At 54.0% G+C, this 56560-nt stretch carries 55 protein-coding genes (1 of these 55 running past the window's edge); 29 read left to right on the top strand and 26 right to left on the bottom strand.

Annotated elements, in window-relative coordinates; genetic code table 11:
* Together LEP6406_RS0219005 and LEP6406_RS0219000 are read left to right on the top strand one after the other, a co-directional pair.
* Positions 1-1113 carry the 3' portion of a glycosyltransferase family 4 protein gene (locus LEP6406_RS0219005; protein WP_051463956.1) on the top strand. It extends 138 nt beyond the left edge of the window, so only the last 1113 of its 1251 coding nucleotides appear in the window; the start codon falls outside the window, past its left edge; its stop codon occupies positions 1111-1113.
* Between the two features lie 100 nt (positions 1114-1213).
* A complete protein-coding gene (locus LEP6406_RS0219000; RefSeq protein WP_008311059.1) occupies positions 1214-3286 on the top strand; it encodes an ABC transporter ATP-binding protein in 2073 nt (690 codons plus the stop codon).
* Here LEP6406_RS0219000 and LEP6406_RS31485 read toward each other — a convergent pair.
* The 5 genes from LEP6406_RS31485 to LEP6406_RS0218980 form a co-directional block, all read right to left on the bottom strand.
* Positions 3213-4541 carry a glycosyltransferase gene (locus LEP6406_RS31485; RefSeq protein WP_008311057.1) on the bottom strand — a complete coding sequence of 443 codons (1329 nt, stop codon included), beginning with the start codon at positions 4539-4541 and terminating at the stop codon, positions 3213-3215. The genes LEP6406_RS0219000 and LEP6406_RS31485 overlap by 74 nt on opposite strands.
* Positions 4538-5665 (bottom strand): glycosyltransferase family protein, encoded by a 1128-nt coding sequence (locus tag LEP6406_RS0218995; RefSeq protein WP_008311055.1) that lies wholly within the window; start codon positions 5663-5665, stop codon positions 4538-4540. The genes LEP6406_RS31485 and LEP6406_RS0218995 overlap by 4 nt, the downstream gene beginning before the upstream one ends.
* 109 nt (positions 5666-5774) lie before the next feature.
* Positions 5775-6680 (bottom strand): sulfotransferase family protein, encoded by a 906-nt coding sequence (locus tag LEP6406_RS0218990; protein WP_225886576.1) that lies wholly within the window; start codon positions 6678-6680, stop codon positions 5775-5777.
* A gap of 17 nt (positions 6681-6697) precedes the next feature.
* Positions 6698-7798 (bottom strand): glycosyltransferase family protein, encoded by a 1101-nt coding sequence (locus LEP6406_RS0218985; RefSeq protein ID WP_008311051.1) that lies wholly within the window; start codon positions 7796-7798, stop codon positions 6698-6700.
* A gap of 17 nt (positions 7799-7815) precedes the next feature.
* On the bottom strand, positions 7816-8829 hold the full coding sequence (locus tag LEP6406_RS0218980) for an NAD-dependent epimerase (protein ID WP_008311049.1): 1014 nt from the start codon (positions 8827-8829) through the stop codon (positions 7816-7818).
* A gap of 753 nt (positions 8830-9582) precedes the next feature.
* Between LEP6406_RS0218980 and LEP6406_RS0218970 the strand changes: the two genes are divergently transcribed.
* The 3 genes from LEP6406_RS0218970 to LEP6406_RS0218960 all read left to right on the top strand — a co-directional run bounded on the left by LEP6406_RS0218970 (position 9583) and on the right by LEP6406_RS0218960 (position 12354).
* Positions 9583-10584: an Npun_R2821/Npun_R2822 family protein gene (locus tag LEP6406_RS0218970; RefSeq protein ID WP_008311047.1), complete on the top strand. Its 1002-nt coding sequence runs from the start codon at positions 9583-9585 to the stop codon at positions 10582-10584.
* A gap of 38 nt (positions 10585-10622) precedes the next feature.
* Positions 10623-11543 carry an Npun_R2821/Npun_R2822 family protein gene (locus tag LEP6406_RS0218965; protein ID WP_008311045.1) on the top strand — a complete coding sequence of 307 codons (921 nt, stop codon included), beginning with the start codon at positions 10623-10625 and terminating at the stop codon, positions 11541-11543.
* A gap of 106 nt (positions 11544-11649) precedes the next feature.
* On the top strand, positions 11650-12354 hold the full coding sequence (locus tag LEP6406_RS0218960) for a hypothetical protein (RefSeq protein WP_155834720.1): 705 nt from the start codon (positions 11650-11652) through the stop codon (positions 12352-12354).
* Between the two features lie 104 nt (positions 12355-12458).
* Here the strand turns inward: LEP6406_RS0218960 and LEP6406_RS0218955 are convergent, their stop codons facing one another.
* The gene (locus tag LEP6406_RS0218955) at positions 12459-13490 is read right to left on the bottom strand and encodes a glycosyltransferase (protein ID WP_008311040.1); all 1032 of its coding nucleotides are present in this window, start codon (positions 13488-13490) and stop codon (positions 12459-12461) included.
* Positions 13491-13522: 32 nt separating this feature from the next.
* Positions 13523-15451: an AAA family ATPase gene (locus LEP6406_RS0218950; protein WP_008311038.1), complete on the bottom strand. Its 1929-nt coding sequence runs from the start codon at positions 15449-15451 to the stop codon at positions 13523-13525.
* A gap of 180 nt (positions 15452-15631) precedes the next feature.
* On the opposite strand from LEP6406_RS0218950, the gene LEP6406_RS0218945 reads away from it, so the two are divergent.
* From LEP6406_RS0218945 to LEP6406_RS30510, 3 genes are all read left to right on the top strand, one after another.
* On the top strand, positions 15632-16390 hold the full coding sequence (locus LEP6406_RS0218945) for a Uma2 family endonuclease (RefSeq protein ID WP_027269264.1): 759 nt from the start codon (positions 15632-15634) through the stop codon (positions 16388-16390).
* A 169-nt stretch (positions 16391-16559) separates the two neighbouring features.
* Positions 16560-18293, top strand: coding sequence for a choice-of-anchor I family protein (locus LEP6406_RS0218940; protein ID WP_008314964.1), 1734 nt, complete (start codon positions 16560-16562; stop codon positions 18291-18293).
* Positions 18294-18606: 313 nt separating this feature from the next.
* A complete protein-coding gene (locus LEP6406_RS30510; protein ID WP_008314967.1) occupies positions 18607-19722 on the top strand; it encodes a YdcF family protein in 1116 nt (371 codons plus the stop codon).
* Between the two features lie 136 nt (positions 19723-19858).
* On the opposite strand, the gene LEP6406_RS0218930 is transcribed toward LEP6406_RS30510, so the two are convergent.
* The gene (locus LEP6406_RS0218930) at positions 19859-20617 is read right to left on the bottom strand and encodes a DUF561 domain-containing protein (protein WP_008314969.1); all 759 of its coding nucleotides are present in this window, start codon (positions 20615-20617) and stop codon (positions 19859-19861) included.
* A gap of 126 nt (positions 20618-20743) precedes the next feature.
* Positions 20744-21301, bottom strand: a complete 558-nt coding sequence (locus tag LEP6406_RS0218925) for an adenylate kinase (protein ID WP_027269263.1) — start codon at positions 21299-21301, stop codon at positions 20744-20746.
* 124 nt (positions 21302-21425) lie between these two features.
* Between LEP6406_RS0218925 and LEP6406_RS0218920 the strand changes: the two genes are divergently transcribed.
* From LEP6406_RS0218920 to LEP6406_RS0218900, 5 genes are all read left to right on the top strand, one after another.
* Positions 21426-22130, top strand: coding sequence for a class II aldolase/adducin family protein (locus tag LEP6406_RS0218920; protein WP_071992255.1), 705 nt, complete (start codon positions 21426-21428; stop codon positions 22128-22130).
* Positions 22131-22156: 26 nt separating this feature from the next.
* Complete coding sequence (rpmI, locus tag LEP6406_RS0218915) at positions 22157-22354, top strand: 50S ribosomal protein L35 (RefSeq protein ID WP_008314976.1); 198 nt, start codon at positions 22157-22159, stop codon at positions 22352-22354.
* 70 nt (positions 22355-22424) lie between these two features.
* Positions 22425-22775: a 50S ribosomal protein L20 gene (gene rplT, locus LEP6406_RS0218910; RefSeq protein WP_008314978.1), complete on the top strand. Its 351-nt coding sequence runs from the start codon at positions 22425-22427 to the stop codon at positions 22773-22775.
* Between the two features lie 89 nt (positions 22776-22864).
* Positions 22865-23644, top strand: coding sequence for a transporter substrate-binding domain-containing protein (locus tag LEP6406_RS0218905; RefSeq protein ID WP_008314979.1), 780 nt, complete (start codon positions 22865-22867; stop codon positions 23642-23644).
* A gap of 55 nt (positions 23645-23699) precedes the next feature.
* Positions 23700-24233 (top strand): tetratricopeptide repeat protein, encoded by a 534-nt coding sequence (locus tag LEP6406_RS0218900; RefSeq protein WP_008314981.1) that lies wholly within the window; start codon positions 23700-23702, stop codon positions 24231-24233.
* Between the two features lie 70 nt (positions 24234-24303).
* Here LEP6406_RS0218900 and LEP6406_RS0218895 read toward each other — a convergent pair whose 3' ends face one another.
* Both LEP6406_RS0218895 and LEP6406_RS0218890 read right to left on the bottom strand, forming a co-directional pair.
* A complete protein-coding gene (locus LEP6406_RS0218895; protein ID WP_008314983.1) occupies positions 24304-25638 on the bottom strand; it encodes an efflux RND transporter periplasmic adaptor subunit in 1335 nt (444 codons plus the stop codon).
* A 155-nt stretch (positions 25639-25793) separates the two neighbouring features.
* On the bottom strand, positions 25794-26570 hold the full coding sequence (locus LEP6406_RS0218890; protein WP_008314985.1) for an ABC transporter permease: 777 nt from the start codon (positions 26568-26570) through the stop codon (positions 25794-25796).
* 235 nt (positions 26571-26805) lie between these two features.
* Between LEP6406_RS0218890 and LEP6406_RS30505 the strand changes: the two genes are divergently transcribed.
* From LEP6406_RS30505 to LEP6406_RS28840, 6 genes are all read left to right on the top strand, one after another.
* The gene (locus LEP6406_RS30505) at positions 26806-29844 is read left to right on the top strand and encodes a PAS domain S-box protein (protein WP_225886574.1); all 3039 of its coding nucleotides are present in this window, start codon (positions 26806-26808) and stop codon (positions 29842-29844) included.
* A complete protein-coding gene (locus LEP6406_RS0218880; protein ID WP_008314992.1) occupies positions 29841-30674 on the top strand; it encodes an ABC transporter permease in 834 nt (277 codons plus the stop codon). The genes LEP6406_RS30505 and LEP6406_RS0218880 overlap by 4 nt, the downstream gene beginning before the upstream one ends.
* Positions 30674-31456, top strand: coding sequence for an ABC transporter permease (locus LEP6406_RS0218875; protein WP_008314994.1), 783 nt, complete (start codon positions 30674-30676; stop codon positions 31454-31456). The genes LEP6406_RS0218880 and LEP6406_RS0218875 overlap by 1 nt, the downstream gene beginning before the upstream one ends.
* A gap of 136 nt (positions 31457-31592) precedes the next feature.
* Positions 31593-32156, top strand: coding sequence for a Uma2 family endonuclease (locus tag LEP6406_RS0218870; protein WP_008314996.1), 564 nt, complete (start codon positions 31593-31595; stop codon positions 32154-32156).
* Positions 32157-32254: 98 nt separating this feature from the next.
* On the top strand, positions 32255-33163 hold the full coding sequence (menA, locus tag LEP6406_RS0218865) for a 2-carboxy-1,4-naphthoquinone phytyltransferase (RefSeq protein WP_008314998.1): 909 nt from the start codon (positions 32255-32257) through the stop codon (positions 33161-33163).
* Complete coding sequence (locus LEP6406_RS28840; RefSeq protein WP_008315000.1) at positions 33163-34233, top strand: o-succinylbenzoate synthase; 1071 nt, start codon at positions 33163-33165, stop codon at positions 34231-34233. Before menA ends, LEP6406_RS28840 begins: the two co-directional genes overlap by 1 nt.
* Positions 34234-34396: 163 nt before the next feature.
* Here the strand turns inward: LEP6406_RS28840 and tsaD are convergent, their stop codons facing one another.
* Positions 34397-35440: a tRNA (adenosine(37)-N6)-threonylcarbamoyltransferase complex transferase subunit TsaD gene (tsaD, locus tag LEP6406_RS0218855; protein ID WP_008315002.1), complete on the bottom strand. Its 1044-nt coding sequence runs from the start codon at positions 35438-35440 to the stop codon at positions 34397-34399.
* 235 nt (positions 35441-35675) lie between these two features.
* On the opposite strand from tsaD, the gene LEP6406_RS0218850 reads away from it, so the two are divergent.
* From LEP6406_RS0218850 to LEP6406_RS0218840, 3 genes are all read left to right on the top strand, one after another.
* Positions 35676-36161, top strand: coding sequence for a photosystem I reaction centre subunit III (locus LEP6406_RS0218850; RefSeq protein ID WP_008315004.1), 486 nt, complete (start codon positions 35676-35678; stop codon positions 36159-36161).
* Positions 36162-36203: 42 nt separating this feature from the next.
* Positions 36204-36326: a photosystem I reaction center subunit IX gene (psaJ, locus tag LEP6406_RS31480; protein ID WP_008315006.1), complete on the top strand. Its 123-nt coding sequence runs from the start codon at positions 36204-36206 to the stop codon at positions 36324-36326.
* A 63-nt stretch (positions 36327-36389) separates the two neighbouring features.
* On the top strand, positions 36390-36872 hold the full coding sequence (locus tag LEP6406_RS0218840) for a photosystem I reaction center subunit XI (RefSeq protein WP_008315008.1): 483 nt from the start codon (positions 36390-36392) through the stop codon (positions 36870-36872).
* A gap of 268 nt (positions 36873-37140) precedes the next feature.
* On the opposite strand, the gene mutY is transcribed toward LEP6406_RS0218840, so the two are convergent.
* The 4 genes from mutY to LEP6406_RS0218820 all read right to left on the bottom strand — a co-directional run bounded on the left by mutY (position 37141) and on the right by LEP6406_RS0218820 (position 39821).
* The gene (gene mutY, locus LEP6406_RS0218835; protein WP_008315009.1) at positions 37141-38190 is read right to left on the bottom strand and encodes an A/G-specific adenine glycosylase; all 1050 of its coding nucleotides are present in this window, start codon (positions 38188-38190) and stop codon (positions 37141-37143) included.
* A gap of 37 nt (positions 38191-38227) precedes the next feature.
* Positions 38228-38566, bottom strand: a complete 339-nt coding sequence (locus LEP6406_RS0218830) for a DUF760 domain-containing protein (protein ID WP_008315011.1) — start codon at positions 38564-38566, stop codon at positions 38228-38230.
* A gap of 719 nt (positions 38567-39285) precedes the next feature.
* The gene (locus tag LEP6406_RS0218825; protein WP_008315015.1) at positions 39286-39528 is read right to left on the bottom strand and encodes a 2Fe-2S iron-sulfur cluster-binding protein; all 243 of its coding nucleotides are present in this window, start codon (positions 39526-39528) and stop codon (positions 39286-39288) included.
* A 17-nt stretch (positions 39529-39545) separates the two neighbouring features.
* Positions 39546-39821 carry a DUF2470 domain-containing protein gene (locus LEP6406_RS0218820; protein WP_008315017.1) on the bottom strand — a complete coding sequence of 92 codons (276 nt, stop codon included), beginning with the start codon at positions 39819-39821 and terminating at the stop codon, positions 39546-39548.
* A gap of 47 nt (positions 39822-39868) precedes the next feature.
* Here LEP6406_RS0218820 and LEP6406_RS0218815 point away from each other — a divergent pair, with 47 nt between their 5' ends.
* The gene (locus LEP6406_RS0218815) at positions 39869-40219 is read left to right on the top strand and encodes a hypothetical protein (protein WP_008315020.1); all 351 of its coding nucleotides are present in this window, start codon (positions 39869-39871) and stop codon (positions 40217-40219) included.
* Positions 40220-40228: 9 nt separating this feature from the next.
* Here the strand turns inward: LEP6406_RS0218815 and LEP6406_RS28835 are convergent, their stop codons facing one another.
* Entirely contained in the window at positions 40229-40774 is a 546-nt protein-coding gene (locus LEP6406_RS28835) for a pentapeptide repeat-containing protein (RefSeq protein ID WP_162160901.1), read from the bottom strand.
* A gap of 49 nt (positions 40775-40823) precedes the next feature.
* Complete coding sequence (locus tag LEP6406_RS0218805; protein WP_008315024.1) at positions 40824-41618, bottom strand: RMD1 family protein; 795 nt, start codon at positions 41616-41618, stop codon at positions 40824-40826.
* A gap of 227 nt (positions 41619-41845) precedes the next feature.
* On the opposite strand from LEP6406_RS0218805, the gene LEP6406_RS0218800 reads away from it, so the two are divergent.
* On the top strand, positions 41846-42406 hold the full coding sequence (locus LEP6406_RS0218800) for a cyclic nucleotide-binding domain-containing protein (protein ID WP_008315027.1): 561 nt from the start codon (positions 41846-41848) through the stop codon (positions 42404-42406).
* A gap of 211 nt (positions 42407-42617) precedes the next feature.
* Positions 42618-43061, top strand: a complete 444-nt coding sequence (locus LEP6406_RS0218795; RefSeq protein WP_008315030.1) for an FHA domain-containing protein — start codon at positions 42618-42620, stop codon at positions 43059-43061.
* 110 nt (positions 43062-43171) lie between these two features.
* Here the strand turns inward: LEP6406_RS0218795 and LEP6406_RS0218790 are convergent, their stop codons facing one another.
* Positions 43172-43492 carry a hypothetical protein gene (locus tag LEP6406_RS0218790; RefSeq protein WP_008315031.1) on the bottom strand — a complete coding sequence of 107 codons (321 nt, stop codon included), beginning with the start codon at positions 43490-43492 and terminating at the stop codon, positions 43172-43174.
* 413 nt (positions 43493-43905) lie between these two features.
* Here LEP6406_RS0218790 and tmk point away from each other — a divergent pair, with 413 nt between their 5' ends.
* The gene (gene tmk / locus LEP6406_RS0218785) at positions 43906-44583 is read left to right on the top strand and encodes a dTMP kinase (RefSeq protein WP_008315034.1); all 678 of its coding nucleotides are present in this window, start codon (positions 43906-43908) and stop codon (positions 44581-44583) included.
* Positions 44562-45527, top strand: coding sequence for a DNA polymerase III subunit delta' (locus LEP6406_RS0218780; RefSeq protein WP_008315037.1), 966 nt, complete (start codon positions 44562-44564; stop codon positions 45525-45527). The genes tmk and LEP6406_RS0218780 overlap by 22 nt, the downstream gene beginning before the upstream one ends.
* Here the strand turns inward: LEP6406_RS0218780 and hemC are convergent.
* Positions 45517-46482 carry a hydroxymethylbilane synthase gene (gene hemC / locus LEP6406_RS0218775; protein ID WP_008315039.1) on the bottom strand — a complete coding sequence of 322 codons (966 nt, stop codon included), beginning with the start codon at positions 46480-46482 and terminating at the stop codon, positions 45517-45519. The two genes, LEP6406_RS0218780 and hemC, sit on opposite strands and share 11 nt — an antisense overlap.
* A gap of 181 nt (positions 46483-46663) precedes the next feature.
* On the opposite strand from hemC, the gene LEP6406_RS0218770 reads away from it, so the two are divergent.
* On the top strand, positions 46664-48097 hold the full coding sequence (locus LEP6406_RS0218770; RefSeq protein WP_008315043.1) for a tetratricopeptide repeat protein: 1434 nt from the start codon (positions 46664-46666) through the stop codon (positions 48095-48097).
* On the opposite strand, the gene LEP6406_RS0218765 is transcribed toward LEP6406_RS0218770, so the two are convergent.
* The 6 genes from LEP6406_RS0218765 to LEP6406_RS0218740 form a co-directional block, all read right to left on the bottom strand.
* Positions 48094-48678 carry a hypothetical protein gene (locus LEP6406_RS0218765; protein WP_027269259.1) on the bottom strand — a complete coding sequence of 195 codons (585 nt, stop codon included), beginning with the start codon at positions 48676-48678 and terminating at the stop codon, positions 48094-48096. The genes LEP6406_RS0218770 and LEP6406_RS0218765 overlap by 4 nt on opposite strands.
* A gap of 220 nt (positions 48679-48898) precedes the next feature.
* Positions 48899-50299 carry an aldehyde dehydrogenase family protein gene (locus LEP6406_RS0218760; RefSeq protein WP_008315050.1) on the bottom strand — a complete coding sequence of 467 codons (1401 nt, stop codon included), beginning with the start codon at positions 50297-50299 and terminating at the stop codon, positions 48899-48901.
* Between the two features lie 40 nt (positions 50300-50339).
* Positions 50340-51650, bottom strand: a complete 1311-nt coding sequence (locus tag LEP6406_RS0218755; RefSeq protein WP_008315051.1) for a Pvc16 family protein — start codon at positions 51648-51650, stop codon at positions 50340-50342.
* A 114-nt stretch (positions 51651-51764) separates the two neighbouring features.
* Positions 51765-52460 (bottom strand): response regulator transcription factor, encoded by a 696-nt coding sequence (locus tag LEP6406_RS0218750; protein WP_008315054.1) that lies wholly within the window; start codon positions 52458-52460, stop codon positions 51765-51767.
* Between the two features lie 77 nt (positions 52461-52537).
* Complete coding sequence (locus LEP6406_RS30500) at positions 52538-53926, bottom strand: sensor histidine kinase (protein ID WP_081748110.1); 1389 nt, start codon at positions 53924-53926, stop codon at positions 52538-52540.
* 104 nt (positions 53927-54030) lie between these two features.
* A complete protein-coding gene (locus LEP6406_RS0218740) occupies positions 54031-54870 on the bottom strand; it encodes a hypothetical protein (RefSeq protein ID WP_008315059.1) in 840 nt (279 codons plus the stop codon).
* Positions 54871-55089: 219 nt separating this feature from the next.
* Here LEP6406_RS0218740 and LEP6406_RS0218735 point away from each other — a divergent pair, with 219 nt between their 5' ends.
* On the top strand, positions 55090-56145 hold the full coding sequence (locus tag LEP6406_RS0218735) for a class I SAM-dependent methyltransferase (protein ID WP_008315062.1): 1056 nt from the start codon (positions 55090-55092) through the stop codon (positions 56143-56145).
* Positions 56146-56560 lie beyond the last annotated feature (415 nt).

The raw sequence follows: 56560 nt of genomic DNA, 5'->3' as shown, positions 1-56560 counted from the left end.
CGCCTAGGCTGTGGCGTGGAGATTTTGGGCTTTACCGATGACGATACCCTCCCGTTTATAAATTCTGGCCTGTCTATCAAGGGCTTTCCCCAGGCGACCTATCCTCGTTTTTTTCGGTCGGTGCGCCAGCTTATCCAGCAGATTGAGGGGGATGTGGTGTATGCCTACAAGACCAAGGCCAGCAGTTTTGGTGTGGGGTTATTGGCACGGCAACTACGGCGGCGGCCCCTGATTGTAGACATCGATGACTGGGAAATGAGCTGGCACGGCGGCGACCAATGGCAGTATCAGCCTTCGCTGCGCCAGCGCTACCGGGATTTGGTCAAGCCGGAGGGAGCCTTTCGCTATCCTGACCATCCGGTGTACCTTCAGTGGATGGAGCGGCTGGTAAAGCGAGCCGATGCGGTTACAGTTCATACCCATTTTTTGCAGCAGCGTTTTGGTGGTATCTATGTTCCGAATGGTAAGGATACTCAGCTTTTCGATCCCAGCCGTTACGATCGCGCTGCCAGTCGTCAGCGCTATGGCTTGGAAGGCTATCGGGTGTTGATGTTCCCCGGTGCACCCCGACCCTATAAGGGGCTCGAAGATATTCTGACGGCTCTTGATCTGCGAGATGAACCGGACCTCAAGCTGGTCATTGTGGGGGGGAGTCCCTATGACGACTATGACCAAACTCTGATGGCGCGCTGGCGCGATCGCATTATCAAGCTACCCAAACTGCCCCATGACGAAATGCCTCAGGTGTTGGCGGCGGCGGATATAGTGGTCGTACCTCAGCAAGACACCCCTGCTGCCCAGGCCCAATTTCCCCTGAAGTTGACCGATGGCATGGCCATGGCAAAACCGATTTTGGCCACCGAAGTGGGAGATATTCCTAGCATTTTAGGGAATACAGGTTATTTAGTGGCCCCAGGAGATAGTGTGGCTATGGCAGACCAGTTGGGAGCCATTTTCACAAATGGGGCCGAGGCAGAACAACGGGGCTACCAAGCCCGCCAACGTTGCATAGCCCACTACAGTATTGAGGGAATGGCCGTGGTTTTGGCCAAGGTCTTAGCGCCCTTTGTCTCCCGTAGACATCACCCTACCCATGCCGCTCAGGCTCCCTAAATGGGGCGGGACGATGCAGTTCCAGTGCCAAGGCGCTCCCATTCCGCAGTTGTCTTCCCGTAAATACGTTAATACATTTGCACTTATGCAATCGCCCTCAATGAAAACGGCCCCAAATATCGTCACCTCACCACGCCAAATGTTATTCAGCGTGGCCCATAAATATCCCTTTCAAATTCTCTTGAGTGTGGTGCTGGGATTTTCTGGAGCCCTATTTAATGGGATCAGTACTGCCCTCATTGTCCCTATTTTGATGAGTTTGCTGGGGCAAGAAGAAATACTAAAAGGGGGACCGCCTATCCTCCAAATACTTCTGTCTCCTTTTGACCAAGTTCCTGAGTCCTATCGCTTGGTGGTCATGGCCTTATCTACCATATTCGTCATTATTCTAAAAAATGCGAGTGGCTATTTTAGTAGCCTAGCTTCCACCGTCTTATCACGGTCTTTGACCTCCGATTTACAAGAGCAGGGCCTAAAACTAATTTTAGAAGTGGATTTGGCGTACTTTTCTAATGCTCGGGTCGGGGATTTAATGAACCGACTCGGTGGGGAAATGAGCCGAGCCTCTAATGCAATTACTGGAGTTATCCAGCTTGCCGTCACATCAGCCACAGTACTTGTCTTTCTGGGCTTGATGCTCTCTATCTCCTGGCAGTTGACGATTGCAACGACACTACTGCTTCCAAGTTCTGCTATCTTGAGTCAGTTTCTAATCCGTCGTGCAAAGGTTTTTAGCCGTATTTTAACAGATATCAACAGTGCCTATTCCGGTGGATTAGTGGAGTTGATCAGCGGTATTCGTCTGGTCAAAGCTACTGGCAATGAAAATCGAGAATATGGACGGTTTGTGGGCTTTATTCGCCGTCGAGAGCAAGTCCAATTACAGTCCAAGATGAATTCCAGCCTAATTGGACCTATGGCAGAGGTGATCAATATCACCATTCTGTTTATTTTGGTACTTTTGAGTCGGATGTTATTTCAGGACCAACTAAATGCATTATCCGCCATCATGGTGACTTATCTGGTTCTATTATCTCGACTCCTGCCCTATGTTAGTCAGCTAAATAGCCTCCGAAACCAACTAGCTCATGCATCTTCTCCAGTAGACGTAGTCTACGATTTACTAAGACGAGATAACAAAAATTTCATGGGGGATGGCGAGATCACCTATCCGGGTTTGAGGCAAGGGATTGAATTCAGAAATGTGAGTTTCACCTATCCCAACACCCAGGAACAGGTATTAAGAAATGTCACCTTGTCCCTACCCAAAGGCAAAACCTTGGCTTTGGTGGGATCCTCTGGCGCAGGAAAATCTACCTTAGCTGATCTCCTACCTCGTTTCTACGACCCCACCAGTGGCATCATTGTGATTGACGGTTGCGATCTCCGGGATTTTGATATCTCGACCCTGCGCATGTCCATGGGAATCGTCAGTCAAGATACTTTTTTGTTCAACAACACAATTCGCTACAACATTTCCTATGGCAGACCCCAGTCCTCAGATGAAGAGGTTATAGAAGCAGCACGACGGGCCAATGCCTACGAATTCATTGCCCGCTTGCCAGATGGCCTAGATACGTTGATCGGAGATCGCGGCGTGATGCTATCTGGAGGCCAGCGACAGCGCCTTGCCATTGCCCGAGCTCTCGTACAAAATCCCGAAATTTTGATTCTGGATGAGGCTACTAGTGCCCTAGACACTGTATCGGAACGATTGGTACAGCAAGCAATTGATGAACTCAGTCGAGATCGCACTACCCTAGTTATTGCTCACCGTTTATCGACAGTGCAGAAGGCAGATCAAATTGCAGTAATGGAAAAGGGGCAGGTTATTGAACTAGGTAGCCACAAAGAGCTACTGGCAAAGGACGGAATTTATACTAAGCTCTGTAGTCTTCAATTTGGAGATGGAGATACTAAGAGACATGAAACTAAAGACGAGGAACAACAGCGACTCATGTCCCAAGTATCCTACGAGTTTCGTGCCAATCTAAATTCTATGTTGGGCTTTCTAACTCTCCTCAGCGATGGGCTGGTGGATAGTGAAGAAGAACGTCAGGAATTAACAGATAAAGTATATCAGTCCACTGAAGACTTACTCAAGAGTCTAGAGCGGATGGAGAAATCTCAGCAGATCCAGGAGCGGAAACAGCCTGCGATCGCAAAGCGTTGATGTACTCTAAGGCCACTTGCCTCCAAGTCCAATGGTCAAAGCGGCTAGCCGCTTCCTTAGGCGCAAGTCGGGGTATGGGATTTTTCATAAAGTCAACTAAACATTGAGATAACGAATCAGCATTTCCCGGAGTGAAAAACTTTACTCGATCAGGACAACAATATAGATCTACCTGTTCTCGAAATACAGCAATATCTGCGGCAATGACAGGTAGACCACGTACAATAGCCTCCGCAATCGCTAGCCCAAACCCCTCATATACTGAAGGCATTACTACACAGTTACAAGACTGATAAGTTGTTTCTACTGTCGCCAAGCTACAATATCCTAATCCTACAAACACTTCTGCCCAAGCCACATTTGATTCAGCATATAACTGAGATAACTGAGCAACATAAAAAGCATATTCCTTAGTATTTTTTTGCTGGGACAGTTCGAAATCTCCATTGACAAGTTTGTCTGTCTCTCTTCCCGTTAGTACCACCTTAAATCGATATCCAGATTGGTGTAGGGAAATAGCTGCTCGCAGCAAAGTTAAATGGTCTTTATACAAACTAAAAGAAGAAGGAAAGAAAAAAGTAATTTCCCCATTGAATTTAGAGCTTGACTGAGAAATACCTAAAGTTGTGATATTCGGAGGTTCACTTGCCGATGGAATAGCCCTGACTTTATGCTTGAAATCCGGAAACACTTTCAGCAAGTCACTCCGTGTTTTTTGAGAAACAGCAATCACAAGATCAGCCACCCTTAGCCACTGATAAAGGCTGTCATCATATTCTCGTACCAGCTTTGGTGCATAAGTCAATGGTGCAAATCGCCAAAACAAATCATGTGAAATTAGAACCAGGGGAATTTCTAAGCCCCTCGGTGGCTGAATTCGATTGCCAATGAAGTAAAGACAGTGAGTACAGTGGTGACGCTGCGCAATTTCACGAATACATTCCGATACCTTGAAATCGGCAATCTTGGTTTCACTCCAGCGATGTAGCCCTTTAAGCCTGAGCCTTGATCCAAAGCGCCCAATGTAAGTCAGCAACTTTAATAAGTGTTTATCTCTACGGTATCCAGCCGAAGTAAAGGATTCATAGTAAATATTTTTGGCTTCAGGTAAGTTAGATTGAAACTCAACTATAGATTTATCGGGTAGGAGCAGTACAACGCCGTCTATTAAGTTATCGAATTCCCTGAGAAGCGAAAACATCACACGCTCTACGCCACCGCGAACATAGAACTTAACCGGAACAATTAGCTTCATGATTTTTCTAAATTTTCAATCCATTCTTTTGCCAATCGATCCCAGGTGTCTTTCCGGGCATGTTCTGCGCAGATTGTTCGCAGAATATGAAGCTGCTCAGGATTCTGTAGTAGCTCAACAATTCGATGAGCTAATGCCTCTTGTGTTTTGGGATCCTTAGGATCACCTGAAATTTTATGGCAGTAAGATTTTTCGGAAAAAACAGCATAGTCTGTTGTTACCGGAAGGCATCCTACAATTGCAGATTCACGCACAGAAATACAATCTATCTCCTCAAAAGTACAGCCGTAGTAATGAATGGAGGAACAGGCTTTATCTTCTATCAGTTTATCTTGGCTGATTCGACCGTGATTAATCACACCTGGTTGTTCCATCAGGATCAACATTTTCTCTCGCCATTCCGATCGACTAGCCCGGAGTTCAACTCTATTAAAACCATAATAGAGATGCAACTCTGCTTCTGGTATTGAATTTTTGATAATAGGCCAACCGTAAATTAACATGTCTTCTAGACCTCGATAATAACGAGAGGCATAGACTAGTCTATAAGGTTGTTTGTCTCGACCGTACAATAATGAAATCTTAGAATCAATACCATTACTTATAATGGCAAACTTATTATCCGAAAATTCTGGAAGAAGTTGACGCTGAAACTGGGATTTTGAGAAGATCAGATTGAAGCGAGCAATAACATCCTTAGGAAAGCACTTGGGTGGATCCAGGAGATCATGCCAGTCTAGACAGATTTTACGAGCCTTAACCTGCGACTTAAGCATATATGGATGTCTCCATATCAGCAGGATATCAAAAGTATCATACCAATTAAAATGGTAGTAATTAATGTAGTGAACACCATCATAAATCCCCTCTCGTTCACCACAATTGCTATAAACCGTAACTTGATATCCTAACTTTACCCATTCCTTTGCTAGATAGATAACAGCAGTATGAGAACCACTGGCTCCCTCCTTCAAGCTTAGGGGTGTCAGTCCCTCGCGAGGTTTTCCCACATAATAAACGATAGACCCTTTAGGCCAGCGCTTTGCCTTGATTCGACAGCGCAATTCATAAATATTAAATAAATTAAATAGGCTAACTTTCAAATTATTGATTAGCATATTCATGTGCGCGTAAATTTTTCAACATTCCGAAACCTTGGCGGCTCAGATTTACTTGTCAATTTTGGATCCAAGACTTAAAAATCAAGTTTCTACAAAGAATCTGTTTCCTTGATTACACTTCCAGCCAAGCTGATAGATCTCTATCAATGAGGTCTTGTAGTTTTAGGATATCCTCGCGGTACCCATCTATTAGTAATTTTCGGACGGACTTTTGTAGCTTTGGCTTACCAAGATTTTTTTGCTTTAAGGACATGGATGTTACTTTCAAAAGACTTTTTGGAAGCATTATTTTTGCCGCAGATTTTAATAGATTAGGGCTATTTAGCAATGAATTTAGTGCCTGATTCTTGGGGACTCGTGTAGGGTTATGCTGCTTCTTGGTATTGGGCGAAAAATTATCATCAACTCCCAAAAAATTGAATATATCACGACATAAAGTGTTGGGATCTTTGATCAGATCATCATAGAGATAGACACGAATTTGAGCTTTGTCAAAAAGACTATAATACCTCTGCAACTGAGCGTGATAAAATCCCCGATTCCTGTGATGCCACTGAAAACTCCATCCCTCAGCAATTCGTTTTTCCTCTTGTCGAAGAGTTTTTAGAAAGTCTGGAATAGGCTCTCGACCGTTACTCATTGAAAATAGAAAATGGGAAAAGGCTCTTTCAGATGGATCACGTAGTATGGCAATTATTTTTGATTTTGGTATATGTGCAAAAATGCGTTGAGGCGCTTTCTCACTGTAAATATAAGATGTTGAGGCTTCGCCTATAGCTGTTTCATTTGTAACATCCTCAAACAGAGTCATATAAGACTTCAAATCTGTTACGGCATTTTTCATGGTAAAGACACCATAAGGGCCTAAGCGCTGGTTACTTTCTTCTTCCAGCGTGAAAAAATCAGGCTCTTTAGCGTCCCGAGAAGCTGGCATATAAATTTCAGGGTGTTGTTTCAGGTAGTAGTAGAGTGAAGATGTTCCTGATTTAGCTGCACCGATAAGAAGAAAGTTTGGCATTATCATGATTTCGTTCCTCATAAATAGTTAAGCCACAGTGATGCTACCTCTTCCCAGGTTTCATGGGCAACTAAACTCATGAATTTACATCTTAAAGCATCGACTTCCTGAGGGGCTTGAAGCAATTTAACAACTTGTAATGCTAGTGCCTCTTGGGTTGCCTTAAGGTGAGGGTTTCCTGGAACTTTAACACAGTATTCCTTGTCTTTTAACCCAGAAAAATCTGTAGTCACTGGAATGCACCCTACGAGGGCTGACTCTCGTACGGTATTGCAGTCTAACTCCTCAAAAGTACAACCATAGTAATGAATTGACGCAGTGGATTTCTCTCTCATTAGGTGATCTCGGCCTACTTTGCCATGCTCTGTAATACCTGGTTGTTGCATAAGGGAAAGCATCATGTTTTTCCAGTCGACACTAACTTTGCTACTCCAACCATAAAAGATATGCAATTCAGCTTGGGGGACTTCCTCTAAAATCAAGGGCCACCCAAATCTCAACATGTATTCTAAGCCTCTAGAATAGTTTGAGGCATATATAATTTTCATGGGTTCCTTTTTCTCGGAACTCAATACGGAAAATCGAGAATCTACTCCATTCGGTATTATGGCAATTTTATCATCAGGTATTTCAGGTAATGTTGATCTGTGAAAATTATTTTTGCAAAATATTTTGTCGTAATGCTTCAGTTTTTCATAACTTGATTCTTCTGGAAGAAGAACTCCCTTGCCCAAGTCCAACCAAATTCGCTTTGACTTGACTGGAAATCGAAGACGCCAGGCAAAATGCCATACAATCAACGTATCAAATGAGTCATGGCGATTAAACTTATTCCAATTCAGGTAATGAACATTATCATGTGTTCCCTCCTGATCGCCACAGTTGTTGAAAACAGTAACTTTAAATCCTAGCTTTGCCCATTCTCTTGCCAAAAAAATGACTCTTGCTTGCGCTCCGCCAATTCCTGTATTCAAGCAACCTGGATGCCAAGTATCAGGAGTTTCGCCCACATAAAATACAATAGATGAATTGGGCCAAACTTTAGCCTGAAGTCTACGGGAAACATCTGAAAATTTATTGCGAATTTTTTTGATCGGCGTGCGCAAGATTTTGGTCATCGTTTTGGAATCAGGAACTAAGAGTGGGCTTTGTAGAATTCTTTGTACCAGTTCACAAAATGTTTAATCCCTATCGAGATTGGGGTGCCAGGATAAAAATCTACATCCGATCCCAAGCTATCAATATCTGCATAGGTTTCAAGAACATCACCAGGCTGCATGGGCAGAAATTGCTTCTGGGCTTTTTTGTCAAGACAATCTTCGAGAGTTGAAATTAAGGCCATGAGCGAAATAGGATTATTATTGCCAATATTGTATAGACGATAAGGGGCAAAACTACTACTTGGATCCGGATTTTTACTGCACCAGGCGGGATTCCCTTGAGGAATACGATCGCTGACCCGGACTACCCCTTCTACAATGTCATCAATATAGGTAAAATCTCGCTTCATCTGACCATGGTTAAAGACGGAAATAGGCTCATCATTGAGAATGGCTCGGGTAAAGAGAAACAGGGCCATATCTGGCCGGCCCCAGGGGCCATAGACAGTGAAGAAGCGCAGACCCGTGGTGGGGAGATTATAAAGATGACTATAGGTATGGGCTAAAAGTTCATTGGCTTTTTTTGTGGCAGCATACAGACTGAGGGGATGATCTACGGTCTGATGGACAGAGAAGGGCATTTGAGTGTTTGCGCCGTAGACTGAGCTAGAAGATGCGAATACAAGGTGCTCCACTCCATTATGACGGCAACCCTCCAGGATATTGACAAAACCTACTAAATTGCTGTCTACGTAGGCATTGGGATTCTTGAGGGAGTAACGCACTCCCGCTTGGGCCGCGAGATTGATAACCCGCTGGGGTTTCGATTGAGAAAAGAGGGTTGCTATTCCAGGGCGATCTTTCAGATCCAGAAGTATAAAACGAAAATTTTTATAGGTTTCTAGGTGAGAAAGTCGTGCCTTTTTCAAGGAAACATCATAGTAATCATTTAAATTATCTAGACCAATGACTGTGTCACCGCGTTCTAGTAGTCGTTTACAAGTATGAAAGCCGATAAATCCAGCCGCTCCAGTAACTAAAATGCTCATATGTTTTGTTGTTACTCTTGAGTGGGCATGTCTAAAAAGAGCGGAGTGGAGGTGAGAACTAGGTATCCTTCCAACACTTTATTTTGATCCCACCAGGGTTGAGAGTTTTTGGGTTTCCCCTATCCGGCTCAATAAAATTTCCCAATGACTCCTGGCGAAGAGCTTCGGTGATCTCCAACGTGAACCTAAGACTACTCCATAGGAGTAGTCTTAGGTTCACGAGCATAGACATGGGTAAGTATCATACTGCTTGAGAAGATACGACGATCCAGAATGCTCAAAGCCTTTTTGTTCTAGGGGTTTGAGAGAGCTGGACTTGGTCTTCCGAAGATTAACTCAGGCAACCTGCCTAAGTTTACCCATGTCGTGCTAGAAAATCACTAACCCACCTTAATCTAGACCAAGCCTTGATTTCCGTGTAGGTCATTTGTACTGTATGGGCGTCCAGCCCTCATTCATGGCCAAGCCGAACTGTTATGCTGACTTAAGCTCTAAGTAAGGGTAAGCTATCGTTATAAAAGTCGAGTATACATTCCTCTAAGTCTCCGTGCCCTGCGTGGTTTAAATTCCAAGAGCTGCGATAGCAGTAAGACCTTAAAGAAGTCATTCCGATTTTGTTGAAAACTTGAGTCTTGGTTAAGCATTGATTTCGAATTCTTGATTTTGCTGGGATATTCCAAAAACTTGTCTAGTCAAGGATTTCGCCTGAAATCTAGGCGGAGTAGTAGTCGTAAGCAGGAAAACTAAAATCCGATGACAAATGGTATTTACACTCTGGCTAATGATGTGGTTTATGATCAGTTAGTGGCACTACTCAACAGTATCGAGGTTAATGTCGGTACGAATATACCTGTCGCTGTTATTGCCTATGATGACCGGATAGAACGGGTGAAGCAGTTGGTGAGTCAGTACCCTAGCGTGACTTTGCTGGAAGATCCAGCATTGTATGCACCATGGGAAGAGTTCTCCTATAAGGTATGGGAGACTCACCCAACAGCATTGCAGCAGTGGGCAGCTAAGGGGATACAGGGGGTGAATCGCTTGGGAATGAATCGTCGCTATGCAGCCTTTGATCAGGCGAGCCCATTTGAGCGTTTTATCTATTTGGATGGGGATACTCTAGTGTTATCTTCCCTAGATCGAGTGTTTGATCAGCTACAGACTCATCCTCTGGTGGTCTATGACTTTCAATATAAAGATCCTTCCCATATTTACAACGTTGCCTCTTCTAAACTGGAAACGATATTTCCTCCGGAAAGGGTGGGTCAGGAGATTTTCTGTGCGGGTTTTTATGGTGGTCAAAGGGGCTTGTTTCCACCTTCTCAACGAGAGTTTTTGGTAGAGCAGTTGGCGACAGGGGATGCGGACGTGCTGTATACATCAGCTCCTAATCAGTCCGTCTTGAACTATATGGTCATGAAGTCTCAAATTCCAGTTCGCAATTTGGCCTTCGAGCTGCCAGAAAATGAACGGACAGGAAATGCTGTCAGTTCAACCCATTTTCAAAGACGGGGAGCATGTCTTTATGATAACGAGGCACCTCTTATGTATTTGCATTATATTGGGGTATCTTCAAAATGCTTTCAACGTCTTTGTTCTGGAGAGAATATTGATTTTCCCTATCGAGACATCTTTCTACATTACCGCTATTTGAAAACACCGGAGGAGAGGCCGGTTTATAAGGGCCGTCCCGAACCCTGCCAAAAGCCTCCGACTCGCTGGCAGCGGTTACGCCAGAAAATCAGCTTGAAGTAGTTCAGCCTTGAAGTAGTTCTTGTCAGAGGCTTGTTAGTATGACTCGTGGAGTCTATATCGTAGCTAACGATCGTGTGGCTGATAATGCGATCGCACTTATGAGCAGCATTCGGTTGCATGAGCCAGATCTGCCGGTTGTGATGATTCCCTTCAATGAAGATTGTCATCAGGTAGAACGAATTTTGACTGAGAAGTTCCAAGTACAACTCTTTCCCGATTTGCCCTTTTTGGAGGAATTTACCCAGTTAATTGGGGAAATATTTCCTCGTGACTTTCTCAAACTGCCCAACAAGATGAGGAAGTTGGCGGCTTGGTTTGGGCCGTTAGAAGAGTTTCTGTATGTCGATACGGATATTGTGGTGTTTCGACCCTTGTTGGAAACGCTAAATTTTCTTAAGGACGCTGACTTTATTACCTGTGATTTTCATCATAAGGGACGAGGACTAGCAGATGTATTTTCCGAAGCTGTTCCGAGTCAAAATATTTTTACTTCGGAAGCCCTAAAAGATGTGTTTAATAGTGGTTTTTGGGGGGCACGACGGGGTAGTTTATCTCTAGAGACTATGAAGGCTTTGCTTCGGGAATGTGCAGCCCATCGTGAGTATTTTGATTTTTCCTCAGGGACAACGGATCAGCCAATTCTGAACTATCTCGTACTGAAGGGGATCGAGCGAAGGTTGAATATCGTGCGGGTTAATCCCCAGGAACCTGGTAGTTGGGGCGGCTCGACTCATTTTGTTGAGCGAGATCACATCCTCTACGATGGTGATTGCCCGTTGCGTTATCTCCATTGGGCTGGAACTCCTATGCGTTCCGGCGCGCCTTATCGGGAACTATGGGAATATTACCGATATTTGGATTACGCTAACGCAATCGTACCTACGACCACTAGCACCGCTAGTAAATCCTCAGTTCAAAGTTTCTTGAAACAGTATCTACCCTTCTTGTTCAATCGTTGAAATTTTCGATCCTATTGAATTTTGCGCTGGAGTTGATGGGGCTATGCAGACAGGAAAAGGCAAGCACGGTTTTTGCACTCTGGCCCTAGGCCGTCGATATCATTTAATGGCTAAGGATTTAATTGGTGATCTAGAGCAATATTCACCGGGAACTCAAATCATCATCTATACGGATGATCCCAGCTTTTTTGATGGCATATCCAATGTTCTGGCGTTCAAGCATCGGCAAGTGGGAGTTCAGCATTGTTATCATGACAAACGTTTTGCGATCGCAAAGGGACTCAGCCTGTTTTCGGCAGTCACATTTATCGACGTGGATGCTCGGTTAACGGCTCCCTTACCAGTTCTCAACTGGGCTCCTGGCATCAGTGGTTATTACGAAGATCTTGTTACTCATGTGAGTCGTTTCACACCTGAAAGGTTGCCAACGATTGAGAAATTGGCTAGGAAAATCGATCTAGATCTGTCAGAAGCTGCTTGGATTGGGGAGTCCTTATTCACAGTTTGTACAGATCAAAATCAGGGCGAAGAATTTTGTGAACTGTGGGGACGGCTAGCTCGATATCTGGAGCTACACAAAATACAGGCAGGGGCCGGAAATGCAGTCGGTATGGCGGCAGCTAAGCTTGGTCTATCAGTGCAAACGGATGAAGTTTGGCGGTCACTGAAACAAATTTACAACCATACTGATGCCTCTCAACGACGACCTAAAAGTCCTTGGCAAAATTTTAGGCGACGACTCGCTTATCATCGTCGTCTTAACCTGACTCGCTTCTCAGCTTTAAAGGACTTTGAGTTCTACTATTTCTAAATGGAAGCTTTCACATTTCAAATTCACAATGCCAACACTGCAAAATTAAGCCATTGATGTGTTCAGCAAACCTATTTATCGATAGACATAGGCAGGAAATTTAGTCAGTCAATCAGATATCCAAGCATTGTTTTTTGTACTCGACTCGCCTTTAGTGCAAGCGTTCTAGTTAAGAAATAGAGGTGACGTTCTACTGAATTTTGGCTACACCATTTTTCGTAGGCAGGCACCGCAACATTTAGCAGAAAATGTTGCCATCTTGCCACCATTTGGGGAATCTCAATCTCTTGAGCTCGTTGCCGACCATTCTCCTGCATAGCTCTATACAATGTAGGATCATCTTTTAGTCTTTTCAAGGCGTTTTTTAGCTCCGAGCAGGAACGAACTTCAAGATAATCAAGATGACTTTTTCGTTCTCCCTGAAATGCCGACTCAACACCTAAAATAGCCGGGGTTTCTGCACGCCAACTATTAAACAATTTCGAAGCGGGTTTCCAAGGGTAATCAGTTTTGTCCGTAAAGCTTCGCACCGCGACTACAATATCAACCTGACGATAGTCATGCCATCGATCGCGTTGCTGCTCAACAATCCAATTCATCCCTAACGATTGCACAAATTCATTCCATTGCGGTTGTCGTAACTCTGGGGCCAGGTTATAAGGATTGCCGTAATAGGCAATGTTTTCTATACGCTCACCTCTGGCTAGATCACGAGGAATTAAACCGGGCTGAGGCCAGTGAGGAATATAATAGCGCGGTCCCCATAGGAGTTGATAGTCATGGGTAATTGATTGAACTTTGAGATTGGGAGATTGAGATTCCACGAGATTGTGGGTAATGTGGATTTGAGCATAAGGATTCGGATTTTTGTCTCCTTTAATGCAAACACAGAGTTGCCTAGGATTAGGTTTGAAATCATAGGGTAAAAAATCACGATAGGCAATAATAATGCCTTCATCAGGAATTTCATTTGCCTTTTGACAATCAAAACCTGCCTCTCTTAAACGCAGATAGGTTTGAGTAACCCAGCTATCAAATCCACGTCGTGTGATAAAGGTATCGGCTTTCTCAGGAAAGGGATGGGGCCAGATGTCTGCAGGTAGCCAAAAGTAAATTGAGGGGTGTTTGGGGTTCATGTCAAGGCGAAAAACGTTGTGATGTAGTGTAATCAATGAGCCGAATCTTTTTGAAGATGCAGCACCTCAAAGGCATGTTGAAAATGGGCAGGATGGATATGGATTTGACTGGGATCGGTGTTGCCGCTAGCGCGATAGTCGCGGATGGCTTCTAGGGCGGCTTGGTTACTCAGGAGGGCGAGGTCGGCTCCGTTCCAGCCTTCGGTTTCCTGTGCCCAGTGGTGGAGATTCACCTCTGCTAGGGGCCGATCCTGGTTGTGGACTTGGAGAATGGCGTGACGGCTGGGGGCATCTGGTAGACCTACCTCGATTTGGAGGTCGAGGCGACCGGAGCGGAGGAGGGCAGGATCTAGGGCTCCCCGGCGGTTGGTGGCTCCAACGAGGAGGACATCGGTGCAGGCTTGGAGGCCATCCAATTCTGTCAGTAGTTGGCCGACGACGCGATCGCTAACACCAGAGTCTCCCTGAAATTGCCCTCGGATTGGGGCTAGGGTGTCGATTTCATCTATAAACACGACGCAGGGGGAGGCTTGGCGGGCCTTGGCGAAGAGTTCCCGCACGGCCTGTTCTGCGGCTCCTACCCAGCGGGTGAGGAGTTCTGGCCCGTTGATGGCGATGAAGTTGGCACGGGCTTGGGCTGCGATCGCTTTTGCTAATAGGGTCTTGCCGGTGCCGGGTGGTCCCCATAGCAGTATTCCCCGAGGGGCGGTGGCTCCGGTTTGCCGGTACAACTCGGGATAGAGGAGGGCTCCTTCTACTGACTCCTGGAGGATGCGCTTGGCCTCTTCTAGACCGCCAATTTCTTCCCATCGGACTTGGGGGGATTCTACCTCCACGGCCCGGAGGACTGAGGGTTTGATTTCCTTTAGGGCCGCCAAGAAGTCTCCGTGACCCACGTGTAAGTTTTCGGGGATTGCCGTCCCTAGGGTTGGGACCTGCCGCCGCAGGGCGATGTAGGCCGCTTTCTGGCCTAGAGCCTTGAGATCGGCTCCCACCATGCCTACGGCGGCATCTGCGATCGCACCTAAATCTACCGAACCATCCAGGGGCATGGCGCGGGTTTGAATCTGTAAAATCTCCAATCGTCCGGCCCGGTCAGGAACACGGAAATGGACTTCGCGATCAAAGCGTCCGGGGCGGCGCAGGGCTGGGTCTAGATGATCCGGGCGGTTAGTGGCGGCTAGAACAATCACCCCGGTAGTTTTAGCAAAGCCGTCCAGCAGGCTTAGGAGTTGGGCTACGAGGCGTTTTTCTACTTCACCTTCTACCTTGTTGCGATCGGGAGCGAGGCTATCGATTTCGTCGATAAAAATCAGGCAGGGGGCTGCCTTGGCAGCTTTTTCAAAGACCTGACGCAGGCGACCCTCCGCTTCGCCGTAATACTTGCCCATAACTTCAGGGCCAACGATGGCAATGTAGTTAACCCCGAGTGTCTCCGCTAGCGATCGCGCCGTCAGGGTCTTCCCTGTTCCCGGTGGTCCCACCAGCAACACGCCCCGAGGCGGCTCCAACCCCAGCTTGGCCAGTACCTGGGGCCGTTTTAGGGGCAGCTCCACCAGTTCCCTTAGCTCCTGCACGACGCTGGCTAACCCGCCCACCTCCGCCAGGGAGGGGCTCGGAGTTTGGTCAGACCCTGTCGGGGAGGGGGTGGTCTCTGCCTGCCCCGAGTCCGGTGAGGGTGCGGCTTGGGCGTCAGCGGGAGGTGGGGTAATGATGACAGCTTCGTCGAAATCGTTGATTCCGATTCCAGCACCCGCCTCAGAGCCCACCTCGGAATTGGACCGGGGCGATCGCATTTTGCTAACACCGATGTCGGTGGGGATATTGCCCTGGCGGGGAATGGCGCTAAAACTACGGGCATTGACCCGAATATCCGTTTTCAGTTCCCCCCGTTCCGCCTTTTCCTCTAGGGTTTTGGCCAGTTCTAGCAGTTGCTCAAAGCCTTTGAAAAAGTCATTCATGACGGCCTCAGGGATAGGTGCGATTGCCTTTGGCTGGTGGGAGACCATCGCGGCAATCGGCGGATAAAGGGGGGTGGAAGGTGTCCTTAGTATAGTGCTCCCCTCCAGGGCTATCCTTGGGGGAAGCTGCTTCTGAGGGCTGTGTTAGTTTGGAGGTACTGATTTGGACCAGATCGGGCCATGGTCGCACAACCCCAGACACTATCGCCCGCAGCGGTGGTCTATCCCGAAAGTGATGGAAAACCGATGGCGGAAAATACCCAGCAATTTCGATGGATTGTCACCATCAAGGAAAATCTGGAAATTCTGTTTGCGGCCCAACCCGATATCTTTATCGCGGGAGATCTGCTGTGGTACCCGGTGGAGGGGAATAACCGCCTCTGTCAAGCCCCCGACGCCATGGTGGTATTTGGGCGACCCAAGGGCGATCGCGGATCTTACCGACAGTGGCAAGAGGGGGGAATCGCGCCCCAAGTGGTGTTTGAAGTTCTCTCCCCTTGTAACACCGGTACAGAGATGACCCGTAAGGTTCTCTTCTATCAAGAGTACGGGGTTGAAGAATATTACCAGTACGATCCAGATCGCAACGAGTTAATCGGCTCCCAGCGGATGGATGGATATTTGGCCGAAATCCCCGAGATGGCAGGCTGGGTCAGCCCCCGCTTGGGGATTCGCTTTGAACTTGGTGCTGACACGTTGAACATCTATACGCCAGCGGGAGAACGGTTTCTGACCCCAGTGGAGCTGGCCCAGCAACGAGACCAAGAACGACAACGGGCCGACCAAGAACAACAACGGGCCGACCAAGAACAACAACGGGCCGACCAAGAACAACAACGCGCTGACCAAGAACAACAACGCGCTGACCAAGAACAACAACGGGCAGAACGGCTAGCAGCTCGATTACAGGAACTGGGCATCGAACCGGACTCCCTTTAAGGCAGGGCGTTTTCCGCTGCTTTCCGGAGTGATTTCATGAAGATCTGGTGAAGTTTCCGTGGGTTTACCCAGGGTTAATCTGCTTGGCGCTGTCGCTTAAGGCTGGGTCAGTATTTTGCGGGGTGGCGCGTATTTTTAGCCACGTTCAATATCCCGTGAATTAAATCCCATGATGATCAATTTCTCGATGATGCCAGGGTCAGTGGTTCTGCCCACAGCCTTACTGGTGGGGATGATGGCAGCCCCTGTCCAGGCGTTTACCTTGACCCCTGTGGGCACCTATGACAGCGGACTAGGGATTGGAGCCTCGGAAATTGCCACCTATGCCCCCGATGCCTATCGGCTGTTTGTAACCAACGCCACTACCAACAGCATTGACATTCTGGACATTGCTGACCCAACCCTGCCCACCCTCTTTGGCACCATTGACATCAATGGCATCGCCGCTAACTACGGGTTGGATCTGGGTGCAGTCAACAGCGTTGCCTACAATAGCTATAACGGCTTTAGCTATATCGCAGCGGCGATAGAGGCCAGCAACAAGACAGACCTCGGCAGCGTCGTCTTTTTTGACCTCGATGGCCTTTACCAGAATGTCGTCAAGGTAGGAGCCCTGCCGGACATGCTCACCTTTACCCCCGATGGCACCAAGCTCTTGGTGGCGAATGAAGGGGAGCCTAACAGCTACAACCAGGCGGATTCCGTGGATCCTGAAGGGTCAGTCAGTATCATTGACGTATCCGGGGGCATCAGCGGCACCCTTACCAGCATCACCGCTGGATTCAACGCCTTTGATAGCCAAAAGGATGCATTGATTGCGAGTGGAGTACGGATCTTTGGCCCCAACGCCACCGTTTCCCAAGATCTGGAACCCGAGTACATCACCGTGTCGAAGGATTCCAAAACGGCCTACATCAGTCTCCAGGAAAACAACGCGATCGCGGTTCTGAACCTGGAGACCAATGAAATCGAAAAAATCCTACCCCTGGGCTACAAGGATCACAGGCTGCCAGGGAATGGGCTAGATGCTAGCGATCGCGACGACGCCATTAACATTGCCAACTGGCCCGTATTTGGCATGTACCAGCCCGACGCAATTTCTAGCTACGAAGTGGATGGCAAAACCTACATTGTTACCGCTAACGAAGGGGATGCGCGAGACTATACCGGTTTTTCCGAAGAGGAACGGGTGCGGGGCTTAGGGGCCAATGGTCTGGATCCCATCGCCTTCCCCGATCGCGCTACCCTACGGGACAACGCCAACCTCGGGCGACTCACCATTACGAAAACTCTCGGGCAAAATGCAGAGGGGAGATACGAGGAACTCTACGCCTTCGGGGCGCGCTCCTTCTCCATCTGGGACACCGACGGCAACCTAGTGTGGGACAGTGGGGATGCCTTTGAGCAGATCATTGCCGCTGAGATTGCAGCAGGTAACTTGCCCCTCAATGCCTTCAACGCTAACCACGAAAGCAACGACTCCTTCGATACCCGCAGCGATAACAAAGGCCCCGAACCCGAAGGGATCGATATCGGTGTTGTGAACGGGCGCATCTATGCCTTCATCGGCCTAGAGCGCGTCGGCGGTGTCATGGCCTATGACATCACCAACCCCGCAGCTCCCGTCTTCCAGAGCTATGTCAACAACCGCAACTTCGACTTGGAGCTGCCCCCAGAAGAGGCGGGAGATCTCGGTGCAGAAGGAGTGTTGTTTATCCCCGCCCAACTCAGTCCCAATGGCAAAAACCTAGTCGTCACCACCAACGAAGTTAGTGGCACCACAACTCTGTTTGCCGTGGAGGATGGCTCAGAGGAGGTAACCGTACCGGAACCTGGTGCGATCGCGGGTCTACTAATGCTGGCTGGGGTCAGCGGACTGGGCCTCAAGCGACGGTGGCAGTAAGCCTGAAATTCAAGCGGTGAACTGGCCGATTTGAGGCGAGTCTGAAGTCAAGGCGGCTCGGATTGTAAGCTGACAGACTTCTTAAAATAGGGCGCGGGGAATTCCCCGCGCCCTATTTTGTCTATATTTTTAGGGATTTAGGTGAAAACGCCGTAGATTCCCTGTGCCATCACCTTCCGGCAAATGTATCATTCGTGAGGCAGTAGGACCGTTACTGTCCGTTGTCCCCTGCACCTTTCCTTCCTGAAATCGTTTTGTTCTGTACCGCTGTTCCAGCTTCAGCCCCGCGCTGCGCTTCCGGATCTGAGCCACCATGCTGTTAGCCCTGCTCACCCGCATTCTTCTTTGGGTCGCCGTCGGATTACTGATCTGGTACGTGCTGCTCAAATTCATTCCCCGCAAGTTCTTAACTTGGTTTGGGGGGGCCATTATCCTGGCCCTGATTGTGCTGTCGTTCATTGACCCGAACGACCAAACCATTGGCACCATCTGGCGAATCATCTCCCTGCCCTTGACGCCTCTCGGGGCCTCAGTGCTACTGCTCATCTTTGCCCTTACCGAGGGTCTCAAAAAGGTGAAGGGGCAGCAGGTTGCGATCGCGCTAGCGATCTTACTGGTGTCAAGTGTGCCGTTGTTTGCCCGAGCCTTAGTGGGGCAAGCGGAGCAGTCGATCCAGCAGGCTTACAATGCTCAGCGGGGCATTTGTGAGGATATCTGTCCAGCGGTGCCCGAGACCGCCCCCCTCAGCCGCGTTGTTGCCGTAGTAATCATGGGGGAAAACATGGACGTGGCCAGCGGATCGGGCTATTTCCCCAGCCAGATCGACACAGGCAGCACTCTCAACCCTGACCTCACCGCCCGCTTACGAAGCGGGGCGAGTCTCTATCAGCAACTGCGCCAGAACGGGAGTAATCCCTTGGTCGTGGTGACGGCAGGACCTCTCCATGGCAGCGCCGAAGAAAAAGCTGGGAAGGAGCAAACTCTGCGCCAGGTTCTGGGTGCCGGGGGCATACCCGCTGAGGTCATCGCTCCGATTCAGACCACGGGGATGGATGTGAACAGTACGGTGCGGCGAACACGGGAAATTTTGGAGGAACGCCAGTATCTGAGTCCCACCCAAACCGGGCGGGATGCGGATCGAATCGCCATCGTCGCCCCGGCTCTAACGATGCGCCGGACAGCCCTCACCTTTGAAGAGCGCGGTTTGAATGCAGTGGCGTGGCCGACAGATCTCTACGGCAGTAGTAGTCTGCGCAGCGGCGATACCCTGGCTCAACTATCGGACATCATGCCCAATGTGGAGGCGCTGCGCCTGACCACTCGCTATTGGGACGAGTTAATGACCTCTATCTACTACTTCCTACGGGGATGGCTACCGGGCTTTGATGTGCGCTGGAACCAAGTCGTCGAGGTCGTACCGCCCAATTAGGGTCTGTCAATGAAAGTCGGCCTGCGCCGACTCACTGCTATAAACGCCTTGTGGCGCCAGGATTACCACTGCGCCGCAAGGCGTTTTGCATTTGGGGTTTAGGCTCCCCTGTACCTGACCTATGGTCGTCTTGGTGTTAGTGGATGGTGGGAACGCCAGCGGCGCGGCGGGCGCTACTGAGGGCTTCCACTAGGCTGCGAACTACGGCCACCATGGCCAGCTCGTTATCGAGCTTGTTCACCGCTGAGCCGACACCAATGCCCGCTGCTCCCGCCGCGATCGCAAGGGGGGCGGTGACATTCGACAGGCCCGAAGCGCACAGCACGGGAACAGAAACAACTTGGGAAATTTCCCGCGCCGCTGCCAAGGTCGGGGCTGCTTTTTCAATCAGTCCCAGAGTACCGGGACTGGTGGGCTGGCTGCTGGTGCCTCCCTCGGTTTGGATGATGTCGGCCCCAGCGGCGACGAGATCCTCTGCCAACTGAACCTGGGCATCCAGGGGGAGAATGTGGGGTACTGTCACCGAGAGGGTGATGTGGGGCAGCAGGGCGCGGGTCCGGCGAGTCAGATCCAGTACCTCCGCCGCTTCAAAACGCAGACCCTGGGCATAGAAGGCGTCAAAGTTACCAATCTCGATCAGATCGGCTCCGGCAGCGACAGGGGGCAGAAAGGCATCCGGATCTACCGCCGATACGCAGATGGGCAGATCCGTCAGCCCCTTGGCAAGATGTACCAGATCGCCATCAGCAGCGATATCCAGGAAGGTGGCTCCCCCCCGATGGGCGGCCCGCACAACGGCGGCAACGCGATCGCGATCGAAATTGGTCAGACCCGCGATGATTTTGAGGGCTTGGCCTTGGGCAAAGGCGGTTTGAAGCTGGGTATGCATCGTCATAGCAGTTCCGTAAAGTTCCGTAATGATATTCCTAGGCGGTCATTGCTGACCTATTGTGCCATTCTGCCTAGACCGTTATGGGTTCGCAGTCACGGTCCTAACCCCAGGGACAGGAATTGGGGCGATTTAATACCCGAGACCACTGCGAATGGTGGCCTCTACGACCTCGGGAGACTGGTGCCCGTCTACCTTCAACAGGCGATCTCGGTAGCCGTAATAGTCCAAAATCGGCACCGTACAGTCATAGAGCAGTTCGATCCGCCGTTCCAGGGCTTCGGGGTTGTCGTCAGATCGCGATCGCGCTTTCGCTAGAGACCGTGCCATCAGAACATCCTTAGGCACGTCCAGCCAAATGGCCCAGTCCACCTGCTGTTGAATGTCGTCCAGCAAGAAATCCAACTCCTCCGCCTGGAACGCAGTACGAGGATAACCGTCTAGCAGCCAGCCCCCTTGAGCATCGGGCTGTTGCAGGCGATCGCGCATCAGCTCGATCATCGTGGCATCATCCACCAACTCCCCCGCCTCCACCAGGGACTGGACCTTTTGTCCCAAGGTCGTTTGGGCATCAATGGCCTGATGCAGTAGATCCCCCGAGGAAATCCAGGGAATCCCTAACCCCTGGCTCAATCGCTGTGCCTGGGTGCCCTTCCCCGCTCCCGGTCCCCCCACCATAATCAATCTCACCGCGCCCCTCCCTTCGGATGCTTGATTTTAACCCTATCCTTGGCACGGGGATGCTACAGCAGATTTGCAAGGATTTTTGAGCCGATAGATAGGATCCAGGAAAAGATAGATAAAGACGACAAATATGCGGCAGGATGGAGGGATGCAGCGGGATGAAGGGGTTATCAAATATCAGTGCCATTGGCAGTCAGAGCCTCCCCTGGCCCTAGAAACCCTTGCCCCCTTGATTCAGGAACGCGATCGCCTCTTTGCGGCGGGGCTGATTGGGGTCTATCCCGATGGCATCGGCTACGGCAACGTCAGTCTGCGCCTGCCGGGACAGGGGTTTGTCATCTCCGGCACTCAGACTGGTCACCTGCCCACCACAGGTCCCGAGCACTACAGCCAGGTCACCACCTGGGACATTGCCCAAAATTACCTCCACTGCACTGGCCCCCTCAAAGCCTCTTCGGAATCCCTCACCCACGCCGCCCTCTACGACCACAGGTTCAGAACTGGCTTGTCGAGAATTGGCGCGATCGCCCACATCCATCACCGGGGGCTGTGGCAGCAGTACCAAGGCATTCTACCCACCACCTGCGCCAGCGTTGCCTACGGTACCCCAGCCATGGCCGCAGAGATGATCCGCCTCTTCCATGACACCGACTTGGCGGTGGGTAGGATTTTGGTCATGGCGGGCCATGAAGATGGCCTGATTGCCTTTGGTGAGACAGTGGCAGATGCAGCCCAGAAGCTGTTGGACTTAGCTACTCAGGGATCTGCGGGCACCTTATTTTTCTCCGAGTCCCTAACCTCTTGTGAATCCTTGGACCAGAGGTGTATGATTTAAGACTGTGTCGAAACTAGGAATCAGTCATGCCAAAGCTGAAAACACGCCGTGCGGCTGCAAAACGCTTCCGGCGCAGTGGTAGCGGCAAAATTATGCGCCGCAAAGCGTTTCATAACCACCTGCTACAGAAGAAAGGCACTGATCGCAAGTCCCGTCTTTCCCAGATTGGCTTAGTGAGTGAGCAGGATGCCCCGAATGTGGAAGCCATGCTGCCCTACCTCTAAGGGAGGCCGCACCTAGATTCCACACACCACGGTTGGAAATGAACAGTTGTAAACGAATAGGGTAACGGTCATGGCTCGGGTTAAGCGCGGCAATGTCGCCCGGAAGCGCCGCAAAAAAATTCTCAAACTAGCGAAGGGATTTCGGGGATCCCACTCCAAGCTGTTTCGCACAGCAAATCAGCAGGTGATGAAGGCATTGCGGTATGCCTATCGTGATCGCCGCAACCGGAAGCGCGATTTCCGTCGCCTGTGGATTACCCGCATCAACGCAGCGGCGCGCCAAGAAGGCATCAGCTACAGCCGTTTGATTGGCCAACTCAAAAAGGCCAATATTGAGATCAACCGCAAAATGTTAGCCCAAATGGCGGTCCTAGACCCCGCTGGGTTCACCAAGGTGGTTGAGGTCGCCACAAAGGCTTAAGCATAGGGTCTATCTGCGATGGTCCCCTTTCCCCTTGGACTGGGCTTTGGCCATTGCGGTTGCGCCAGTTTTCTCTGAGAGAGGGCTGCTTGAACTACAGACTTCTCGGTTTTGGCATGGTCGGCATGGTCCTGGGGGGGCAGCTAGCTGCACCTCCAGTTTCCCTATGTGCAAATTTAGAGGCGATTCGCGATCGCGGCTACCTCGTGGTAGGGGTCAAGGACAATTGGCGACCCCTAGGCTTTTTAGATGAAACCGGGGAACTGGTGGGCTATGAAATTGACATTGCCCGCCAACTCGCGGTAGATCTCTTCGGAGATGCCGAAGCCGTTCAGTTTCAGCCCTTGGCCAACGATGCCCGCCTAAACGCCGTCCTCGCCGATGAGGTAGATATGGCCATCGCCGGAGTAGGCGTTACCCCCATGCGCCAGCGGGTGGTCAGCTTTAGTATCCCCTACTACCTCGACGGCACCGGATTTGTCACCCGTCTCCCTACCATTCAGCGACTTGAGGATCTGCGGCAAGGCGCGATTGCCCTACTTCAGGGCTCTGAAGCGGTCACCCATGTAAACTTTTTCCTACCTGCTGCCCGCTTAATTGGCGTGCCCTCCTACCCCGATGCCTTAACCACCCTGGAAACACGACGGGCCGATGCCTTTGCCGGAGATGTCAGCGTCCTAACGGGATGGGTTCAGGAGTATCCTGAGTATCGGCTCTTGCCCGATGTCCTGACAGCGGTGCCCCTAGCTATCGCCATACCCAAGGGAGTCCAGTACGATACCCTCCGCCGTCAAGTCAACGCCTCCCTCAACCAATGGCATGAGACAGGCTGGCTCGAAGAACGCGCCGCAGTCTGGGGATTACCCTGAACGTGGCAAGATAATCAGCATGTGATGTTCTGCCCGGTTTCTGCCAAAGCGCCCCATGGAAAATAGCAATCTACTGCTCACCTATCTCTCAACACTGTTGGTCCTATTGGGGGTCGCAGCAGTGTTGGTGCTGCGTCAGGTGATCAAAACCCGCCGCATTGAAACCACCCTCAACCGACTCCAGACCAAACTGAGCAAAGAAAAGGGCACCGCCCAGGAACACTACGAACTAGGGAGTCTGCTGCTAGACAAGAAGCTCTATGCCAAGGCTGCGGCCCAACTCAAGCTTGCCCTCAAAACCCTGGCCAAGGATGAAAAGGAATATTCTCCGCTGATTCTGAATGCCCTGGGGTACACCCACTTTGCCCAAGAGCAATACGACGTAGCGATTCGCCACTACAAGGAAGCACTGGAAATTGAGCCCGGTTATGTGACCGCCCTCAATAACCTGGGCCACAGCTACGAGCGTAAACAGTTAACGAGTCAGGCTCTAGAAACCTATGAGCAGGCCCTCCAGCTAGAACCCCAAAACAAAACCGCCAAGCGTCGCTCTGAGTCCCTCCGCAAGCGCATCGCCCCTGCGAGTTAAGGATTGCGCGATAAAATAGGCACTTTGAATTCGGTTCCCCTTCCCCCCAATTCAACCTTGCCCCCCAATATCAATTCTCCGGTTGAATCGAGTCTAGGGTTTGACCAGGGGGCAGATCGACAAAAACCCGTTCCCCCACTGTCACCCCCTCCAGAATTTGAATATTTTCCCCCGCTTGCGACCCCAGCGTGACAGGGCGAAACCGGACGCGATCTCGCTCATCGGGTACCAAGACCCCCGTGCGGCCTGCCTGGGTAATCACCGCCACCGTCGGTACCACTAGAGCATCCTGGAGGCTGTCACCGATGAAACTCACATTCACATTCAAGTTAGACAGGAGCCTATCCGTCCCCGTCAGCAGGTTAATCCGCACCTGAAATAGGGTCACATTTTGGCGCACGATCGCCTCCGGGGCAATCAACCGCACCTGCCCCTGAAAGATGTCATCAGGGAAAGCATTAGCCTGAATCTCCACCGCCTGACCTGGACGAATCTGGCTAATATCCGCCTCGGGAACCTCCGCCAGTATCTCTAGGCCGCTGGCCAGGGCCACAATCGCCGTTGAGGTTGCCGAGGTCGCCTCCGATGCCGAGGTGGTTGGTGTCACAAAGGCTCCCGCTGTGGCAAATTTCTGGGTGATGACTCCTGCAAAAGGAGCCCGGATGCGGGTGTCCTCTAGACTCACCTCAGCGGCTTGGAGTTGGGCCAGGGACTGCTCTAGACGGGCAGCGGCTTGGGCTACCGCCTCCGGTTCCGGCGCATTGCCAAGTTCTAGAAGTCGCTGACGGGTCTCCTCTGTACGGGCTTGGGCTTGAACCAAGCCAGCTTCTGCACTCCGCACCTCGCGCACAAAGGTATCTAACTCGTTGGCCGAGATGGCCCCCTGGGCCTGAAGCTGGCGATTCCGTTCTAGCTGCCCTTGGGCGAGGTCAAGGCGGGCTTGGGCGTCCTGGGCCTGGGCGACGGCCCCCGCTACAGCGGCGCGGCCTTGGCCGATGGCGGCGGGGACATTGCCCCGCTGCACTTCCGCCAGTCGAGCTTCGGCCTCCGCCACTGCGGCACGGCTTTGCCGCAGTTGGGCCTCGATGTCACTGCTCCGCATCTGGGCAATAAGCTGTCCAGCAACGACCGTATCCCCCTGCTCCACATACAGCCGCTCTAGAATGCCAGCAGTCCGGGGACTCAGGTTCACGGTTTGGATCGGTTCCACCGTGCCACTGGCCTGAATGCGGACTGTCAGGGCGGTGGAATCTACTGGCACTGTCAGGGCGTTCACGTCGTAGGCAGGCCCTCGGTTGCCTCCCGTTGCGATCGCGATCGCCCCCAACCCCATCAACGCCACCACGCCTGCTGCCAACACCCAGCGCCAGGGATATCGAATTTTGCTAGTTTTCAGTGCTGCCATATCCCCCAACTGGGGCGGGAGAACTCCGGCCCACTGTCATTTGTACGCTCCTCAACCATATTGTCCACAGTTCTTTGTCCACAGCCCCTGGTACTGAGCAGCATAAACACTCTAACCGTTTCATCTAGGATACGAGGGCTGATTTCCACTGCGACTCAAGGCACTATCAATTGAGCAGCAGCGTTGAAAAATCGCCGCCGCAGTCCCAGGGTTATCAACAGCGCCGCCAGCAATGTGGCAAAGGCCAGCATAAACATAATCATCATTTGGTATAGGGCCGCGTTCAGCGGGTCGGCCCCCGCCAGCAGTTGCCCGGTGATGATCCCCGGTAGGGTAACGATGCCGACCACCATCATGGCATTGAGGGTGGGAATTAAGCCTGCTGTAATCGCCTCTCGCCGATAGGGGTGAATGGCTTGGGCCGGGGTGGCCCCTAGGCTCAGGTGGGTTTCGATGGCGGTACGGTTTTGCTGAAGGGCATTAACTAGGCGCTCTCCTGCGATCGCGGCGGCAGTCATCGTATTGCCCAAGACCATGCCCGTCAAGGGCACGAGATAGCGCGGCTCATACCAGGGCTCCGGGCGCATTACCACCAGGATAATGTAGGCCATGGTGAGGGCGGTACTGGCGAGTAGAGTCCCCAGCACCAGCACCAAAAGCCCCTTTACCTGTTTGCTAATGCGGTTGCGGGCCACCCATGCGGCTACGGTGAGCATCACGCCGAGGATCCCCAGTACCGCCCAGGGGCTGCGCCAAGCAAATACCACCGCCAACAGGTATCCCACACCTAGCAGTTGTAAGACGGTGCGACCCGTTGCGATCGCAAGGGATCCCGTCAGCCCCAGACGTTGCCATGCCGATAGTGCGATCGCGATCGCCATCAGCCCCAGCGCTAAAGTCAGTTGCAGCCCAGTGAGTTCTATCACAGCCATCTCCAGGGTTTGAGACGCAGTATATCGGAGAGGCGGAATGGCATGTCAGGCTACTGTGCAGGCTAGACTTTGGCAAGCTCAGCCGAGGGAAGCCCCCGCTACGGACAGGGGAGATAGGGGTGGATACAATAACTTGTGTGTAAATCCCTTCGCGCTTGATTCACCTTCCAACACGCTCTAATTCGTCGCTGCTGTGCCTTTCAAACCTGAATTTTTAAGTAGCCTGTCGATTGATGTGTTCTCTAACCTTCTCGACGGCATCAGCGATCCCCTAGTGATCAAAGATTGTCGCCATCGGTGGGTGTTTGTGAATGAAGCCTTTTGCCAACTGGTAGGCTACCCGGCAACGGCCCTATTAGGGCAGTCCAACACCAATATTTTGTCGTCGGACGAGGCGCGGGTGTTTTGGGAAGAGGATGATATCGTCCTGATCAGCCACCAACCCCAGCAGCGGGAGGCATCCCTTACCGATGCCCAGGGACAACAGCGTATTGTCGCCAGCCACAAGTCGGTTTTTCAGGATAGTCAGGGCAATACCTTTGTCATTGCCACTCTGCGAGAGGTGACCCAGCAAAAGCAGGTAGAACTCTCTCTGGCGGATAGTGAAACCCGCTTTCGAGAACTGTTGGCCAATGTGCCGGGGGCGATTTACCGCTGTCACTATGATGACAATTGGACCATGGTGGTCCTTAGCAATTGGGTGGAGGATATTTGCGGCTATCCTGCCACAGACTTTATTCAAAATCGGGTACGAACCTGGTCTACTCTGCTCCACGGAGATGATCAGGACTGGGTAACGGCAGCGGTGGCGTTAGCCCTAGAGGAACAGCGGGCCTATGAGTTGGAGTATCGTATTTGGCACCGGGATGGCAGTCTGCGGTGGATCTATGAAAAGGGGCGGGGCTCCTTTGATGAAACGGGGAATCTGCAACATCTGAATGGGGCCATGTTTGACATTACGGCCCGTAAGGCAGCGGAGCAGCAACTGCGCCAGAGTGAAGCGACAAATCGGGCCTTGATCCAGGCGATTCCCGATTTACTGATCTCTATGGATGGAGATGGCACCTACCGAGATGTGTCTAGCAATATTGACCTGAGTGTGGCCCCGGCGGAGTCTTTCCAAACGGGTACTGTGCGCACAGTTTATGACGTGTTGCCCCCGGCCTTGGCAAATCAGCGGATGTCTCATGCTGCTGCTGCGCTAGCGACGGGCAAAATCCAGATCTATGAGCAGGAGATTGAGATTCGGGGGGAACTCCGCCATGAAGAGGTGCGGATGACCGCTAGTGGTGCCAATCAGGTGTTGGTGATAATCCGGGACATCAGCGATCGCAAACGGGCAGAGACCCAGCTTCAGCAGTTCAATGCCGAGTTGGAACAGCGGGTTCTGGAGCGCACCCAAGATCTGGAGGCATCTCAACAAAAGCTGTCGTTGGTGATTCAGCAGACGCCGATGGCAGTGATTGAGTGGGATCCGGCGTGTCGGGTCCAGGCTTGGAACCGGGCGGCGGAGAAAATCTTTGGCTATCCAGCGGCGGAGGCGATTGGACAGAAGGCGAGCTTTATTGTGCAGCCGGAGGTGCAATCGCTGGTGGACCAAATTTTTGTCGATCTCCTGCACCAGCAGGGGGGCACCCGCAGTGTCAACACCAACCTCACCCGCGAGGGGCGGCTAATCACCTGCGAGTGGTACAACACCCCTATTGTGGACCTAGACGGTGAGGTGATGGGGATGGCGTCTCTGGTGTTAGACATCACTGAGCGGGAACGGGCCACGGCGGCCCTGCGCCAGAGCGAGGCCCAGATGCGCCATCATCGGGATGCCGTCGCCCAGCTTGTGCGCGATCGCGCCCTAGAGCAGTTGAGCTTTGAGCAATTTGTGGCCCAAGTGCTAGAGGCGGCGGCAGCGACCCTCGATGCCAGTGCGGGGCTGTGGATGGTCAGCCGCGATGGTCAGAAGCCGGCCCAAAGGGGCCATCATAGTACCCTGTGGTGTCACGACTACTACAGTGTGGCAGCGGGCCATAGTCGCCAGCCCAACCTCCCCCTAGAGAATTTGGGCACCTATATGCAGGCACTAGCGACGGAGCGCACCATTGCCATAGCGGATATCACCGCTGATCCCTGTACTCAGAATTTGGCCCAAGTCTATGATCCATTAGAGCTAGGGTCGGTGATGGCGCTGATGCATACTTCCCTGTGGCTGAAGGGGGAAATGGTAGCGGTTTTTTGCATTGAATCCTGTGGGGAAACGGCGCGGCCATGGAGTTTGGAGGAAATCAGTTTTGCCGGATCCCTGGCGGATTTGTTGACCTCAGAAATTGAAGCTTGGCAGCGGCGGCAAACGGAACTGGCGCTGCAAAAGTCGGAGATGAATCTGCGGGATCAGGCGGTGGAACTCCAGCACACCCTAACCGAACTCCAGCGCACCCAGGCCCAAGTCATCCAGAGTGAAAAAATGTCTAGCCTGGGACAATTGGTGGCGGGGGTAGCCCACGAGATCAACAATCCGGTGAACTTTATCTACGGCAACCTCACCCATGCCCGCGCCTACACCGATGACTTACTTCACCTGCTGGACCTTTATCAGCAGGAATACCCCCAACCTACAGCGGCGATCGCAACGGAAATCCAGATTATTGATCTGCCCTTTTTGCTGGAGGACTTGCCCAAGCTGCTCAACTCCATGAAGGTGGGGGCCGATCGGATTCAGGAAATTGTGGCTTCCCTCCGTACCTTTTCTCGCATGGACGAGGCAGAGATGAAGGCGGTGGATATCCATGCGGGCTTGGACAGTACCCTGATGATTTTACAGAACCGGATCAAGGTGAAATCCGATCGGGGCGAAATCCAAGTGGTGCGCCAGTACGGCGACCTGCCGCCGGTAGAGTGTTATGCGGGACAGCTCAATCAGGTGTTTATGAATATCCTCAGTAACGCTATTGATGCCCTAGAGGAGGCATTGGCCACGGGCCACATGGAGGGTGAATCCCCGCAGATTACCCTGACGACTGCCAGGGGGGAGGGGGAGGGGGTCAGAATTGCGATCGCGAATAATGGCCCCGCCCTACCGGAGTCGGCCAAGCCCCACATTTTCGATCCCTTCTTCACTACCAAACCCATTGGTAAGGGAACGGGCATGGGCCTCTCCATCAGCTATCAGATCGTGGCGGAAAAGCATGGTGGCACCCTGACCTGCCTCACCCCTGCCACAGGGGGCACCTGTTTTGAGATCACAATCCCCCTCCATCAAGAACAAGGGGCCTTAGCATGACCCAGACTCGGATGCCTCGACGGGCCTTGCGCGTTCGACCCATCGCCCATGCCCTCCAGATCACACGGGTGATGCTATCGGTGTACTACGCCTATATGGTGGAATACCGAGCCGAGCTATTATTTTGGGCACTTTCGGGCACTTTTCCGCTAATTTTCATGGGTATCTGGGCCTATGCCGCCGAAAGTGCCCCCACAGGATTGGATGCCTTGACCTTTATTCGGTACTTTTTGGCGGTGTTTGTAGTGCGCCAATTTACCGTGGCCTGGGTCGTGTGGGAGTTTGAGCGGGAGGTCGTAGAGGGGAAACTGTCCCCCTATCTGCTTCAACCTATTGACCCGGTGTGGCGACATTTCTTCAGCCATGTTTCGGAGCGACTGGCACGGCTGCCCTTTATTGTGGCGCTGGTGGGATTATTCCTACTGCTGTATCCCCAGGCAGCTTGGCTACCCTCTCCCTCGGCCCTAGTCTTGGGGGTAGGGGCAACGGCGCTGGCCTTTTGCCTCCGGTTTTTAATTCAGTACACCATTGCCATGCTGACCTTCTGGACAGAGCGGGCTACAGCGGTGGAGCAGTTTTGGTATTTGCTGTATCTGTTTTTGTCGGGGATGATTGCGCCGCTGGATCTATTCCCAGAAGGGGTACGGCAGGTGGTCCTGTGGACGCCCTTTCCCTATTTGATCTATTTCCCCGTCAGCCTACTGATTGGTAGCCCAGTGGATATGCTTCAGGGGGTGCTGGCGATTTTAGGTTGGGGACTGATCTTTCTGGCCCTCAATCGCTGGCTGTGGCGGCGGGGTCTGCGCCAATATTCCGGCATGGGGGCGTGATGGGACGCTATTGGGCGGTGTTGCGGCTATTTTGGGGCACTGCGATCGCGGCGGAGCTGGAGTATCGATTCAATTTTGCGATCGCAACCCTCACCAGCCTGGGGAACTTGGTCGGCAGTCTGTTTGGACTGTTTTTGTTCTATGGCAATGGCTACGGATTCGAGGGCTGGACCTGGGAACAAGCCCTAGTGGTGCTGGGAGTCTTCACCCTGTTGCAGGGCTACGCCGCCACCTTCCTCGCTCCCAACCTGAACAAAATTGTCACCCAGGTCCAGGAAGGCACCCTGGATTTTGTCCTGCTCAAACCCATCAGTTCCCAATTTTGGCTGTCTACCCGCGCCTTTTCCCCCTGGGGTCTGTCGGATCTGCTGTTTGGGTTGATCCTGATTATCTATGCCGGCATCCAACTGGGGTTGAACCCATGGATTTATGTGCTTGCCCTGCCCCCCTTAGCCTTTGGCTTCCTCAGCCTCTATAGCTTGTGGTTTATGTTGGGGGCCACCAGTATTTGGTTTGTGAAAATCTACAACGTCACCGAGGTCTTGCGAGGGCTACTGGAGGCAGGTCGTTTCCCCATGGCGGCCTACCCCGTGGCCTATCGCATCTTTTTTACCTTCATCATCCCCGTGGCCTTCCTCACCACCGTTCCTGCCCAGGCCATCCTCGGCCAAGGGCAACCTGGCTGGATCCTCGCCTCCGCAACCCTGTCGCTAGTGCTACTGCAATTCTCACGGTGGTTTTGGCGCTTTGCCCTGCGGTTCTACACCAGCGCCTCTAGTTGACAGGATGTTCGGTTAAGGGGGGCCAATCCCTGCCCTGCTTCACCATGACATTGATCACCATGGCATTGAGAATTGTCTGCTTGCCACCACTTGGTTGAAGTCGATACCATGAAGTTTCTGTAACACTCCCCTGCCAATGGTTGCGACACCAACCAAACCCCTAAGTCTGGATGAGTTTTTGGCCCTGCCAGAGACCAGACCCGCCAGTGAATACATCAACGGTTCTATCCTCCAGAAACCCATGCCCCAGGGCAAGCACAGTGCCATTCAGGGGGAATTGGTCGCCACCCTGAACCATCGACTCAAACCCCAGCGTCGGGCTCGGGCTTTCCCAGAACTGCGGTGTACCTTTGGGGGACGCTCCATCGTTCCCGATATTGCCGTTTTTCAATGGCACCGGATACCCAGAGATGAAGACGGAGCCATTGCCAATACGTTTACCCTAGCTCCAGATTGGGTCATCGAGATTCTATCCCCAGACCAAAGCCAAACTCGCGTGATTAAGAATATTCTCTATTGCCTGCACCATGGCACAGCCGTTGGCTGGCTGATCGACCCAGCAGAGCAAACGGTATTTGTTTATTGCGCCAAACAGGCATCTGAGGTTTTTGATGAACCTGATGCCCGACTCCCCATGCCGACCCTAGCCGATGACCTCCCCCTTACGGTGAAGGAACTCTTTGGATGGTTGATGGATTAGCCAGTCTCGAACACTGGCTAATCCATCAGCCGGGACTCTCGCCCTGGGGGTAAGCCCCGATCTATGCTGGGTGAGCCCCTTGTTACCCCCCCCAGGAGATGACGACCCAGACTGCCCCAGTAGCGTCCAAGAAACTTTGGCTAGCGGCGATTAAGCCCCCCATGTACAGCGTGGCGATTATGCCCATTGTGGTGGGCAGTGCTGTGGCCTACCAAGAAACCCAAGTCTTCCACCTGGGAGTCTTTGCCACCTTTTTGCTGTCGGCGGTGCTGATTTTGATCTGGGAAAATCTTAGTAACGATGTCTTTGACTCAGAGACGGGCATCGATCTGAACAAGGCCCATTCCCTGGTCAATCTGACCCGCAACAAGACGCTGATCTTTGCCCTGGGAAATGGAGCCCTAATGTTGGGGCTGGCGGGCATTATTGCGATCGCACTTTACCAGCGGGATGGCACCGTTCTGGGGCTGATTCTACTCTGTTGCGCCCTGGGCTATACCTACCAAGGTCCGCCCTTTCGCCTCGGCTATCAGGGGCTGGGGGAAATTCTCTGCTTCCTCAGCTTTGGCCCCCTAGCGGTGGGAGCTGCCTACTACAGTCAGGCACAGACCTGGTCCATTACGAGCCAGATAGCCGGGGCTATCGTCGGCATCACCACCACCTTGGTGCTGTTTTGCTCCCACTTCCATCAAGTAGAAGATGACCTAGCGGCGGGTAAACGCTCCCCCATCGTGCGATTAGGCACCCAGCGGGGAGCCCAGATCATTCCCTGGAGTTGTGGCCTCGTCGCGATATTGGTGATCGGGGGCGTGGGGCTAGATGCCTTTCCCGCCTGGAGTCTGCTGACCCTGGCCAGCACCCCCTCAGCGGTGCGCCTGAGCCAACATGTGCTGCGCTACCACGATCAGCCCGACCAAGTCAGTAACGCTAAATTCTTTGCCATTGGCTTTCACTTTTGGAGCGGGCTGCTGCTGGCCCTGAGTTTTGTCCTACCCACCGGGGTGTAATGCTGCACCTGGCCCTGCGGCCCTACCGTCGCCCCTTTCGTCAGCCCCTCCACACCCACCACGGTCCTTGGAGAGAACGCCAAGGCTGGCTGGTGCGACTGAGCGACGATACTGGGGCCGTGGGCTGGGGAGAAATCGCCCCTATTCCCTGGTTTGGAACGGAATCCTGGACAGCGGCGGTACGTTACCTCAAGTCCCTGGTCCTTCCCCCCTGGGAACGCAACCCCGGTCCATTGGTGATCACGGACAGGACTTCCCCCCTCACTGCCCCACCCCCCCACCCCCTCACCCCCCTAGGGGGAGAAGTGACGGCGGATCAACTCCTCACGATCCCCGATGCCCTACCTGCCTGCCAATTCGGCCTCGAAGCTGCCCTGGCGGATCTGCACCAGCCGATTCCCCCAGTGCTCCTAACGCCAGCTCAATGCTGCGCCCTACTGCCCTCCGGTCCAGCAGCCCTAGAGGCATGGCCCGCCCTGTGGGACCGGGGCCACCGAACCTTTAAGGCCAAAATTGCCGTGGCTCCCCTGGCAACGGAACTGGCCTGGGTTGCAAACCTCCTAACGGTTTTGCCCCCAACTGCGACCCTGCGCCTGGATGCCAATGGCGGTCTGACCAGAGAGACAGCGGAACAGTGGCTCCACCATTGTCAGCACTGGGGCGATCGCCTTGAGTTCCTAGAGCAACCCCTGCCCCCAGCGGATTGGCAGGGGTTGAGCACCCTGGGGGATCGCTTCCCCGCCCAAGTCGCTCTGGATGAGTCGGTGGCGACCCTAACCCAACTGCGGGCCGTGGCGGCGGCGGGTTGGCGGGGAACAGTGGTGATCAAACCCGCGATCGCAGGTTCCCCCCAGGGCTGGATCGAGATTTGCCAGCGCTACCCTCTCCAGCCTGTCCTCTCGTCGGCACTGGAAACAGCCGTGGGGCGACGGACAGCACTCCACGGCTGGGCAACTTGGCTTCAAGGGGGAGGAAGCCAGCGCGCCCTTGGGTTTGGCATTGACCACTGGTTTGCAGACGACTGGGGGAACCTCGGTCCTGGGGATCTCTGGTATCGGGCTGGGGTGTGAGGGTGTGAGGGTGGGTGGGGGTGAGGGTGGGGGGGGGGGAGGGTAACGTCACCGTCTGCCTTGGGCGCGGAAACCGCGCCCCTACGGGATATTGCATTCAAAATTCAAAACTCCTATCACCTATCACCCCCCCACCCCATCACCCCATCACCCCATCACCCCATCACCCATACAAGCCCATCACTGCCTCCAGCCCCAGGCGGGACTGGGCGCTGAGGGAAAAGGCCGAGATATGGCCGTGGTGAAGGTGATCGGCGGCAGCACAGCCAATCATGGCGGCATTGTCGGTGCAGTACTTCAGGGGGGGGAAGAGCACCTTCACCCCAGCAGCGGTGGCAGCGGTGGTGAGGTGGTGACGCAGGCCACTATTGGCCGCCACCCCTCCCCCGACCACCACGGTGGTTAAACCATAGTCCAGGGCGCATCTCAGGGTGCGCTTGGTCAGCGATCGCGCCACTGTGGCCTGGAAACTAGCGGCTAGATCCGCAACGGGTAACGGATCTATACCCTGGGCTTGGAGGGACTGGACCAGCCGCAGCACCGCCGTCTTTAGCCCGCTAAAGCTGGAGTCGTAGGGATGAAAGCCGCCCTCCGGCAGGGAAATATTGCCCTCTGGCAGGGGAAAGACGGTAGCATCTCCCGTTGCCGCCAGTTGGTCAATGATGGGGCCACCGGGATAGCCCAGCCCCATCAGCCGTGCCACCTTATCAAAGGCTTCCCCCGCCGCATCGTCGCGGGTTTTGCCCAAGACGGCATAGTCCCCACAGCCCTTCACATGAATCAAACTGGTGTGGCCCCCGGAGACCAACAGACACAGAAAGGGCGGGTTCAGGCCCGGATCTGTCAGGTAGGAGGCGTAGATGTGCCCCTCTAGGTGGTGTACCCCTAAAAAGGGCTTTCGGCGCACCATGGCCAGGGTCTTTGCCGCCGTCAACCCCACCATCAACGCCCCCACCAGCCCCGGCGCACAGGTCGCCGCCACGCCGTCAATGTCGTCCCAGGTTACCCCTGCTTGGGTTAAGGCTGTTGCCATCACTGTACCCATATTCTCCACATGGGCACGGGAGGCCATCTCGGGCACCACGCCGCCGTAGGGGCGATGCAGATCAATCTGGGAGGCGACGATGCTACTGAGGACAGTGCGATCGCGTACCACCGCCGCCGCCGTTTCGTCACAACTGGTCTCTAGGGCTAAAACCGTCGGCATATACTACAAGGACAAAATGAAGATAGAAGGAAGAAAAATCATGGTGACAAGATTTACAAAACGCTGCAAATAGCCGCAAACAACTTTGAGAGATGTAAACCCCGCGCCAGCTTTGCTTTACCGGGTTTCGGCGGCAAGGTATTATGCCTCCAATGTTGGGTGAAAAATCCCTACAAATAACTTAACTTTCTGTGTCCATAAACCTTGGCCTTTGCGTAATAAAGGGAAACACTGTATGCGACGGTTGTTTGCTCTAGCCTTAGCAATCTCACTCTGGGTAGGGATTGCCCTACCCGCCTCCGCAGATGTGGCTGGACTCACCCCCTGTGGCGAGTCCGCCGCCTTCCAACAACGGGCAGCTCAGGCGACCACTGACTCTGCCAAAGCCCGTTTTGCTCTCTATGGCAATTCCTCCCTCCTCTGCGGTCCCGAAGGACTGCCCCATTTGATTGTGGATGGGGACTTTGCCCACGTGGGTGAATTTATCATCCCGAGCCTTCTATTCCTGTACATTGCAGGCTGGATTGGCTGGGTCGGTCGGTCTTACCTGATCGCGGTCCGGGGTGGTAAAGATGCTGAAGAGAAAGAGATCATCATTGATGTCCCCCTAGCGGTCAAGTGCTCCCTCTCTGGGTTTGCATGGCCTCTGGTGGCAGGAAAAGATATCCTCAGCGGCGAAATGTTCGCGAAGGATAACGAAATTACCGTGTCGCCACGTTAGTGGTAAATCTCTGTTCATTGTTTTCAGGAGAGCACCCCATCCATGGATAACCTACTGAAGTATCTATCCACTGCCCCCGTGATAGCCACCGTCTGGTTTGTTATCACCGCAGGGATTTTGATCGAGTTCAATCGCTTCTTCCCTGACCTGTTGCTGCACCCCTAGGTGTCAGCCTTTCTTGGGCATAACTGCTGTGCTTCATTTGTGTGAGTAGGAGACCTACGATACATGTCAGACATGATTCAACCTGCGGGTGATCCCCAGATCGGCAATCTGGAAACACCCATTAATTCCTCCGGTTTTGTTAAAGCCTTCATCAGCAACCTACCCGCCTACCGTGAGGGGCTTGCTCCTCAGCGGCGGGGACTAGAGGTCGGTATGGCCCACGGCTATTTGCTGTATGGGCCTTTTGCGCTACTTGGCCCCCTGCGGGACTCTGATATCCCTGGCCTAGCGGGCCTTCTAGGTGCTGCTGCCCTAGTCATGATCTTGACCGCTTGCCTGTCCATTTACTCTGGAGCAGGCATCAGCAAGGCTGTGACCGAGGCAACAGCTCCCTATACGCCCCCTGCTGCCTTCAGCACCAATGAGGGCTGGAGCGAGTTTGCTGGTGGCTTCCTCATTGGCGGCATCGGCGGAGCTACCTTCGCCTATCTTTTGGCGGCGAATTTACCGCTGCTGCTCAGTGTGGTTTCTGGCGGTCACAGCTAGATTTACGCACCCAAGGGTTTTCCAATCTGGTTAGGCTGTCCCTAGGGCAGCCTTTTTTTGTTTTGGCTTTTGAGGGCTAGTGTTCTGTCAAAACAAGAAATTGGGCTATTTCGTAGGTTGGGTGAAACGAAGTGGAACCCAACAGCAATAACCTTTGTTGGGTTCTGTTAGCACTTCACCCAACCTACCAGTGGTCCATGAATCTAAGTTTGACAAACCACTAGTGTTGCAAATGCATCCATAACCTAAGGGCCGCTGTGCATCGCTCCTACGGCTGCGCCCGTAGGGCAGCGATGATGTGGGTGTTGGCCTTAGGAAAGGGATACTGGTCTAGATCCGCTAACTCGACCCAACGCACCTCGTCGCATTCGATGGGCTGGGGCTCACCGCTGAGATGGCGACAGTGGAATACGTTGAGAGTGACTTTGAAGTGGGTGTAGGCGTGGTCTAGGGTGATGAGGTGATCGCCGACTTCAACTGCGATCGCAAGTTCCTCCTGAATTTCCCGACGAATACAGTCCTCTACCGATTCCCCCGATTCAATTTTGCCCCCCGGAAATTCCCATAGCCCTCCCAGCAGACCAGATTGGCGGCGACGATCGATCAGTACCTGTCCAGCGTCATTCCACACCACCGCGACACCAATCTGTTTATGGGGTAGGGGAGTACGGGTTTCAGTCATAGGAATCTCCGACTGCAAATGGTGGGCATAAGCCCGACAGTGATCCTGCCAAGGACAGCGATCGCAGGCGGGCTGGCGACGGCTACAAAGGGTGGCCCCCAGGTCCATCAGAGCTTGATTAAAATCCCTAGCCCGAGAGGGCGGTAGAAGGGTGGCTGATAACCGCCAGAGATCATCTAAGGCTCGGCTGGGAGGCCGATCTAGGGCCACTAAGCGGGCTAAAATCCGCTTCACATTACCATCTAGAATCGGTACAGCCTGATCAAAGGCGGCGCTCAAAATACCGCCAGCGGTGGTACGACCAATCCCCGGTAGGGCCATTACCTGATCCAAGATATCGGGAAACTGTCCCCCATGGGTATCTACAATAATTCGAGCTGCCCGATGCAGGTTACGGGCACGGGCATAGTAGCCCAGCCCTTCCCAGGCTTTGAGCACCGTTTGCTGATCCACTACGGCTAGGTCCTGAACCGTAGGGAATCGCTCCAGCCAGCGGTGATAATAGGGCAACACAGTCCCTACCTGGGTCTGTTGCAACATAATTTCCGAGACCCAGATTGCGTAGGGATCTCGGGTCTGTCGCCAGGGTAGATCGCGACCGTGCTGTTGATACCAGGAAAGGAGATGCGATCGCATCTCCTCCCTCTCTAAACCCTGAAAATCAGGGCTCGACTTAGATATCTTTTGACCCATCGGAGGCCATAATCGACTCCTCAAAAGCAAGGCGCTGTTCCGCCCCCCGCAAAAAGTAACCACTCATCATCGCTGAGGCCAAGAGCCGCCCCAAATGCTCACGGCTGGTGGTAACGCTGATATCAAAGTGCTGGGATGGCAATCCCCCCAACAGGCCGATTATGTTGTGTTCCATGGCCTGCATCACATCCTGGGAAACAGGCCGCGAAAGTTGGGCAATGGTTTCTGGACCCATGGCCTGCACATATTGCAAGAGTGCATTGCGTTGATCCGCATTACCCTCAAAAAAGTCTGGAGTGTTGCCAGATGGGTGATTCACTTGACTTAATACCTCACTGGGCTAGCAACGGCGGCATAGCAAGCTGTGATCTGTTTACTACGCCTGTAACACTTGGACGTACTCTAACAGCGACTTGGTCCTGCCTGGGGTAGGTGGAACCGAACTTACCATGGAGGGGTTCTCACCCGCCCTAGGGCGCTCTCAAGAATTGCCAGAGGGTGTTTCACCCCGCTGACAAAAACCCTTAAAGCCAGCCCGTATCCATTAAGCTGCACTTGCCAGATAAATTGTGCTTGCTAGACTACTCAGGCTATTCAGTATGGGTTATGTATTTCAGGATACCCAGATTCCTCAATTCCTTTCCAAGGGAATAGGAGGATCTTCTATTGGAGATCTGCAATTAAATAACACCCCCTACCGCCATATCGGTCCCCCACCCACCGGGCGAGCACCCTCCGGCTATGCAGCTCCACCGGAGCCGCTACGGCGAACAGGGCATAGGACAGGCAAGGAATTGCCCCTACGGAATTAACTTCAATCCTGGATTACCCGGCACTGGGTAGGGCGGGTTTTGAGCCTCCCATTTGGGATTTCTAAGGAATTGCTCCTACGGAATTAACTTCAATCCTGGATTACCCGGCACTGGGTAGGGCGGGTTTTGAGCCTCCCATTTGGGATTTTCCAGTAGACACGAGCTAAACCCGCCCCTACGGGATTTATCCCCACACCCCCACACCCCCACACCCCCACACCCTCTCTTACCAAGTCGGATCCACATAGAGATTAATCGTCAACTCGCTCTGACCAGGGGGAACTGCACTAATGCAGGCACAGATAGGTTCCTCGTAGCCTGAAATCTCAACTTCGCAGGCGTGGCAGGAGCCCATGAGACAACCCGTGGGGATGGTAAGTCCAGCCCGGTCTGCCACCTGAAGCAGAGAGTCCCCCACCTCGGCAGTTACCGTGACATCATCGGGTAAAAATCGGATCGAAACGGTCATAGGGAATGGGGTTGCCCTTACGGGTTCACCTGCTTCAGCATCTCTACCAGGACGTGATGGACTTCCTTAGCATCCGCCAGGGGATGATCAAAGAGGACACGGACGGGCACTGCCACCCCCTCCACTTGGGCCGTCAGATTCATTCCTTCCGCATCAATAGTGTCCATAGTGGCGGCAGTGGCAGCTTGCTGCTGACCAAACACTTGAACATAGGTCAGAACCGCGTCGCTATGGTCCTTATTCATGTGCTTACAAATGCGATCGCTGACAGCAGCCGTAATAGCCTCAGACATGGTAAATCTCTTTAACGAACTGACACGAAGATATCTTCATTGCCTCAATGATACCGTCTCCGCCTCAGCGAGCTGAGCATCCCTGGCCCTCTGGCTATATCTTTCAAAGCCCAGGAGCCCACCTGACCTATCGGGTCATTGGCCCCTGTTGCCGCCTATTTGATCGAGAGCAACTGCCCTGGCCCTGCTGCCGCCTCCAATGGCGAGGCAAGGAGCCCAGTTGGCGGCGTATTGGCAAACGTCTAGTGCCAGATATGGCCACCCGCCGCTACCCCTCTTACTGTGTAGAAATTGTGGGCCAAGGCTATCGCAGCGAATCCTTCATCATCACCCTCTACACCGTAGATCTGTCCCCAGACCTCCAGGCTTGGTGGCATCGCAAGCAGCCCAACCGCTAGACACCCCTTTTAATCAACACATTGGTGGCGATAGTCTCCAAAGGACAGAAGGGCTCCACAGAGGTCTGCCCCCTGAAAATTAGCACTGGTGAAAACCACATCCCGCATGTCCGCCAACGACATCAGTGCCCCGACAAAAATCGTATTTTCCATATAGGCTTCTCCAAAGACAGTGGAGTAGAGGGAAGCCCCGGTAAAGTCTGCCCGCGTCAAGTTAGCCCGATGGAGATTGGCCACGTTGAGGATTGCTCCTTGCAGGTTGGCATTCCCCAGATAGGCATAGCTGAGGTTGGTGCCACTCAGATCTGCCCCCGTCAAATTCGTCTGGTAGAAGTTCACATCTCTCAGGTTCGCCTTGGCCAAGTTGGCACCGGCCAGGTTGTATCGCCGCAGGTCCGCTCCAGAAAGATCGCAGCCCACACAGGCATTTGTCTCTCGCAGTTGGGTCACCGCATCGTTAGCGGTAGCAGGGCCATGAATCGCCAGGGCCAGCCCATTGCCTACCATTATCCCTACTAACCCGCGCATCAGGGTAGATCGTGCGCGATCGCCCATCGCCATAGCTGGACCTCACTTAGCGGCAAAACTGCTTCAATACTAACCCCTAGGCCACAAACAGTTCATAGAGGGACAGCAGCACCTCAATCACGATCAAAATAACCACATACCATTCCAGTCGCAGCCCCGTATTTTGATGCTGGATATTTAGGGCGGTTTCAGCGGTGCGGGACACCAGATCTAACTTACGTTCCAGGGCCAGATGACGTTCCCGAATTTCGTACTCATCCTCCAAGCGGGCATAGAGCCGATCTAGCTCGGGATATTCCCAGAGCAGTTCTGGCTTCTCTACAATTTCCACCCGGCCCACAATCTTGTGTTGAATGGTGAGGGAGTTACCAATTTGTCGCAGTAACTCTGCCGCTTGCCCCCGCCGGAAGTTACCGCTTTGCAAACTAGCGGCAAAGGGTTCCACTTGGTCAAAGACTTGGGCCGCCCCCGACTCATATTCCGCCAGCACCACACTCTTGGCGAGAACCTCCGCCACCAGTTGCAGACTGGGCAGTCTAAATTCCGCCAACAAAATCACGCCCTCCTCCACCTTGCCCTCATTTACAGGAGCCAGACGGATCACCGCATCTTCGGTCTCCGGAGTGGGAAAGGCATTTACCACTAATCCCTGAATATCCGACAGAAACTTAGCCTCCTCCACTGCTGCGATCCCAAACAGAATGGCCGCACCATAGTCAAACAAAACCGCACAGCCACTCTGACCATTGCTGATAACGAGGGGATCGATCGCCAAGGGATCGGCGCGACTAAAGGGCTTTAGGTCAATTTGCTGGCCCAAAAAGTAGGCCCGGACTTTGATACTGTCTTTGTTAGAAAACAGATTAAGCATACTGTGTGTTATCGCTGAAGGGGACGGCTTGGATCCCTGGGGGGCGTATCCAGGATTTGGGGAAGCGGGGAGCCGCCAGATCTATCCCTTTTAACCGGCTCAGGGGATGATTTTGCAGAGGGAATACTTCTGAGAGAAATTACAAGTTAACGTTAGTAGATCATTAGGCCGAAAGATTGGGCCGGAAGTAGACCATTAGGCCGGAGGCTTGCCAGGGGGGTTGAGCAATGAAGCGCATTCTATTTATTTTGGGTGTCCTGGAGGATGAGGATGTGGATTGGTTAGTATCTGCTGGACAGCGGCAGGCCCTAGCTACGAATGAGGTGTTGATCCGTGAAGGAGACATCCCTCAGGCTCTGCATCTAATTCTGTCAGGACAACTCATGGTTTCTGTGGATCGGGGCCAGCCTACCGTAATCGCCCATCTGGCGGGGGGGGAGGTGGTGGGGGAAATGTCCTTTGTGGACTATCTGCCCGCCTCTGCTACGGTCACAGCGGCAGAACCCTCGGTGGTGTTGACGGTACACCAATCAGCGCTAACGGCTAAACTGGGCCAGGATGTGGGGTTTGCCAGTCGGTTCTACCGTGCCTTGGCGATGCTACTGTCTACTCGCCTGCGGGGTACAGTGCGTCATTTGGAGGCAGAATATTGGCAGCCCATTACCCTCTATGACGAACGCTATGCCCCAGAGATGGCGGATAATATAGCCCTAGGGGGAATCCGGTTTGACTGGCTGATACGGCGTCTCCGAGATGCGGATAGGACGCCTTGGCAGGCTCCCAGCTAGCTATCCATACCAGGCTAAAAGCGTTCCAGCTCCCTCCCTGCCCCAAATCTGAGCAGTAGTCGCAACGTGAATTCGCAGTTTTTCGAATATTCCATGGCGATGGCGGCTGGGTAGTGTTAGAGTTACGTCTGATTAATTCTGTTGAGTCCTACAATCTGGGATATACGATTCATCGGTATCGTTTTTACAGTGGCCGTAATTTTTTGAAAGAATGTCTTCAGAATCTCAGCTCAGCAACATCCTGATTGTTGAGGACAGCAAGGGACGCCGGGAAATCATGCTGGATGGATCCGTATATTCCATCGGGCGAGATCCAAAGTGTGATATCCGGCTATCTTCCCAGTTTGTCTCTCGTCACCATGCCACCCTAGTGCAACTTCCTCGGGATGATCATTCTTTCTACTACCGGATTGTGGATGGCAATCTCAAGGGTAAGCCTAGTGCCAATGGCATGTTGATCAATGGCCGTAAGCTCCAGGCCCATGATCTTAAAAACGAGGATGAGATTGTTTTTGGTCCCCAAGCTCGGGCGATCTATTATCAGCTTCGCCGAGATGCTTCTTCTCCCCTGCCCCCGGATGAGTTCGACATCACGCTGATCAGCCCCAATATGGTGGATGAGCTGGATGACGAAGAGGATGAGGATCTGGAATAGGACTGAAAAGCTGTGGAAAGGGGCCTTTCCTTATGGGGAGCTTCTCTTTTTTGTCAGGCATAGGGTGTCAGAAATGATGCTTGACTGGGAATAGAGATTTCCGAGTACAGCTACAGCCCTGTTCTAGAAATGGCTTGGTTGACCAGCTCAAACAAGCGCTGGCAGTGGTTGTCCCGCTTGAGGGGCAGTTCCTCATTCTTGACCACTAGACTGACCCGCGCTGAGGGTTCCGATAGCGTGGGCGGGTTGATTAGCACTTCCACTGTGGCTAGACGGGCTAGGGCGATATCGCCGGGGCGCTCTTTGGCCACGAGGTAATCACCATTTTCGTAGATGAGGTCTAGGTCACAGGAGGCCAGGGTACTGGCCAACGCCTGACGCAAACTGGAGATGGGGCTAGCGGCTTTGATCAATGTGCTATAGCGTGCCATGACTACCCGGAGATTGAACGTCTTTGGGGGTGGGGATTAGGAAACTTACGGAGGTTAAATCCCAGCCGGAAGGCGGGGGTTTCCCGTGAATTTCCTGAATTAAGTGTCTATTGTGGCATTAACGCCCGCAGTCAGACTGCAAGGATTAATACCTTTATGCGCCCATAATATTGAGGCATAACACTGAGGACACCCGATGTCGGGTAATGGTAAACACAGGTCCTCTAGGGTTGTGGAGGCAGAATTGTCTGCACCCATACCTTTCATCTGTGCGATCGCATCTCAGGATAGTAGGGCCTACTGTAGGAAAAGTGCGATCGTCAACATGTTACTAGATATTAATGGAAAGGCAAGGTGGCCCCCCAGAATGGAGCTAGGGCACAGCCATATTCCAAGTGGGGACAAGTGGGGGCATGGACGGCAAACTGATTGTATTTGAAGGGGTTGAGGGCGCAGGCAAGAGTACCCAACTGGCCCAGATCCACACTTGGCTCTCGACGGAGCCCCAGTTCCAGACTCTCCAGCAGCGAGGGATCATCCCGGACATGATTGTCACTCGTGAGCCCGGTGGCACGGCTCTGGGAGCAACATTGCGATCGCTGTTGTTAGATGGGACGGCGACCCATACCGTGAACGAGCGGGCGGAGTTGCTGATGTATGCGGCGGATCGGGCTCAACATGTAGATGAGGTAATTCGTCCTGCCCTGGCGAAGGGCTGCTGGGTACTGTGCGATCGCTTTGTAGATTCCACGGTGGCCTACCAGGGCCATGGCCGGGGGTTAGACCTAGCCCTGATTAATTGCCTCAATGACATCGCTACAGGGGGGCTCACCAGCGACTTGACCCTGTGGCTAAGCCTAGCGGTCACCACGGGGCTCGCCCGCAGCCAGCGACGGGGAATTCTGGACCGGATGGAGGCCGCTGACCTATCCTTCCACCAGCGGGTGCAGCGGGGCTTTGAGGCACTGGCGTCCCGTCATCCCCAACGGATTGTGGCGGTGGCGGCGGACCAGGATGCGGAGCAGGTGACTCAGCAGATTCAGGCCATCATCAAGGAGCGACTGGGGACGTGGTACGGTCACCATTTCTAGGCATTGTGGGTCAGGGCACCGCGATTGCCCTTCTGGAGCGGGCAATCCTTCAGGATCGCATCGCTCCGGGCTACCTATTTGTGGGACCGGCGGGGGTGGGGCGACGGCTGGTGGCTTTGGCCTTTGCCACCGAGCTCTTGGGTGGTGGTAATCTCCCCGCCCTGCATCGGCGGATTCAGCAGCGCAACCATCCTGATTTCCTCTGGGTGGAGCCCACCTATCTCCACCAGGGTCGCCCCGTCACGGTGACGGAGGCGGAGACGCTGGGGGTGCGGCGCAAGAGTCCGCCCCAGGTGCGTCTGGAGCAAATTCGGGATGTGGCCCGGTTCCTCAGTCGCCCGCCCCTAGAGGCGACCCGAGCGGTGGTGGTGATTGAGGGGGCTGAAACCATGGCGGAGTCTGCCGCCAATGGGCTGCTTAAAACCCTGGAGGAGCCCGGAGCGGCTACTTTGATTTTGCTGGCTCCGGATCTGGCTTCCCTGTTGCCCACTCTGATCTCGCGCTGTCAGGCCATTCCCTTTCGACGACTGGGGGTGGCGGATTTGACCACAGTGCTGCAAAGGCAGGGTCATGAGGCTCTGTTGAACCAAGGGGAAATTCTGGCTCTAGCTCAGGGCAGTCCGGGACAGGCGATCGCAGCTTGGGAGCAACTGCAAGGTCTACCGGAAGATCTGCTAAGTGCGATCGCAGTTCTGCCCACCTCCCTGCGGCAGGCCCTAGAGTTGGCCCGCCACATTGCTAAGGCGCTAGATCTAGAGGCCCAACTCTGGCTGGTGGATTACCTCCAGTACCGCCACTGGCACCAGCAGCACAATCTTCAGGTGATTCAGGCCCTAGAGCAGGCCCGCCAACACCTGCGCCACTTTGTTCAACCCCGCTTGGTCTGGGAAGTAACATTGATGACCTTGGTGGATGACCTAGGTCGGGCTAGGTCTAGCGGTTGAGGGCAGTGATCTCATCGAGGATGGCTTGGGCACCCTCTGCCCGTAGTTGTTGGGCCAATTGGGTGCCCAGAGACTCTGCTTCTGAGACTAGCCCTTGGACCTGATTGGTGATCAGGGTTTGACCGTCTAGGCTAGCCACGATGCCCTTCAGGGTCAGGGTGTCACCGTCGATGGTGGTATTAACGCCGATGGGCACCTGACAGCCCCCTTCCAGTTCCCGTAAAAAGGCTCGCTCCGCCAAACAGCGGTAGGTGGTGGGCAGGTGCTCCAGGGTTTTCAACAGGGCTAAAATCTCGCCATCCCCTTCCCGGCATTCAATACCCAGCGCCCCTTGTCCCACGGCATGGAGGGAGACCTCGGGGGGCAGAATTTGGTGAACCCGATCCCCCATACCCAACCGTTCGAGGCCCGCCACCGCCAGAATAATGGCGTCGTATTCACCATCATCCAGTTTCCGCAGGCGAGTGTTGAGGTTGCCGCGAATATCCTTAAAGGTGAAGTGGGGATAATGGTGGCGCAGTTGGGCCAATCGCCGCAGGGAGGAGGTGCCGATGACGGCTCCCTGGGGCAGGGTGTGGATTTGTTTATCTTGGTGTTGGGCATGGACCACTAGGGCATCCGCTGGATCTTCCCGTTCGGTAACACAGCCCAGGATCAGCCCTTCGGGGAGACGGGTGGGCAAATCCTTCAGGGAATGGACGGCAAAGTCAATGTCCCCCTGTACCATGCCGTCCTCTAGCTCCTGGGTAAACAGCCCCTTGTCGCCAATTTTAGACAGGGACACATCCAGCACTTTGTCGCCCTGGGTGTCCATGGTCTGCACTTCGAAGGTGAGGTCGGGAAACTGTTTCTGCAATTCATCCCGAACCCAGTGGGTCTGTACCAGGGCGAGCTGGCTCTTGCGGGAACCGATGCGAATAGTGCGGGTTGGAGCTGCCGTGGAGGTAGGGGCCATGGAGGGTGAAAACGTGAAATCGCTTAGGGGTGGACGTTGAAAAGGTGCAGGAAACCTGCAAGATCTTAAGGTTACCGCAATTGGTTCTCCTCACCGGACCCAAGCTGCTGGGAAGGCAGTCGGACTGGAACGGAAGAGAGGCATTGGGGTCAACGGGCCTGGTACCTAGAGCAGCATTGATATGGCATGGAATGGGGCTTGGATTGAGGCGTGGACCGGTGTTTTTGCCGCTGGAGGTCACCGTAGTTACGACCGCACTGCTAGGGCCAGGGGGCGGGGTAGGGGGCCATGGTCTGGGTGGATTGGTCTACGCCCATCGCGTTTGGGCACGCTGGCCCTGGCGCTGACGGGGCTAGTCTTGATGCCGGGATTGGCTTGGGCGCAGTCCCTGTCCTCGGAGGAGCAGGAGATTTTTCTGGCGGATCCAGAGTTTGCTGAGCCTCGTGATCCCCTGTTGCCGACCTTCGTGGTTCCCCGTCCCCTGAGTCCCCTAGAGCGGCGGGATCTGGGTATCGCGTTGGATCGCTTGGCGGTGGAGGCAGGACAGCTCTACGACGCGGGCGAGATGGATGAAGCCTTTGAGCTATGGATGCGGGAGGTGCGGCTGCGGCGCATTTTGGGGCTGGAGCCGGAGCTGGTAGCAATTCGGCGGGTGGGGCTGCGGGCTTGGGAGGCATCCCGTACTCCAGAGGCCCAACTCTTGACCCTGCGACTGGATGAAATTCAGGCGGAGGTACTGGAGCAGCCCACGCCACCGCTAAATTTAGTGGTGGCCCTGGCGGCGAGCTACGAAACGCTGCGGGCGGTGGATGCCGCGATCGCAGTGTATGAAACCTTACGGGTCCGGGCGGCCCAGACCGGAGATCTGCTGCTCCAGCTTCGGCTTTTGGATCGGATCGGGCGGTTACAGGCGGATTGGTTTCGCTTTGGGGCGGCGGCGGAAACCTATCGCCGCATCCTGGTGCTGACGGAGAGCCAACGACTGGCCCCAGCCCAGCGGATTGATTATCTGAAACGGGCCATTGAAAATTTTGAACAAGCGGAGCAGCGGGAAACCGCGATCGCGTTCCAACGACAACTCCTGCGCCAGTACGAAGAGATGGGGCAGCAAACGGAGATCGCACCGCTGCAACTGGCCATTGCCCGCAACTATCGTGCCATTGGCCGTGCCGATCTAGCACTGGACTTTTACCAATCGGCCTATCGTCTGGCCCTGGAACTGGAGCAAAGTCTCTATGCTCGGGATGTAGTGGCGGATCTGGCCACCATTTACCGCGACCTGGACCGTCCCGAGGATGTGCTCTATCTCTATGATCAGCAGTTGGCGGTGGAGAGACTGTCCTACAGCGGCTACGGCATCATGACTGTTTTTGATCAACTGGGTCAGTTCTATGAATCCCAGGGGGAACCGGAATCTGCGATCGCGGCCTATCGAGAAGGGCTGATCATGGCCCATCACTTGGGCCACCGCCGCACCTACTTTGAAACCCAAATCCGCCGCATCCAGATTGCCCAGGGCATAATCACCATTTACTCAATTGAGGATCACATGAGCGATCCCGCCACGGGGCCATTGTCGGCCCCCTTTACCTGGCAGGGAAATAGTCGGCCTTAGGCATCCAGATGGTCAAAGGCATAGCGGGCAATCGCCAGCCCCAAACGGGCCTTTTCCAGGTCCGACAGGTCAGCCCAATCCGCCGTCCCCGTAGACTGAATCGTCGCCTCTACCACATCCCCATGGCCATCGCGCATTGCTAGGGCTAGGGGACGAGCAATTACCCGTAGATCATCCACATCCCACTGGGTCAATACATCCTCTACCGCCATCACCAGTTGGTCCAACAAAGATCCACTTTGGTTCGCTGCCGCCTTTACCTGGGTCGCCAACTGGGCCAGAATACCTGCGGGCATTCGGTTGCCAAACTGTCCTGCCAGCAACGTTGCCAGGGAATCTGCTCCGGTATTCCAGAGCTGGCTGGCTTGTTGGGACAAGGTCCGCCAGTGGCGCTGGAGATCCGTAGAGGATAGATCCTCTCCATCTACGGTGGCCTCTAGGGCATCAAAGTAGGCTCTATTCTGGGGGGCGTGGGGCTGCCAAGGATAAAGTCCCTCGGCCTCTAGGACAGCGTGGAGGAGTTCTAACTGGGTACGATGCTGGGATGGTCGGGAAGACACAGGTTGGGAGGCGTTAGACATAGCGGTTAACCGGTGGTGAGGATGCACTGATGGATCACGGAGGGTATGGGGAGAGACCCAAAGGATCATTCGGTGTTGATGGTGGCTACACCCTTGAGAGTCGGCATTCCGTAGGGGAGCCCCAGATTTCTATCCAGATCCGAATTCATCCCCCCACTGTAAAACAGAAATCCCGATTGCAGCCCTGTAGAGGTGCACGGTTGTCGCAGAATTCCGACCGCTATCCCTGCCTGAGGTGCCATGCACGGGGGTGGAGAAAGGTGTAGAGACCCGCGAGGGAAAGGGTGGCTCCGAGGCCGGAGTGGCCACGACCGCTCCAGGGTAGATAGGGGCTAACGCGATCGCAACAGTTCCAGTAGGCGCTGCCGCTCTGGAGCTGGCGCAGGAGGCCAATGGCGCGATCTCGATCGCGGCTATAGACTGCCGCCGTCAGCCCATAGGGGGTATCCCCCATGAGGGCTAAGGCAGTGGCATCATTGGGTACCCGTTGAATCCCTAGAACGGGACCAAAGGTTTCCGCTTGCATCACCATCATTTTGTGGGTGACCTCCGTCAGCACCGTGGGGGCAAAGTACCAGCCTGGTCGGTCTAGGCGCTGGCCACCGCAGCAAAGCTGTGCGCCCAGGGCGAGGGCATCAGCCACCTGATCCGTCAACACCTGAAGCTGGGGCTGGCGACTGACGGGGCCGAGATAGGTGTTGGGGTCGGTGGGGTCACCCAGTGGGAATCCCTGCACCATGGCGACAAACCGATCCACAAACTCGTCGTATACCTCTCCATGAACATAGATGCGCTCTACGGCACAGCAACTCTGCCCGTTGTTATAAAAGGCTCCATCGGCAAGGCTGGTCGCCGCCAAGGCCACATCGGCATCGGCGCAGACATAGGCGGGGTCTTTGCCCCCCAATTCGAGTTGGACTCGGATGAGTTTGGGAGCCGCCGCGATCGCGATTTTTTGACCAGTGGCATAGGATCCGGTGAAAAACACACCGTCAATGGGCTGCTCTAGTAGTGCTGCCCCCGTTGACCCCGCACCAATGACGGGGATAAAGACATCCTGAGGGACACCCGCCTCGTGGAGCAGATCTGCGATCGCTAACCCCGTTAGGGAAGCCACCTCTGAGGGTTTGTACAGCACAGCATTGCCCATCAGCAATGCTGGTACAAAAACATTCGTGCCCACAAAGTAGGGATAATTCCAGGCGGAGATATTCGCCACCACTCCCAGGGGATCGTAGGCGATGACCTCCTCTAGGGTGGCGCAACCGGGCAAGGCTGGGGCGGGCTCGGCATAAACCCGCTCGGGGGCCAGCACCTTCAGAGCGTTATCTATAAAGAAATCCAGACGCCGGGGGGTGGCTAGGATTTCATTTTTGGCCTGGGTGATGGGCTTCCCGGTTTCCGAGGTCAGCAGGGCCGCTAGGGAGTCCGATCGCTGGATCAACAATTCTCGAAAATGTGCGATCGCGGCGATTCGCGCTGCTGGATCCTGGGCCGCCCATCCCGGTTGGGCGTGGCGCGCCTGGGCTACCTTCCGGGCAACCGTAGCATCATCATCAACGGGAATTTCCTGAAGGATCTGGGCAGTGGCAGGGTTAATGACGGCAATGACATCAGCCATGGCAAGGCAGGTTAAATTCTAGCTAGAGCATTATAGGGGTTTAGGGAATGGTGAGGCGGGGGCCGATGAACCAGTTTTCGGTGGGGCTGCCGGGGGTGTCATCCACAACGAGTTGACTTTCAGCCCCGTCTACGTGAATGCGTACCAGGTATTCGCCCGGTTGAATATGGTGAATGGGGACAGTGATGGTTTGGGTGGGTTCGGTGCGGGGGTCGGCCTTGTCAAAGAGATAGGACTGGGGTGTGGTGACGGACCATTCATTCAAAAACAGCACCACCCGTTGTTCGGGATATACAGGAAGGTTGATTTGGAGGGAAACCTGGCCGGCGCGGGGTTCATCTTCGTCAGTGGCGTTGAGTTCCACCGCGATCGCATCTAGGGTCGGTCGCAGCACAAAGGGGGCAGCATTGGACTCTACCCCTAGGCCATAGCCTGGGGCACCAGGGGGCAACGACCCGGCAGTAGGGGGATGGAGCACTTGGAGGCTCTGGACGCCTGCTCGCAGGGCGCTGGCGGGCAGGCTGGTGAGGGATAGGGTAATTTCTGTATCGGTGACGGTGGAGGGGATGATTTCTCGATCGCCGATGCGGACTAGGGTTTGATGGCCCCTTTGGGCCGGCCCCTGACCATCGCGGCCCTTGAGGAACTGGCCTTGGATTTTGATATCGCTGGTGGTGTGGATGGGAGCTAGCCGCCCCTCCGCCGCAATCACCCGCTCCACAGTGGGCTGCTTGAAGTAGGGTGTCGTTCCCCCGGTTTGGCGCTCTCGAATTGGCAAAGCCCTCTGGAAGGGCACTTCCCCCTCTAGCATCAGCACCATCACCTTGTAGGCAATGGACAGGACGTAGGGAGTTTGGAAAAAGACGGTCCAGGTTTTGGATAAGTCTTCTAGGCTCAGATCCATGGGGATGACATTGAGCTGCTGCACCTGATCCCCTAGGTTTGAGTCCCGCAGAAAGCTCAAGGTGCTGTCGTCGCAGGTGTCTTGAATCAGGGTGGCGGGAATGCTGCGGAGGTCGGTGAGGGTGCTGACAACGCTGCCCAATAGGCGCTGGGGGGCCAACTCGCTTTCATTACCGTAGAAACTCAGCATATAGAAGAGATCGAGGGCGGCTTGTCGCTTGCCGGGATTGCCCTTGGCCCGGATGGGGGCCGCATCCATGTTAGTCAGGGCGGGGTTGGTAATAATTTGGTATAGAAAGACATTTACCCCCGTCTCTGGGGTGCCGTTGCCGATGTCACTGGGGCGTACGGTGGTGACTCGGGCACCCTCGACATCTCCCTGGACCGCCGTCTGGAGGGTGCGTTGCAGGGTAGCGGTGACGGTGGCAATCGCCAGATGGTTACTCATGCAGTCGGTTTGAATTAATTTGAATTAACTTGAATTAATGGATTAGGGTTGTGGTCGGTTGCACCTTCTAGATCGCATAGAAGATCGCATAGATCGCAAGCTTTAGGGACCAGCTTAAGCTGCCACTAGCCCCAGCTTCAGGGCTTTGACAATGGCCTGGGTGCGACTGCTGACCTCTAGCTTTTCAAAGATGGCGGTGAGGTGGGCCTTGACCGTGGCCACGGTGATGTGGAGGCGTTGCGCGATCGCATTATTAGACGCCCCCTGCACCAACCAGTGCAGCACCTCCTGCTCCCGCTCCGTTAGGGGGATGGTCGCCGTTGTCAGCGCCCCACCGTTATAGAACTGAAACAGACGAAAAAAGCCTGTGGCCACCTCCGGTGATAGGTATATCTGATCCTTCAGCACTGTTGTAATGGCGGGCCAGAGCCGCTCCGCCAAGTGGGTTTTGAACAGATAACCACTGGCCCCTGCCTGCATCGCCCGGAAGACCCATTCGTCCTCCCGGTGGGCACTCAATACCAGCACCCGCTCATTTCCCTTAGGGCGGGTTTGCAAAAACGTCAAGCCACTGCTCTGGCCCAGCTCCATATCTAGCAAGACCAGGGTAGGGGACTGCTCTATGGTTAGTTTCACCGCCTGCTCTACAGAGGTTGCCTGTCCCACGACCTGATAGCGGCTAGGACCGTTACCGCTGTAGAAGTCTAGCAGGGCTTGCAGACCATGGCGAAAGCTGGGGTTGTCATCCACCAGCAGCACGGAAATGGTTTGGGAAGGGGTGCTAGAGATGGGCACAGGGTGAAGGGTCACGGTAGTCTTCCTGTACGAGATGGCAATCTGATAGTAGATGCAACTGAGGGGTAATCCCCTAAAAGCCCCAATTGGATTCAAGATTGGGGCAGAAGAACACTGATTTGAGTGCCACCGATGGGCAGGGCTTCGGCCCAGATATGTCCCCGGTGGGCCAAGACAAAACGACGGGCAATGGCCAAGCCCAAGCCATTGCCCCCCTCTCGTCGAGAATAGGCGGGCTGAAAGATATGCTGGGGCTCTCCCTCGCCCAGCCCCGGCCCTTGATCTTGCACCTGGATCAGCACACCCTCGGCCACGGTCTGCCAACGACAGGCAATCGTGCCCTGGGGGGGGCTGAACTGCACTGCATTGTTGAGGATATTCAGGAAGACCTGCTCCAATTGCCAGCGATCGCACCACAGGGTCAACGCTTCTTCGGGGATTTGTACCTGGACTCCCTGGGTCTCTACCCAGGGATTTAGGCTCTGCACCACCGTCAGTACTATTGGACGCAGATCGTGCCAGTCTCGCTGGTCGGGGGCGGACCTTGTGCAAAATCGGGTCAGGGCGTCTTGAATCTGGTGAATGGCTTGTCCGAGGGTCTGCACCACATTGGCGGAGCACGTTTCTGGGGCTTGGTCCAGCAGGGTGATGTATAGCTCCAGCAGGGATAGGGGGGTTTGAATCTGGTGGGCTAGGGCGCGGCAGGTAACGGTCGGGTCCAGCTCTTTTCTGGGACATTCTTCTTCCTGCATCAGGGCAAGCTGTTGTCGCAGACAGTGCTGGGCTAAAGGAGCCAAGGGGGTGGTGCCCAGCACCACCAGCCCCAGGCCGCCGCCCTGGGGCCGCACCCACCCGCCGCCATAGAGATAGGCCGCCGCCCGCCAGGGCAAGGCGACCAAAGGGGGTAGCGGTCTGGCCGGCTCTGTCCCATTCTTCTCCTGCTGGGCCAGAGGTTCTGGCGGGGCCAGGATTGTGGCCGCCTGGGCTGTCAAAAGGTCGGTAATGCTTAGGGTGACCTCATCTGTCAGGTCAGCATTGAGGGTCAGGTCAAACTGTGGCAGGGCCGATGGCAGAGGCGATGACCCCAGGTCGGTCGCAGACTCTTGCGGCCACCACACCACCATGGGCGCGTTCTCCTGGCTTTGCCAAAAGGCTCCGAGGCTATAGTTGGGCAAGACTGTCCCTAGCTCGGCGATGGCATCCTCTAGTTGTTTTTGCTCTAGCGGGTCCGGTTGTTGCTGCGCTGCAATTCTGGGGGCTGCTACCACCTTGTCAGCTAGGTTGTCAGCCCCATGGTCCATGGGGCTGTTGTGGGGATCTGGGTCCATAACTGGAGTTGCCCAGTCTCTGCCTGATAGTGCTTCCCTCTGGTCAGGGGTCATGGTTTGGCCTTGGGGGAGTGCAACGCCAAGGTGGGGCAAGGTTCCATGAACGGTTTCTGGACTGGCGACTGAAACGGTGATCCGTCTGGAAGAGGGCATGTAATGTCACTCTACTGGCAGCCAATGGGCGCGGGCGGACAAGGGAAGCACGGCTCTATTTTGGCCCCATTTCCTAAGGACATGCCCCTAAAGTGGCGAATCTCTCAATCTTCCTTAACTGTTGAAACCGTAGTAACACGGAAGCAGCGATCGCAGAGAACGGACTCTGCCGCAAGGGGAGATTGCAAGGCATAGAGGCTGATGCCCTGGCGGATAAAGCCCTCTTCTTCTAATGGAGATAGGGATGCTGCTAGAAGGAGGGCGTGATCGCTTTGGAGGCTGTGCTGTGCCTCCCGCAGTAGCTTGAGATTATCGCCAAAGCTTTGGCCGGGAACTGCGATCGCGATGGGAACCCGCTGCGATAGGCCCCGAAAGTAGGGCGGAGCATCCTGAAAATAGTGATCACGGTATTGCAGGGTGTAGGTGCCATCGCCATAGGCACGGGCGCGAAACCACCGCTGAAAGGGGAGTTCCCTCTGACCCTGGGGTGAGAGGGGATACCACCAAGACCGATGCCAACCGTCCCAGGGCAATTGCAGAATCCGCTGAATTTCCACTTCCTGAAAGCCGCCATGGCTGAGGAGGGCGATGGTCTCCGCTAGACTCAGTCGAAACCCTAGGGTTTGCAGCTTGCCTTGGCAGCGGGTTAGGGCTTGGTAATCGCGCGCTGTCATGCGCTGGCTATCGGGGGGCGACTCCGCTAATCCACACCAGATTTGCTCGTAATCCAGGACACCGTCGATCAGGGTTGGCGTGCCCTCCAGAGGCACGCCCAGGGTAATCCGCACTGTCCCCAGTTGCTGGGGACGCACGATGGCCGGGGTACAGTCTGTCAATAGCGATCGCACCATCCCGTCATCTGCGATCGCGAGTGCCAACTGCACCTGGTTGCGATCCACCGCCATTAAGGGGGGAGCATGATGCCGCAAGTCAGTGTGAACCATGGAGCCCCTTTGCTAGGCTAGGGTGTGCAGAACCATCCACCTTGGATTCCTGTGCCTTCAACTTACCGAAGGTATGGTGCCATAGACAGAAATTGTTGCGCTTTTTAAGTCTTGAAGAAGATCTTTAAGTCTTGAAGAAGATCTTTAGGTCTTGAAAGAACTCTTACAAATTTCCTGTGTTCCGTTACCCCTGTCCTCAACCCCTTGCTCCCAATCCCTATGGTTACCCCTGCGATCTCACCTTCCCTGGTTTCTCGGACGATGAATGGTTTGGTGAATGGGGTCTTAGCCATTAAACCCCTGGCAGATCTGGCCAAGAGTCGCGCCCGCACGATGATGATGGACCGGGCCGAATCCATTGGGGTCTACTGGCGCGATGAAGTGAAGCAGTTGCGATCGCGCCAGACCGATGCCGAATTTGACCCCGCTTGGGCCGACACCTTGGCGGCGGTGCAAAATCCAGAACTGGCTTACCCCAACTACTACGTCACCAGCTTCCATGCTTACCCTGAGGGGAACCTAGGCTGGCTCCCCGCCCTGGAGGTAGAAGTTGCCGCCAAAGCCGTCCATGCCCGCATCTGGCCGGAGGCGGGAGCAGCGGGGGATAGTCGCCTCCGCCAGAGTTACCATGATGTTCTCCAGACCCACCTGCGGGATGCTCCCCAGCCCGTCAGAGCTATTGCAGATCTGGGCTGCGGCGTGGGCATGAGCACAGAAACCCTCCAGGCCACTTTTCCTGCCGCTCACCTTACGGGGATTGATCTGTCCCCCTATTTCCTGGCCGTGGCCCAATACCGCGCCCAAGAGCAGGCCCAAAACCACGCTCAAAACCACGTCTCAAACCCCCTTGAATTCAACCCCCCAACCGCAAAACTTGCCCCCCTTGACTCCTCCCCCATCACCTGGCACCATGCCGCTGCCGAAGCCACAGGATTGCCAGCGGGCAGTTTTGACCTAGTCTCCGCCTGCCTGATGTTCCACGAATTGCCCAAGACTGCCGCGATCTCAATCATTCGCGAAGCCCGTCGCCTGCTGCGCCCTGGTGGCCACTTCGCCATCATGGACATGGATCCCCAGTCCGACACCTTCGCCAAGATGCCCCCCTTTGTCCTGACGCTGCTGAAAAGTACTGAGCCCTATTTAGATGAGTATTTTTCGGTGGACTTTGCTGCCGCTCTGGTGGCGGCGGGCTTCTCGACACCCCAGGTGATCCGCAATAGTCCTCGCCATCGCACGATTTTGGCTCAGGCCGGGGAAAATGACGTTTCTCTCTAGTACTGGACGGCGGAAATACCCTGACCGTTCTATCGTGGCCCACTCGGCCCCTCACCCTAGCCCTCTCCCACGGGGAGAGGGGACCGGAAAATGTTGGGCTGGTGCGACAATAGTGGGCTGATTTACGCCCTGCGAGACTAGTGGTCTGTCAACTCCGCCTTTGTGAGTGCCTTACGGTGCATTGCTTCGCGTGGGCGAAGCAATGCACCGTAAGGATGTCATGCCAAGAACCTTAACGGGTGACAAGGGCACTCAACGTCATACGGTACAGGGTTTTGAGATAATGGAGGGGACAAAAAAAAGGGAGCCTCAGTACAGCTCCCCCAACCAAATATGTTCCCTACATTCTACCAAACTACCCTTCTCACCCATCTCAGTGAAAAGCAGTACTTGACCTTCCAGTTACTGTTGTTAT

Source organism: Leptolyngbya sp. PCC 6406, assembly GCF_000332095.2.
GTDB lineage: Bacteria > Cyanobacteriota > Cyanobacteriia > Phormidesmidales > Phormidesmidaceae > PCC-6406.
Note: the sequence above shows the minus strand (reverse complement) of the source record. Positions and strands in the feature narration are given on the sequence as shown.

Excerpts from the sequence above, each read along its gene's own strand:
- LEP6406_RS0218880 (WP_008314992.1), top strand. The coding sequence starts at position 29,841 with ATGACCCAGACTCGGATGCCTCGACGGGCCTTGCGCGTTCGACCCATC.
- psaJ (WP_008315006.1), top strand. The coding sequence starts at position 36,204 with ATGGATAACCTACTGAAGTATCTATCCACTGCCCCCGTGATAGCCACC.
- LEP6406_RS0218755 (WP_008315051.1), bottom strand. The coding sequence starts at position 51,650 with ATGAGTAACCATCTGGCGATTGCCACCGTCACCGCTACCCTGCAACGC.
- LEP6406_RS0218870 (WP_008314996.1), top strand. The coding sequence starts at position 31,593 with ATGGTTGCGACACCAACCAAACCCCTAAGTCTGGATGAGTTTTTGGCC.
- LEP6406_RS0218890 (WP_008314985.1), bottom strand. The coding sequence starts at position 26,570 with ATGGCTGTGATAGAACTCACTGGGCTGCAACTGACTTTAGCGCTGGGG.
- LEP6406_RS30510 (WP_008314967.1), top strand. The coding sequence starts at position 18,607 with ATGCTGTTAGCCCTGCTCACCCGCATTCTTCTTTGGGTCGCCGTCGGA.
- LEP6406_RS0218920 (WP_071992255.1), top strand. The coding sequence starts at position 21,426 with ATGCGGCAGGATGGAGGGATGCAGCGGGATGAAGGGGTTATCAAATAT.
- menA (WP_008314998.1), top strand. The coding sequence starts at position 32,255 with ATGACGACCCAGACTGCCCCAGTAGCGTCCAAGAAACTTTGGCTAGCG.
- LEP6406_RS28835 (WP_162160901.1), bottom strand. The coding sequence starts at position 40,774 with ATGGGCGATCGCGCACGATCTACCCTGATGCGCGGGTTAGTAGGGATA.
- LEP6406_RS0218770 (WP_008315043.1), top strand. The coding sequence starts at position 46,664 with ATGGCATGGAATGGGGCTTGGATTGAGGCGTGGACCGGTGTTTTTGCC.
- LEP6406_RS0218825 (WP_008315015.1), bottom strand. The coding sequence starts at position 39,528 with ATGACCGTTTCGATCCGATTTTTACCCGATGATGTCACGGTAACTGCC.
- LEP6406_RS30500 (WP_081748110.1), bottom strand. The coding sequence starts at position 53,926 with ATGCCCTCTTCCAGACGGATCACCGTTTCAGTCGCCAGTCCAGAAACC.
- LEP6406_RS0218980 (WP_008311049.1), bottom strand. The coding sequence starts at position 8,829 with ATGAGCATTTTAGTTACTGGAGCGGCTGGATTTATCGGCTTTCATACT.
- tmk (WP_008315034.1), top strand. The coding sequence starts at position 43,906 with ATGGACGGCAAACTGATTGTATTTGAAGGGGTTGAGGGCGCAGGCAAG.
- LEP6406_RS0218765 (WP_027269259.1), bottom strand. The coding sequence starts at position 48,678 with ATGTCTAACGCCTCCCAACCTGTGTCTTCCCGACCATCCCAGCATCGT.
- LEP6406_RS0218790 (WP_008315031.1), bottom strand. The coding sequence starts at position 43,492 with ATGGCACGCTATAGCACATTGATCAAAGCCGCTAGCCCCATCTCCAGT.
- LEP6406_RS0218970 (WP_008311047.1), top strand. The coding sequence starts at position 9,583 with ATGACAAATGGTATTTACACTCTGGCTAATGATGTGGTTTATGATCAG.
- LEP6406_RS0218820 (WP_008315017.1), bottom strand. The coding sequence starts at position 39,821 with ATGTCTGAGGCTATTACGGCTGCTGTCAGCGATCGCATTTGTAAGCAC.
- LEP6406_RS28840 (WP_008315000.1), top strand. The coding sequence starts at position 33,163 with ATGCTGCACCTGGCCCTGCGGCCCTACCGTCGCCCCTTTCGTCAGCCC.
- LEP6406_RS0218850 (WP_008315004.1), top strand. The coding sequence starts at position 35,676 with ATGCGACGGTTGTTTGCTCTAGCCTTAGCAATCTCACTCTGGGTAGGG.
- LEP6406_RS0218960 (WP_155834720.1), top strand. The coding sequence starts at position 11,650 with ATGGCTAAGGATTTAATTGGTGATCTAGAGCAATATTCACCGGGAACT.
- LEP6406_RS0218740 (WP_008315059.1), bottom strand. The coding sequence starts at position 54,870 with ATGGTTCACACTGACTTGCGGCATCATGCTCCCCCCTTAATGGCGGTG.
- LEP6406_RS0218895 (WP_008314983.1), bottom strand. The coding sequence starts at position 25,638 with ATGGCAGCACTGAAAACTAGCAAAATTCGATATCCCTGGCGCTGGGTG.
- LEP6406_RS0218930 (WP_008314969.1), bottom strand. The coding sequence starts at position 20,617 with ATGACGATGCATACCCAGCTTCAAACCGCCTTTGCCCAAGGCCAAGCC.
- LEP6406_RS0218950 (WP_008311038.1), bottom strand. The coding sequence starts at position 15,451 with ATGAATGACTTTTTCAAAGGCTTTGAGCAACTGCTAGAACTGGCCAAA.
- LEP6406_RS0218805 (WP_008315024.1), bottom strand. The coding sequence starts at position 41,618 with ATGCTTAATCTGTTTTCTAACAAAGACAGTATCAAAGTCCGGGCCTAC.
- LEP6406_RS0218900 (WP_008314981.1), top strand. The coding sequence starts at position 23,700 with ATGGAAAATAGCAATCTACTGCTCACCTATCTCTCAACACTGTTGGTC.
- LEP6406_RS0218965 (WP_008311045.1), top strand. The coding sequence starts at position 10,623 with ATGACTCGTGGAGTCTATATCGTAGCTAACGATCGTGTGGCTGATAAT.
- LEP6406_RS0218985 (WP_008311051.1), bottom strand. The coding sequence starts at position 7,798 with ATGACCAAAATCTTGCGCACGCCGATCAAAAAAATTCGCAATAAATTT.
- LEP6406_RS0218795 (WP_008315030.1), top strand. The coding sequence starts at position 42,618 with ATGTCTTCAGAATCTCAGCTCAGCAACATCCTGATTGTTGAGGACAGC.
- LEP6406_RS0218760 (WP_008315050.1), bottom strand. The coding sequence starts at position 50,299 with ATGGCTGATGTCATTGCCGTCATTAACCCTGCCACTGCCCAGATCCTT.
- LEP6406_RS0218995 (WP_008311055.1), bottom strand. The coding sequence starts at position 5,665 with ATGAATATGCTAATCAATAATTTGAAAGTTAGCCTATTTAATTTATTT.
- LEP6406_RS31485 (WP_008311057.1), bottom strand. The coding sequence starts at position 4,541 with ATGAAGCTAATTGTTCCGGTTAAGTTCTATGTTCGCGGTGGCGTAGAG.
- LEP6406_RS0218945 (WP_027269264.1), top strand. The coding sequence starts at position 15,632 with ATGGTCGCACAACCCCAGACACTATCGCCCGCAGCGGTGGTCTATCCC.
- LEP6406_RS0218815 (WP_008315020.1), top strand. The coding sequence starts at position 39,869 with ATGATACCGTCTCCGCCTCAGCGAGCTGAGCATCCCTGGCCCTCTGGC.
- LEP6406_RS0218875 (WP_008314994.1), top strand. The coding sequence starts at position 30,674 with ATGGGACGCTATTGGGCGGTGTTGCGGCTATTTTGGGGCACTGCGATC.
- LEP6406_RS0218735 (WP_008315062.1), top strand. The coding sequence starts at position 55,090 with ATGGTTACCCCTGCGATCTCACCTTCCCTGGTTTCTCGGACGATGAAT.
- LEP6406_RS0218955 (WP_008311040.1), bottom strand. The coding sequence starts at position 13,490 with ATGAACCCCAAACACCCCTCAATTTACTTTTGGCTACCTGCAGACATC.
- rplT (WP_008314978.1), top strand. The coding sequence starts at position 22,425 with ATGGCTCGGGTTAAGCGCGGCAATGTCGCCCGGAAGCGCCGCAAAAAA.
- hemC (WP_008315039.1), bottom strand. The coding sequence starts at position 46,482 with ATGGCCCCTACCTCCACGGCAGCTCCAACCCGCACTATTCGCATCGGT.
- LEP6406_RS0219000 (WP_008311059.1), top strand. The coding sequence starts at position 1,214 with ATGAAAACGGCCCCAAATATCGTCACCTCACCACGCCAAATGTTATTC.
- LEP6406_RS0218940 (WP_008314964.1), top strand. The coding sequence starts at position 16,560 with ATGATGATCAATTTCTCGATGATGCCAGGGTCAGTGGTTCTGCCCACA.
- LEP6406_RS0218990 (WP_225886576.1), bottom strand. The coding sequence starts at position 6,680 with ATGCCAAACTTTCTTCTTATCGGTGCAGCTAAATCAGGAACATCTTCA.
- LEP6406_RS0218800 (WP_008315027.1), top strand. The coding sequence starts at position 41,846 with ATGAAGCGCATTCTATTTATTTTGGGTGTCCTGGAGGATGAGGATGTG.
- LEP6406_RS0218840 (WP_008315008.1), top strand. The coding sequence starts at position 36,390 with ATGTCAGACATGATTCAACCTGCGGGTGATCCCCAGATCGGCAATCTG.
- tsaD (WP_008315002.1), bottom strand. The coding sequence starts at position 35,440 with ATGCCGACGGTTTTAGCCCTAGAGACCAGTTGTGACGAAACGGCGGCG.
- rpmI (WP_008314976.1), top strand. The coding sequence starts at position 22,157 with ATGCCAAAGCTGAAAACACGCCGTGCGGCTGCAAAACGCTTCCGGCGC.
- mutY (WP_008315009.1), bottom strand. The coding sequence starts at position 38,190 with ATGCGATCGCATCTCCTTTCCTGGTATCAACAGCACGGTCGCGATCTA.